The sequence below is a fragment of the Novacetimonas maltaceti genome (assembly GCF_002906255.1).
Lineage (GTDB): Bacteria > Pseudomonadota > Alphaproteobacteria > Acetobacterales > Acetobacteraceae > Novacetimonas > Novacetimonas maltaceti.
This window is the reverse complement of sequence record NZ_POTC01000003.1, coordinates 1-55,005: the sequence shown is the minus strand read 5'-3', so window position 1 is coordinate 55,005 and position 55,005 is coordinate 1. Positions and strand designations below refer to the sequence as shown.

The window sequence follows — 55,005 nt, the reverse complement described above, 5'->3', positions numbered from 1 at the left end:
CATACAGGCGGATATCATCAGGGGTCTGGCGCAGGGTGGCGCGCAGGGTGACCTCGATTTCCTCAAGCCGTGAATGACGCAGCAGCAGCGTCATCATGTCCTGCGCGGGGTGTCGCGCCGTGGGGTTGTCATGCGCCAGCCGGCACAGCATCCGCGCCGCGCGCGTGCTGCGCCCGCTGCCCGCAAGGGCATGGGCAAGGATCACATCGGCGCGGCGGTCATCACACAGGGGTTCGATCAGGACGCGGGCCTGCGCGAACTGCCCGCCCTCAAGGCAGCGCATGGCCTTGCGCAACCGCTCGGTGCGGGCGGCGTCGTGTTCGTCCGTGCCCATCGGTTTCGTGCCAGACATGTGTGTGCTGCCCTGCCAGTTGCCCGATGCGTAGGCGATCAGGCCGCGGTGCCGGACGGCGTTGCGGCGGGGGGAAGCAGTTTCCCCGGGTTGAGGATGTTCTGCGGGTCGAGGGCATGCTTGATCGCGCGCATGACCTGCAGAGTATTTTCCCCGTGCTCGGCCGCCATGAATTCCAGCTTGCCGGTGCCGATCCCGTGCTCCCCGCTGCACGATCCGTCCAGCGCCAGTGCCCGGCGGACGATCTTGCGGTCGAGTTCCATGGCGCGCTCATACCCGCCGGGTTCGGGGGGGACCATGATGATGGTATGGAAATTGCCGTCGCCCACATGCCCGACAATCGGGGCCGCAAGGCCTGAGGCCTCGATATCCGCCTTGACGCCCGTAATCAGTTCCGTCAGGGCGGAAATCGGCACGATGGCGTCGGTCGCGATGCCGTTATGGCCGGGATAGGCCGCAAGCGCCGCCCAGTAGGCGCTGTGCCGTGCCTTCCACAGGCGGGTGCGTTCCTCCTGGCTTGTGCTCCAGACGAAGCCGAGGCCGTTATTGTCGGCAGCGATGGCCTCCACCATCTCGACCTGTTCGCGCACGGCCTCCGGCGATCCCTGGAATTCGAAGAACAGGGTGGTGATGGGGCGGTAGTCTTCCAGTTTGGAATAGGTGATGCAGGCCTGCATCTGCGCATCGTCAAGCAGTTCGATGCGCCCGATCGGCACGCCCACCTGGATGGTGGAGACGGCGGTGCGCACCGCATCGCCAAGGTTTTCGAACTGGCATGTCGCGGCGGCGATGGTTTCGGGGATGCCATGCAGGCGCAGCTGCACTTCGGTGATGATGCCCAGCGTCCCTTCCGACCCGATGAACAGGCCCGTCAGGTCATAGCCGGTGGAGGATTTGCGCACCCGTCCGCCGGTATCGACAATGCGCCCGTCCGCCATGACAACACGCAGTCCCAGCACGTTTTCGCGCATGGTGCCATAACGGACCGCCGCCGTGCCCGACGCGCGCGTGGCGCACATGCCGCCGAACGTAGCCTCCCCCCCCGGATCGACGGGAAAGAACATGCCCATGTCACGCAGGTGCGCATTGAGCGACTGCCGCGTCACGCCGGCTTCCACGCGGCAGTCGAGGTCATCGGCGTTGACGCCAAGCACGCGGGTCATGCGCGACAGGTCGAGGCTGATGGCATCCTTGCCGGGGGTGACGTGCCCTTCGACCGAGGTGCCGCCGCCGAACGCAACCACGGCCACCTGATGTTCATGGCAGGTGCGCAGCGCCAGCGCCACGTCCGCCGTGCTTTCGGCAAAGACCACAAGTGCCGGCAGGCTGGCATGTTTCCAGCCTTCGCCGTGGCTGTGCTGTTCACGGATCGATTCGTTGGTCGTCACCCGCTCGCCCAGGTGCTGGTGCAGGATACGGGCGACATCCGCGATCGCGGGGGGAAGGGCAGAGAACATGAACGGCGGTCCCATCAGGCAGTAATCCTTCCCTTCGGGTTATCCGCATATCCGCCCCGCCGCAAGGTCAGCGCGGCGGCGATGTCTCGCGCGCGGTCCCGTCCACGGTGATGCCGAAATGCTGTTCAAGCAGGGCGATGTTGCGCAGGTCCGCCTTGTAGACGGTATCGACCATGTCGCCGAGGACAGGGATGAAATCCGCCAGGAGTTCCACCGCCATATTCCCGATCATCCTGAGGAGGATCCGGCCCGGCACGTTCATCCTGTGGGCTTCCCAGATGATGTAGAGCGAGGGGAGCGCCATGACCAGCGTGCCCGCGACCGGCAGGAGGCCGATCAGGGTATCAAGCCCCCAGCGAAAGCGTGTGCCGGGTATGACGAAGGCCGCATCCAGCAGTGTCGCCAACCGGCGCAGTCGCGCGACGCGACGCCTGATTTCCGTGGCGTCAAGGGACGGGCGGTCCGTAAACGAAGATGAAGCGGTATGTGCCATGCCCGATCATATGGTGTGGGGACAGGAACAGCACAATACCGTAATCGTGCAGGCCATCAGGATGATGCCCTGTGGGAACAGGGACATGGGCAGTGATGACAGTTCCTCGCGAAGCTTTTTCCCAAAAGCTTCAAAAAGACGGTGCCCGGAAACTCACATCGCTATCAAAATGCTGTTTTAAAAAGATATTTTACCGATCGGTATGCCCAAGGTCGCGTCCGGGCGCGATGACGTCACGTACCCGCTGCTTGAGTTCCTTTGGCCCGGGGAATCCGCCATCGCGCTTGCGTTCCCAGACCAGTTGGGGGCCGACAAGGATTTCAAACCGTCCCCCGCTGCCCGGCACAAGGCTGACCGCGCCAAGCTCCTCGCCAAAGGTGGACAGCAGTTCCTGCGCCATCCACCCGGCACGCAGCAGCCAGTTGCAGCGTGTGCAGTAATGGATGGTGATGGTCGGTTTTTCATCCATGGCGGATACTTCGTCCCCGTGCGTTGCGCCTGTCACCTAATATGGATCAGGGACAGGCCGTGGAAAAGGGGACGCGGGGGTCAGACCGCATGCACGTGGGGCTCCCGCTGCCAGAAGCGCAGGGCGGCGCATGCCTTTACAAAGGCCGCCGCATCCCCGACCCCGCCAAGGCGGATGACGCCATCGTCCCGCGCGCCGGCCGTGACGCCTGCGGCATCAAGCAGCGCTTCGGCATCGGCCCCGTATCCGATGAACTTGGCATGGGCAAAGGCGTCGGCGATGAAGTCGCGCATCGTGGCCTCGCCCAGCAGCAGCCGGGTTCCCTGCGCCGAAGGAAGCAGCACCACGGCATCATACAGGACCGACGGGCCGCCATTGATCTTCTGCATCACGGGCAGGACCTTGCCCCGGTCATTGCAGATATTGCCGATGCGCGGGCCGACCAGTTCCGTCTCCGCGCCGATATCGTGCGCGGCTTCGAGCACGGCGCCCAGCAGGTCGGCATCCGTCCCCTCGGTCACCACGATGCCCAGCTTGCGGCCGTGGAAACTGTCGGGACCGTTTTTGAGGATGCTCAGCGCGTCGGAGGCGGGCAGGTCGGTGCGGACCGGCACGAAGGGCCTGGCCGCAGGTGGCAGCGGGGAGATGCCAAGCCCTTCCGCCACGCCATGGGCCAGCGTTTCATCCACATTGCGCAGGTGCGTCAGCATGCGCACGCGGATGGCCGGGGTTTCGACCTTGCTCAGTTCAAAGACGAACGCGTCCTTCATGTGGGTCTGCTCGACCGGGGTCTGGCTGATGTAGAACTGGCGCGCCTGACTGTAATGGTCCCCAAACGAGGCGGAACGCTCGCGCACCTTCTCCCCCGACTGTTCCTGCGGGAAAGAGCGGTAGCCGGTGGCGGGGTTTTCACGCGCCCCCCCCTGCGGCTGAGGCCACGAGTTGGGTTCGTAATTCGCCCGTCCCTTCGGGTTGTGCATCGCCATGTGCCCGTCCTGCTGGAAATTATGGAACGGGCATTTGGGGGCGTTGATGGGGATATGCGTGAAATTGGGGCCGCCCAGGCGCTTGGTCTGGGTGTCGAGGTAGGAAAAGTTGCGCCCCTGCAGCAGCGGATCGTTGGTAAAGTCGATGCCCGGCACGATGTTCTGCGTGCAGAAGGCGACCTGTTCCGTCTCGGCAAAGAAATTGTCCACGACCCGGTTGAGCACCAGTCGCCCGACGCGGCGGACGGGGACGAGTTCCTCCGGGATCAGCTTGGTGGGGTCGAGGATGTCGAAATCGAAACTGTCCGCGAATTCGTCATCGAACAGTTGCACGCCCAGGTCCCATTCGGGATAGTCGCCCGCATTGATCGCGTTCCACAGGTCACGGCGATGGAAATCGGGGTCCGCGCCGTTGATCTTCAGCGCCTCGTTCCAGACGACCGACTGCAGCCCCTGACGCGGTTTCCAGTGGAATTTGACGTAGGTCGAACGCCCCTGCGCATCGATCAGGCGGAAGGTATGCACGCCAAACCCCTCCATGAAGCGGAAGGAGCGCGGAATGGCCCGGTCCGACATGGCCCAGCAGACCATGTGCGTGGCCTCGGGCGAGAGGGAGACGAAATCCCAGAAATTGTCATGCGCCGTCTGCGCCTGCGGAAAGCCGCGGTCTGGCTCTTCCTTGGCCGCGTGGACGAAATCGGGGAACTTGATCGCGTCCTGGATGAAGAAGACCGGGATGTTGTTGCCAACGATGTCCCAGTTGCCCTGCCGGGTATACAGCTTCACCGCAAAGCCGCGCACGTCGCGCACCACGTCGGAAGAGCCACGCCCGCCCGCCACGGTGGAAAAGCGCACGAAGGCCGGGGTCTTTTCGCCGACATGCCGGAAGATGTCGGCATGGCACACATCGGCAAGGGAATCGGTCAGCTCGAAATAGCCATGCGCGCCATAGCCACGGGCATGCACCACGCGTTCGGGGATGCGTTCATGGTCGAAATGGAAGATCTTCTCCCGGAAATGGAAATCCTCCATCAGGGCCGGGCCGCGCGCGCCATTGCGCAGGGTGTTCTGGTCGTCGGAAACCGGCACGCCCTGCTGCGTGGTCATGGTGGGAATGCCTGCGTCATCCGCGCCCTGGTGTGTTTCTCCCCCCTGGCCTGCGATGGTATGCGATGGCTGTGGGCTGGCACTGGCGTTCATGGCCACTTCTCCTTTATACCGACGCGCCCGTGATGGCAGGTCCGGGGTAAAATATTCGGTAACATAACGGGATGTCCGCCTGATGGTTCCGGTGCGGGCACCGTGTGGGCGCGGGGCGGGGTGAAGGTGCGATGCGACGGAAGCTGAAATGGGGCCTTGCGATGGCCCGGGCATGTGCGGTGCTGTGTGGCGTGGCGATGCTCTCCGCCGGCCATATGGGCGCCCGTGCCGCCACGCCACAGGATGTCGTGTTCGAGCAGTTGACGTGGACGGAAATCCGCGACGCCCTTGCCCAGGGCTGGACCAGCGTCATCATTCCCGTAGGCGGGACGGAGCAGAGCGGCCCGTTCATCGCTGTGGGCAAGCACAATGTCCGCGCCACACTCCTGTCGCAGCGTATCGCGCGGGAGGTTGGCCACATGCTGGTCGCGCCCACCATCGCTTACGTGCCTGAAGGCGGGACGTCGCCACGCACGTCGCACATGCGCTTTGCCGGAACACTCAGCATCCCGCCAGCAGTCTTTCGTGAACTGGTCACGGGGGCGGCCGAAAGCCTGCGCGTGCAGGGGTTCCGGCGCATTATCCTGCTGGGGGACCATGGGGGATACCAGAAGGACCTGAAGGCCGTGGCGCTGGCGCTGAACCACAAATGGGCGGGGACGGGCGCGCATGTGGTCTATCTGGGGGCGTATTACGACGTCGTTGCCGGAAGCTATGCCGATTTCCTGCGCAGGCGCGGGCTGGGGGCGGATGTGGGCATGCATGCGGATATCAGCGACACCTCGCTGATGCTGGCGATACAGCCGGACATGGTGCGCGAAAATGCCCTGCGCCATGCGGCCCTGCCGGGACCGTCGCAGGGGGTGTATGGCGGCGACCCGCGTCCCGCCACCGCGGCACTGGGACAGGTGGGGGCCGACATGCAGGTCGCGGCGGCGGTCCGGGCGCTCCAGGCCGACCGGAATGGTCCGATTTCTCCGTGATTGCCAGATTTCTGCCGCGTGCTATAGGGGCGCCAGGAGATTGGATCGCATGAGCGTAAAAAAACTGTTTCTGATGTCGGGGCTGTGCGTGGCGGCCCTGGGATGTGTGGGATTGTCCGGGGCACGGGCACAGCAGGTGCAGACCATTCCCGGCATGCCGCCGGTCGTGGACCCGAAGAACATCTACACTGAAACGACGCCCGCCCATATTGCGCCGGAAGTGGCGCAGGACCCGGCGCGGATCTATGTCCCCAACCTTCGGTCGAACAATGTCTATGTCATTGACCCGCAGACCTACAGGGTCGTCAACCGCTTTCCGGTCGGCAAAAGCCCGCAGCACGTCGTGCCGTCATGGGACCTGCGTACGCTGTGGGTCACCAACAATGCCGAAGGCACGACCAATGGCAGCCTGACGCCCATCGATCCGCGCACCACACTGCCCGGGCCGGAGGTTGCGGTCGATGACCCGTACAACATGTATTTCACGCCCGATGGCAAGTCGGCGATTACCGTGGCCGAAGCGCGCAAGCGCCTCGATTTCCGTGACCCGCATACGATGCAGTTGCAGGTGTCGGTGGACGTGCCGCAGTGCAAGGGCGTCAACCATGCGGATTTCTCGATCGACGGGCGCTATGCCATCTTCACGTGTGAATTCGGCGGCTATCTGGCAAAGGTGGATACCGTCAACCATGCGGTGCTCGGATACCTCAAGCTTTCGGGCGGGGGCATGCCGCAGGATATCCTGACGGCGCCGAACGGCCACACCTTCTATGTCGCGGACATGCATGCCGATGGCGTGTTCATCATTGATGGCGACAGTTTCCGCGAAACCGGCTTCATCCCCACAGGGGTTGGCACGCATGGCCTGTATCCCAGCAGGGACGGCACGATGATGTACGTGGCCAACCGTGGGTCACACAAGATCCATGGAACCCCGCATGGCAAGGCCGGTGGCGTATCGGTCGTAAGCTTTGCAACCGAAAAGGTGGTCAGCCAGTGGCCCATCCCCGGTGGCGGCAGCCCCGACATGGGCAATGTCAGCGCGGACGGCAAGACGCTGTGGCTGTCGGGGCGGTTTGACGACGTGGTCTATGCCTTTGACACCACGAGTGGGGCGGTGCGCAAGATTCCGGTCGGGCTGGAACCGCATGGCCTGACGGTCTGGCCGCAGCCGGGTCGCTACTCGATCGGGCATACCGGGATCCTGCGGTAAATCATTGACGGAGCAACCGTTCGGCCTGTCCCGGCATCCGTGATGATATGCGCGGCGGTTTACGGGCAGGCTGTGTGAAACCGTCTGTTATGTGATGCAAGGTTTTGGGCCTGCCTGCGTATAGTGCCGTGGCAATGGGACAGGAGTACGCGACATGCCCGATCCGGACCTGATTCATTTCAGCCCCGCCGTTCCTGTGGAACTGCGCGACAGGGTGCTGTCGGCCCCGCATTTCGTGCGCTGGCGCGATGGACTGGTGGCGCGGTTCGATGTCCGTCGCATTGATGTGCATGACGTTGTCATGTTCGGTACGCGGGTAGGGTTCATCTTTGCCGTGGCGGACGCCAGCAGCGACGGCAGGCCTGTTCCTGGTGCTGCGATGCTGCGCGGGGATTCGGTGTCCGTCCTGCTGGTGCTGCAATGCCCGGACGAGGCACCGCGTACGGTGCTGACGCGCGAGGCACGCATTCCCATCGCACGGCCCGACCTTCTGGCATTGCCTGCGGGCATGCTCGACGGTGGGGAATTCGTCAGCACGGCGCTGCGCGAGCTGTCGGAGGAAGTGGGCGCGGACCTGAAGGTCACACAGGCGGATCTGGTGCTGCTTGATACCGTGTGGCTTTCACCCGGCGGCACGGATGAGGCCATCGCCCTGTATTATGCCGAAATCCCGGTGTCGGCCGAGGTCGTGCATGCGCTGGACGGGCGGCATACCGGTCTGGCGAGCGAGCATGAGAACATACACCTGCATGTCCTTCCCCTTGCGGACCTGCCGGCGATTGGCCGGACCGATGCGAAGACGCTGCTGTCCTACCACCTGTACATGGCGCGCGGGGACAGGAAGGATAAAGCCCCGGCGTGATTTTGTCCTTGACACATAAGCGTGAGTGACATCATAAAGCCGGGAAGCAGATTTGCCTTGGCAACCTGCTTCTTGGACGTTTCCTCCCTAAACTCAAGCGGTGCAATTGCACCGCTTTTTTTTGTTCGGGCTTATATATTTTTTTTATAATTGTCCAAGATCGCCTATGGTGAAAACGCTAGGCTAACTTCAGGGACATGATCATGAGTGGTATTTTCGACGACGTAATGGGCAAGCTGACCGACCTTGCGGCCAGTTCGGGGCTGGCGGAGCAGGTGCATACCTATCTGGCGCAGCTGCTGACCCCCGCCACGATTTCCTCGCTGCTGGATCAGGCAGAGAAAGCCGGCCTGACGGACAAGGTGAAGTCATGGATCGGGTCGGGCGAAAACCTGCCGATCTCCACTGATGAACTGCGCTCGCTGCTCAGCAGCCAGCAGGTGCAGGCGATGGTCGACCATACCGGCCTGCCCGCCGCCACGATCCTGCCGGTGCTGGCGCACCTGCTTCCGGTTGCCGTCAATGCGCAGACCCCGCAGGGTGAAGCCCCGGCCAAGGCCTGATTTTGCGTCCTGTCAGGTCCGGGCCGCCATATGGTGGGCCAGACCGGCCAGTTCCGCCATGACGCGGGACAGGGCCTGCTGCACGCTGGAAAAACCGTCATGGCGTTCCAGCGTGCCTTCGTCCATATACAGATGGCGGCTGATTTCCATCTGCAGGGCATGAACCCCCCTGCGTGGCCTGCCGTAATGTCGCGTCACGTAGCCCCCGGCAAAGGGCATGTTGCGCGCCACGCGATATCCGTGGGCCGTCAGGATCCTTTCGACCGTGGCGGTGACTTCGGGCGCGCATGACGTGCCCCATGCGTTTCCCAGAATGAAATCGGCACTGTCGCGCGGTCCCTGTCGTGGCATCGAATGCCCATCCAGCAGGATGCACATGCCGTGTCGCGCCACGCCGGTTTCGATCAGGGTGAGGAGTGCGGCGTGGTAAGGGTACCAGCAGCCACGGATGCGGCGTTCCGCTTCCGCGAAATCAAGGGGGCGGCAGTAGATCGGTCCGCCATTTCCCACCAGGCGGGCGATGGTGCCGAACCCGGCCTTTACCTTCCTGCTGGTGGTATTGCACCAGTCAGGCAGCGCATCGCGAAACATGCTGGGGTCCAGTTCCCATGCCTCCCGGTTGGCGTCGCAATAGGCGCGTGGGAAATTGGCATGAAGCAGCGGTGCGCCCCATGAGGGGGCGGAGTGCAGCAGTTCCTCCACAAAGCAGTCCTCGCTACGGCGCAGGGCCACCGGCGACAGGCGGGACAGGCTGAGAAAATGCGCGCTATAGTCGCGCCCGGAATGTGGTGATGCCACCACCAGCGGTGCAGGCGAGGCGGTAGGGGGCAGGATCTCGAACGGGGGCAGCTCAGCTAGTGGCATGGGAACACACACAAAACGTGACGTCTGGCCGATGGGACGGGGGAAAATCGCATGCCGGGCATAGGCGCAGGCGGCGGGGGACTGGTCAATCTGATTTTTTCTGAAAAAAGGGGGTTGCACGAAACCCCGGCGGCAGTTAGAAGCCTTCTCACCGAAGCAAATGGGCGCATAGCTCAGCGGTAGAGCACTACCTTGACATGGTAGGGGTCACAGGTTCAATCCCTGTTGCGCCCACCATTTGCTTCGGTCAGAATCCCCGGAAAACTGCCATATATCGCGTGTTTCCGGGTTTGTTCTCCCTCCCCGAAAAATCTGCCAGAATTCATCCCGACGTGTGAAAAATTTCCCTGATACGTGGAAAATCCGTGGAGCATTTCAGGGGTCTGATCGTGGGATTTCCGGGCCGTGATGTGATCGCGCTATCGGATCTCCCGCGACGGGACTGGTACGTTGCATAGCGCGACGCCATGCGCCGCATGGACAAAGAACGGATCCGTCCGTGCAGCGCGTGCCGTGAGATAGGCGTGGAATGCGGGGCTTTCGGTGCGCATCGTCTGGATGTTCGGGCGGTCCGCCGGCGGCAGGTCAGCGGCGAGCGTTACGCTTTTGATCGGCACATCCTGCCGTGGATCGGTATGGAAGCCTAATGCTCCCGTCCCGCGTGGGAGCGCACCGATCTGTTCCATCCCCACAAGGACCCGTCCCACAACCGCAAGATTGCGGTCGAGTTGTCGAGGGGCCTCTCCGTTGACGACATAGAGTTCCTGTCCGTCCCCCGTATCCGGCGGCATGTCGCGCGCCACGCCCACGGTTCCGTAACACTGTGCAGGCCAGACCCGCACGCCGTCGCTTCCTGCGGCCCATCCGGCCGAAAATCCGGCCTGTGGCGCATAGGAATCAGGATAGCCAAGTGGGCGAAACCCGATGCCCGCGACAGGACGGTCATATTCGGCGGGAGGGGTCTTTACCAAACCTTCGGGTGGCGTCTTTTCGTCCCGCACGCGCCATTGCACGACATAATTATCCTGCACGCGGATGATGGCGCCACCTTCCCACGCGTGGGTCCGTGCAAGACGCACGATATTTGCCACATGGACGGGAGCGAAGTCGCGGGCGAGTTCGATCACGATACGCCTGCCATCCGCCAGAGTCATCAGCATGAGCCGTTCCGGGGCAACCGTTTGCCATGCGCTGTCCGGTGCATGTGCGACGATGTCCGCAGGGGTCGGCGCTGCCGCATGCGCGGTCACGCCAGGAAGCAGGAAAGCAAGGAAGGCATGATACAGACGCATGGAAAGCAGGATGCCCGCTTTTCATGCGTGTGAACAGGCCATCCCGCAAGGCGCATGGATGATGTCCCCGTTTTCCAACGTGCTCCTGCACCGTCAGTGTCACCGTCGCTGGTGGCAGAGGCATGGCCCTGCATCTGCATCAGCCGAAATGAAGTCGGCGGATAGCTTTTCCAGCGTGTCCGATATTGCCTGTCACAAGAGGAAAAGCCTCAATATCCCACGCGTGCAGGGACGGTCCAGGGACCTTGGTACGTGTATGAAGCGCGTGGGGGTATATCTCGGTGTCTATGTATTTGTAGGCCTACGGCAAGGGGCATTGTCGTGGCGGCGTTAAACGCTTCTGGAAGATATGTCAGTCATTTTATCCCCGCGCATGCGGGGAACACGAGAAGGCGTCCATTTCCGTGATGGTAAACGACGGTTCATCCCCGCGCATGCGGGGAACACCCGAGTTTTTCGAGGCGGCAGGTCCTGCGATTCGGTTCATCCCCGCGCATGCGGGGAACACGAATCAGGCTTTCCGTCCTCGCTTTCGGCCGCCGGTTCATCCCCGCGCATGCGGGGAACACTACAATGGCCAGTGGGATATCGGCCCCTATTCCGGTTCATCCCCGCGCATGCGGGGAACACGCCGAATACGGCGTTTGTCGCGACTGCGATGGCGGTTCATCCCCGCGCATGCGGGGAACACACCACGTCCCGCTGCGGTTATTTCTGATCCGCCGGTTCATCCCCGCGCATGCGGGGAACACATCGGTATTCTTTGATGGTTCCATCAGCCAGCCGGTTCATCCCCGCGCATGCGGGGAACACGCGGTGGCGGGGCCGGTGATCGTGAAGCTGCCCGGTTCATCCCCGCGCATGCGGGGAACACGCTGCATCACGCAATTGCACGCGGTAAAGCGTCGGTTCATCCCCGCGCATGCGGGGAACACGAGCGCGACCGGCCGGAAGACGATTTCAGGCAGGGTTCATCCCCGCGCATGCGGGGAACACCTGGGCTACGTGACCCAGACCGTGTGCATTCCCGGTTCATCCCCGCGCATGCGGGGAACACACTCTGCAGGCGGAAAGCATCCGCGCGAAAGTCGGTTCATCCCCGCGCATGCGGGGAACACAAGCAGCCGCTACCGTCGCGATCTGCCAGCGTCGGTTCATCCCCGCGCATGCGGGGAACACGAGCAGGACTGACGCAATCCAATGCAGCCGACCGGTTCATCCCCGCGCATGCGGGGAACACATACCAAGTGTCTCACAAGGGTTCTCACCGCACGGTTCATCCCCGCGCATGCGGGGAACACTCTTCCCACAAGTTATTGATTTTAAACCACTATTCTGTTGTCAAAAAATCTACCGATCCCAACGCGTGTTTTTTACGCTTTTTCTGTATGCGATGGAAGGGGCATGACAGGCGTGAACTGTCCGGGTTTCCGGCCTTGCCTTATACCCGATACTCAGTCGCGCCGGGTTTGCCATTCGGTCCGTCATGTTGGTCGCAGCGACAATCCGGGGAATGGCAGCCGCATGAGTCTGATCATGCCCATATACGTCAGGGGCAACCAATATTCCCTGCATGTTCCAAGAAAATGAATATGTTCTTTGGAAGTATAATTGAAATAATGAATTTCAAACTGTAAATTTATATTTTTAAAATTGGCACAAGTTCTGTCCATGCCTGTCATCGGCCTATTATGGAATGTTTTCCTGATGAGGCATATATGCCCTGCATGCCTTGCCGGATACGGCGGAAGGACTTTATGATGAGGCCCTGTAAGTCGATGGTCCCGTGCGAACGGGTGAAAAGGGAATGCCGTGAAACTCTGGCAGGGGTGTGTTTCCCCCCGGGAGTCCAGTCGGCAACTGCCCCCGCAACTGTAGATGGCGAGCGTTACGGTCCCGGCTACCGGATGGGGTAGCAGCCACTGACCTTGGTTGGGAAGGCGGATGTAACGTGAAGACCCATAAGTCAGGAGACCTGCCATCGAGCCCAGACATGTCGCCGGGCGGGAGGCTCCGGAGGCGGATCAGGATGTGATGTATTTTCTTCTCTGAAACCCTGTCGTGGCAGTGTGCATGCCCGTTTCCTGTTCAGGAGATGGCTGCAACTGGAATTGTTGTTTATTTTTCGCCAGCATGTTCCTGACAGGTTCCTTTGATGATTTTTTCTGTTTCCCGGCGCATCCTGCGATGCCCGACCGGTGTGTTTCTTATCAATTCCGCATTGGCGGGAAGCCTTCTTACATATTCGAATGCCCGTGCGCAGGCACCCCAGACCCAGATTGCGCAGGATCGCGCCCGACTTGGCAATTCCACCCCGCTGATTGAACAGATCGATCCTGCCACCGTGCGGGATTCGCAACGGGCGCAGGCCGAGGAAAAGGCCGCAGAGGACGACAGGCTTGATACCAGTGGCAACCTGCTGGGGAACATGTGGGGCGCGCGGCCATGGCTGTACAGGCATGGCATCACCTTCGACATTCAGGATGTCGAGGAAGTCTGGGGGAATGGTACCGGGGGCACGCCCTCCAGCAATGACGGCGCGGACGGGTCCGGCACCGGCCCCGCCTATGACGCGGTGACCATGCCCACCCTGACCATCGACATGGAAAAGCTGTTCGGCCTGAAGGGCGGACTGTTCAATGTCAGCGCGTTGCAGACGCGCGGGCGCTCCATTTCGCAGGATCATCTGGCCGATTTCAATCCCGTCAGCGGGTTCGAGGCCGACCGTTCCACCCGCCTGTTCGAACTGTGGTACCAGCAGTCCTTCCTGAACGGGAAGCTCGATGTAAAGATTGGGCAGCAGGACCTCGATACCGAATTCCTCATCAGTGATTACGCAGCACTCTACCTGAACGCGAGTTTCGGCTGGCCGATGGCGCCGTCACTCAATCTGTATGCTGGCGGGCCATCCTGGCCGCTTGCCTCGCCCGCCGTCAGGGTCCGCTATCGCCCCAGCCAGGCATTCACCTTCATGTTTGCGGCGGCGGATGATAATCCGCCCGGGAACCGGGACAATTCCTTTGCCATCCAGAACGGCGGCAACGGGGCCGATCCAACCAGCCAGACCACGAATGACGGCAGCGGCACGCAGTTCAACATGGGCACCGGTGCGCTGCTGATTACCGAACTGCAATATGCGCTCAACCAGCAACCTGCCGACATGTCCAGCGCAGGGAAGGACCCGGGCCTGCCGGGTGTGTACAAGCTGGGCGGGTATTATGATACCGCCAACTTCCCCGATTACCGCTACAACAACATGGGGCAACCGCTGGGCGGACCGAACGACAGCACCGGCATTCCGCGCTGGGACCGCGGGAACTGGATGGTCTATGGAATCATTGACCAGATGATCTGGCGGCCCGCGCGCACATCCCCGCGCTCATTGGGAGTATTTGTCCGCGCCACGGGCAATGGTGGCGACCGCAACCTCATCAGTTTTGCCATGGATGCCGGCCTCAACATGAAGGCCCCGTTCCGCGGGCGCGACAATGATACGCTGGGGCTGGGCTGGGGGATTGGCCGCGTCAGTGCGGGGGAACGCCAGTTTGACCGCAACGTGGCACGGACCGGTGCCTACAGCCCGGTGCAGGGGAATGAAAACCACCTTGAACTGACCTATCAGGCGCAGGTCACGCCATGGCTGGTGATGCAGCCGGATTTCCAGTACATCTGGGCCCCCTCTGGCGGCGTGCCGGATTATGGCGTGTCCCATAATCGCCGGGTGGGGAACGAGGCCGTGTTTGGCCTGCACAGCAGCATTACATTCTAGCGTCAGGTTTCGCGCATGATGTGGGCGATCGTGAGATCGCCCCGTTCGCCTGTCGTCCAGAAACCGCGATGCAAACAGGGGGGATCTGGCGACTGCCTTTTTCAGGGCCGGGACCTTGGACCTTGTCCGGCTGTCAGGCCAGCGGGCAGGGGTCATAGGGCGGCTGCATGGCCCGCTGCCGCTTCATGGCCGCCAGCCTGCCCGCCATGCCGGGCCAGACCCACTTGAACATGGCGGAGGAGATGATCACCCCGATGCCGACGAAGGTCCAGTTGTCGGGCGGTTCATGGAACACATAGTAGCTGAACGCCACGGCCCACAGCATCTGGCTGTATTGCGGCACGGCGATCGTGCTGGCCTCGGCCCGTGTGGTGGCCAGCATCATGAGCAGTTGGCCAAGCGCGGCAAGGAAGCCATAGCCAAACAGGAACATCCAGACCGTGGCCCCGTGCGGCCAACTGGCATGTGCAAGCATGAGCAGTCCATTGCCCAGCAGCGGACCACAGAGGCTGGAACCGAACATGGACAGGCGGGGGGTATTCTGTCCCGACAGCCTGTAGGCGATGACGCCTGTCGCATTTGCCACGGCTGAAATCAGCGCGCACAGATGCCCGAACTGCAATGCACGCAGGCCGGGCCGCAGCACGATCAGGACACCAACGAACCCCACGATGACCGACAGCCACCCCAGTGTGGACACTTTCTCACGCAGCAGCACGACCGAAAGGACGGTCACGAACAGCGGCATGAGGAAAATGAGGGAAAAGGCCTCCGGCATGGGCAGCAGCATGAAGGCTTCGACACTTGCCGCCGTTGCGGCAAAGGTGGACACCGCCCGCACCAGCCACATCACGGGTTGGTCGATTACGAACAGGTCACGGCAGGATTCGTTTTTCCCACGCACGAACGGGATCAGCAGCAGGCCGAAGACGCCGCCGAAGAATGCCACTTCAAACGGGTCAATCCGCCCCGCGAGCAGCTTGGAATAGGCATCGCTGATCGAAAAAGAGGCGAACGCCGCGAATGCCAGCATCATGCCCGACAAAAGACCGGTATTCTTCATCCAGAGTGCTCACGAAAAAATTGTTCCGGCGAGATATGGATGCACAGGCGTAAAGACCAGCGCTTGTCAGTAAATCCAGTCATGCATTTCCTGCGCCGGATTTCATATGACAGGCCCCGGCTTTTCAGGTAGCAGACTTCGCCGAATTTTTCGGGCCATCGCCGGAATGCCGCACCCACCATGTGCGTGCCGCCCATGCCCCGGCAGCACAGACAAGGGCAAGTAATCATATCGGCCGTTTTGCCCCGCAGGTGGCATTTCATTGTAATGATAATTATTTTCACAATGGAATTGCCCGAAAAATCGTCCGGCGCGTCATTTGTTCAGGTTCGTGTCAGCTTTCCCTGTTATCATCGCGCGGTCATCGTGATGGTGACATGCTTCATATCTCTGCCGGGGAACCGCTACATATTATGCGAAGGATGTTTCTGGCCTGCATGTGCGCAGCCTGTGCCCTGTTCGTGGCCATGCGGGATGCGCGGGCGCAAGGGGGCAGCGAAGGCATATGCATGACGATCCAGCAGGGGATCCGGCTGCATGTGGACGGCATGTATGGCGGGTATCCCCATTCCGTGCTGCGCGATGCGGTGCTGCAGGGCGTGGCCTGCCCGTCCAGTGAGGCGGAACTGCGGGCGTTCGGCCAGATCGCCAGTCCGTCACCCCACCTGCGCATTACGGTCATGCGGCCGACAGGGCAGGGGCAGCAGGGATCGATTTCCGCGCGGCTGTTTTCGCGGGAGCATTTCGTCATCGGGGAGCGGATGTCCATGTCCCCGCTCGCACGTTCGCAGTCTCCCTTTTCGGTGACGTCGGATGTCAATCTCATGATGGCGCGCCTGTGGGACGACCTTGCGGCGCGGGCCGGCCATGGCAGTGCCGTCATCCCATGACGGGAACTGCGTGAACCGCCCGATGCTGCCGATCCTGCTTGCAACGATGCTCTGTGCCGTGGCGTGGGTTTCCCCCCTGCGTGCGCAGGCGCCGCCGTCCGCGCTGTCCTTTCATGAAGCGGTCGCGATGGCGTGGGCCATCGATCCCGTCCGCACCGAGCTGCAGGTTGGCCATCATTCCGCCCGCGCACGCGCCAGCGCGGCGGGATCGTGGTTCGCGGGCGGCCCGACCCTGTCGGGCGAATACATGGACGACCATATGCTGGGCAGTAACGAAGGCTATACCACCTACCAGGGCGGGGTGTCGGTGCCGCTGTGGCTGCCGGGGCAGGGCAGCGCCACGAAACAGGTCGCCAGCGCCGAAGCCGAGTCCATTGATGAACAGATCAATGTCGAACACATGGCGCTGTCGATCCGGGTGCTGGACGCCAGTGCGGCCGCGCGGATCGCCCGCACGCGCGTGGATGTCGCCCGTGAACTGTATGAGGCAACGGCCCGGATCGGCAGCAGTGTCGCGCATGCGGTGCATGGGGGCGAACTGGCCTCCGCCGATGGGCAGATGGCGCAGGCGGCGATGGAAAATGCCCGCAACGAACTGGCCATGGCGCAGGAGGAGGCCGGGAACGCCACGGCCGCGCTCGAGGTGCTGCTCGGCCGTCCGGGCATGCCCGACCTGTCACGTTATGGCGGCGATGATGTAACCCATGCCCGCTTCGTCACCCCGCGCGACATCGAGGAGAACGATCCGCGCATCCGGGTCGCGCACCGGAATGTCGAAGCCGCGGAGGCCAACATGAAGCTGGCGCGGCGTTCCTTCATGCCCAACCCGGAAATCGGCGTGGACGCCATTCATGAAAAGCAGTACGGCAGCCCGTGGGATGATCGTGTGGGCGTGAATTTCAGCATCCCCCTGCCCAGCGAGGTCCGTAACACGCCCATCATGTCCGAAGCCCGCAACCGCCTGGCCACGGCCACCAGTCAGGAAACGCAGGCGCGGCGCATGGTGCATCTGGAAATGATGCGCGTGCGTGAACGCCTGATCGCGGCCACCACGGCACGACAGGCTACCCGCAGTGCCGCAGAGAATATGGAAAAGCGGGCCCAGGCGCAGGAACGGGCCTGGCGTCTGGGGGAGGTCAGTCTGGACGCGGCGCTTTCCGCCCGGCAGGCGGCATGTACAAGCCGCCTGGCCAGTGCGCGGGCGGAGGTGGAGTGGCATGTCGCCAGCATCCGCACGCTGATCGCGACAGGCATCGTGCCATGACATGGGATGTCCGGCCTGTCGCCACGGTCATGTTCGTGTCGTGGCTGTCGCTCCTGCCGGCCCATGGCGCGGATGACGCGCTGCCCCCGGTCGTGAAGCTGGATGCGGCGGCCGTTGCGAATGAAGGTATTACGGTGGGCACGGCCACGCCCGGCACCATCGCGCCCACGCTGCCGGTCATCAGCAGGGTCATGGCGGATACGACGCGGGTGGTGCATATCCATCCCGCGGGCAGTGGCAAGGTGCTGGCGGTGCTGGTGCGGCCGGGCGCGCCGGTCCGTCGGGGGCAGGCGCTGCTGCGGTACCAGGACCATTCGCTGCATGTCGCGCGCCTGCAGGCGACGCAGATGCGCGCGGCGCTGGGTGCCGCCATCGCGGCCCGCAGTGACGCCGCCGCCGCGGTGCAGCGCGCCAGGGCGCTGGTGGGCGGGACCATTTCCGTGGCCGAACTGCGCCGCAGGCAGGATGCGCTGGCGCAGGCCGATGCCACCATGCGCGCACGCCAGGCGGATGTGGACACGTTGGGCCACCGTTTTGACGAGGAATTCAATTCATCCTCCGAACAGGGGGGGCGACAGGGGCAGGACGAGACCTCGACCCTGATTTCGCCGGTCGATGGCATCGTGCAGGCGATCGACACCTCCGTGGCGGGCGACCTGGCCCCGAGCATGGACGTGGCCACCGTCGCGGACCTGTCCTGTGTCTGGATCGTCTCCGACATCGCCCCCGACCAGGCGGCGCATGTACAGGCCGGGGGGGCGCAGGTGACACGGACGGCGCAGGGTCCGCTGGCGTCGCGCATCGATACCGTCGATGGCATGGCCAGTCCGCTGACGGGACTGGTCCGGGTCATCAGCAGCGTCGCCAACCCGCATGGCGTGCTGGTGCCCGGCATGGTGCTTGATGCGACGCTGGCCGAACGTGACGGCGTGGCGGGCATTGTCGTGCCGTCCGCGTCGATCCAGCAGATAGACGGCCACAGCGTCGTATTCGTCCGCAGCAGCGAAACCGACTACCGGCCCGTGATGGTCGATGTGGCGTTCGATGACGGGACGCGGGCGGTGCTGCGCGCGGGCCTGAAAGGGGGCGAGGCGGTCGTCGACCATGGCAGTTTCGCCCTGCGTTCGGTCATCGGCCTTGCCGGGATGGACGCGGACTGATGGCGCGGACCTACCTTGAGGCGCTGCTGCGTGCGCGCATGCTGGTGCTGGGCGGGCTTGGCCTTCTGCTGGCGGCGGGCCTCATGGCGGTGCTGGGCCTGCCGGTGGAGGCCGTGCCCGACATCTCGCCCAGGCAGGTGCTCGTCTCAGTCGTGGCGCCGGGCCTTGCGACGGAGGAGGTGGAGAAACTCATCACCTTTCCCGTGGAGGCCAGCATGACCGGCATCCCCGGCATGACCGACCTGCGCTCCGTCTCACGCGGCGGGGTCTCGGTCGTCTATGTGCAGTTTGGCGATGCGACCGACATCAACCTTGACCGCACCCGCGTGAACGAACGCATACAGCAGGCGCGCGCCAGCATCTCCGTGCCCGGCATCACCGTCAGCATGGGACCGCTGGCCACCGGCATGGGCGAGATCATGCAGTTCCAGATCCGGGGCGGGGGGCGTTCGCTCATGGACCTCAACCGGATCATGAACTGGACCGTCGTGCCGCAGATGCGCCTTGTGCCCGGCGTGGTGGATGTCAACGTCAATGGCGGGGCGGAGGAAACCTATGAGGTCACGCTGGACCAGGCGCGACTGATCGGGGCTGGCCTTTCGGTGGGCGAGGTCTATCGTGCGGTGGATGCGAACAATGCGGCGTCCGGCGGCGGGTGGATCACGCACCATGCCGAACAGCAGAGCGTGGTCGGGCGCGGGCTGGTGGGCAGCCTTGCGGATTTCGGCAATATCGCCGTGCGGACCAATCCCGATGGCTCGGTCGTGCGGCTGCGCGACCTCGGGCGCATCACCACGGGCGCGCGCACGCGGCTGGGGGCGGTGACGCGCGACGGGCGTGGCGAGGTCGTGATCGGCGTGGTGATGATGGAAAGCGGCGCGAGTTCCAATGCAACGCTTGCCGCCATCAACCGTGCGCTGCCCCACATCCGCCAGGCGTTGCCCGCCGGTGTGACGCTGGACCCCTATTACACCCGCGCGACCCTGACGGGGCAGACGATTGCCACCGTGCGCGACAACCTTGTCATGGGCGCGGTGCTGGTGGTTGGCGTGCTGGTGGTGGTGATCGGCCACTGGCAGGCGGCGCTGGTCATCGCCTCCGTCATTCCGGTTGCGCTGGTCTGTGCCATGGCGGGGATGCGGCAGTTCGAGATATCGGCCAACCTGCTCAGCCTTGGCGCGATCGATTTCGGCATGATCGTCGATGGCTCGCTGGTGGTGATCGAACATGTCCTGTCCCGGCGGGAGGAAGCGCCGGACATGCCCTTCATCCCGCTTGTGGTCTCCTCCGTGCGGCAGGTGATGCGCCCGGTGGGCTTCGCCATACTGGTCATCATCATGGTCTACCTGCCGGTGCTGACACTTCAGGGGATCGAGGGGCACATGTTCCGCCCCATGGCGCAGACGGTCATCATGGCGCTGCTGGCGTCGCTGGCGTACTGCTTCACCTGCATTCCCGTGCTGGCGGCCCTTGCGCTCAGGAATGTCCGGCCTGTGGGGGATACGCGGCTGGTTGCCCTGATGCGGCGTCCCTATGTCCGCATGGTGGCGTGGGGGGAGACGCACCCGCGCCTGCTGTTCGGCGGCACGCTGGCCGTGCTGGCCGTATCCGCGGGACTTGCCACGCGGCTGGGTGGGGAGTTCATTCCCCAGCTTGACGAAGGGGCGCTGGCGGTCACCACCACGCGGCTGCCTTCGGCCTCGCTCGAGACCGTGCTGGCGTCGGTCACGAAGCAGGAGCAGATCCTGCGCCGTTTCCCCGAGGTCCGCTCCGTGGTCAGCAATACCGGCACTTCCGCCATTCCCACGGACCCGATGGGCGTGAACGAGACCGACAGCTTCATCTTCCTCAATGATCCATCGACATGGAAGACCGCCCGCACGCAGGCGGGGCTTGTGGCCGCGATGGACGACACGCTGCGGCGCGAACTGCCCGACGCGCTGTATTCATGGAGCCAGCCGGTGCAGATGCGCATGGACGACCTGCTGTCGGGCGTGCGCACGCAGATCGCCGTCTCGATCTTTGGCGATGACCTTGCCAGGCTGGCCGAACTGGGCGACCGGGTGGTGGCGTCCATGTCGGGGGTGAAGGGCGCGGCGGATGTGGCGGCGGCGGGCGACGGCACCGTGCCGCTGATCGTGGCCGATATCGACCGCGCGCAGGCCGCAGGCCGTGACGTGGCGGTGCAGGACATCCTTGACGTGGTGGAGGCGATCGGCGGGCATATTGGCACCCGTCCGGTGATTGTTGACAATGCGATCATCAGCACGCAGGTCCGCCTTGACCCACGCTCGGTCGCGTCGGTCGCGGCCATTGGCGCGCTGCAGGTCCGGCGCATGGACGGGCGGGGGAGCGTCATGCTGTCGCAGGTCGCGCATGTGCATGAGGTCGATGGCCCGCCGCGCATCAGTCGCGATGGCGTGCGCCGGCGCATGGTGGTGCAGGCGAATGTGCGCGGGCGCGACCTTGCCTCGTTCGTGGCGGAGGCACAGGCCCGCGTGGCGCGTGATGTCAGGCTGCCGTCGGGTTATGCCATGCAGTGGGACGGGCAGTTCCGGAACCTGCAATCGGCCACCCGGCGGCTGGAAATCGTGCTGCCGATTGCCCTTGGGCTGATATTCGCGCTGCTGGTCGTGGCGTTTGGCGCGGTGCGGCCCGCGCTGCTGGTTTTCGTCAACCTGCCGGTGGCGGCCACGGGCGGGGTCATCGCGCTGACGCTGCGGGGCATGCCGTTCAGCATTTCGGCGGGGATCGGCTTCATCGCGCTGTTTGGCGTGGCCATCCTCAACGGGGTGGTGCTGGTCAGCGAGATCTCGGCCCTGCGGGCGCGGGGCATGGCGGTGGCGCAGGCCGCCTTTGCGGCGGCGGAGTCCCGGTTCCGCCCGGTCATGGCCACAGCGCTTGTCGCCAGCCTCGGCTTTTTTCCCATGGCATTTTCCCGGAGCGCGGGGGCGGAGGTCGAACGCCCGCTCGCCAGCGTGGTGATTGGCGGACTGGTGACATCCACGCTGCTGACCCTGCTGGTGCTGCCGTCGCTCTATGCCTGGGTGATGAAAGGGAAGGGGCAGGACTGATGCGTATTCTGGTGGTCGAGGATGAACACGACCTTGGCGCGGCGGTGCAGGAACGCGTGCGGCAGGACGGGCATGCGGTGGACTGGTTCACGACGCTGGAGGATGCGCGCGCCGCCATTGCCGCCGTCGATTATGACTTCATGCTCCTTGACCTTGGGCTGCCGGATGGGAACGGGCGCGCGCTGCTGCGTGAAATCCGGCAGCGATCCTCTGACATCGCCATTCTCATCACCACGGCGGAAGACCAGGTCAGCGACCGGATCGCCGGCCTGTCAGACGGCGCGGATGATTATATCGTCAAGCCATATGACCTCAATGAACTGGTCGCGCGCATCGCGGCCGTGGCGCGGCGCTATGCCGCCCCGCGCAGGCAGGCGTGCTACCGGATTGGCGGGACCGTGATCGACCGTGAAAACCGCTCTGTCTCGCGGGATGGGCAGAGGCTGGACCTGACCGCGCGCGAATGGGCGATCATGGAACTGCTGTCACGCAGTCCGGGCCGGATCTATTCCCGCCAGCAGATCGACACGGCGCTGTATGCACTGGACCGCGACGTGGACAGCAACACGGTCGAGGTGTTCATAAGCCGCCTGCGTAAGAAGGTGGGCACGACGGTCATCAGGACCGTGCGGGGCCGGGGATACAGCCTTGCCGATGGGGAGGCCGCATGAAGCGGTGGAGCCTTGCCGCGCGGATCGTCAGCAGCGTCCTGAGCGTTGTCATGCTGAGCCTGCTGACGCTCAGCCTCGCGGTGGCCGGTTTCACACGCTACGAAATAACGGAGCGGCTGGACAATTCCCTGCAGGAAGTCTCCGAACGCCTGCAGGCCACGATCGCAACTCAGCTTCATGGGCCACAGGCCGGGACCGTGGCGTGGGTGCCCGATGTCGGGCCACGGACGCTGGCGTACCAGGTGGTCGACCGGGCGGGGCATGTCGTGCTGCGGTCCCAGAATGCCCCCGCCCGGCCGTTCGTGCCAGACATACACACGGGATTTGCCGATACGCCCCTGTTCCGGGTCTATATCGCGGCCCCCACCGCAACGGCGTATCGTGTGCTGGTGGGCGAACCCACGCTGCACCGTCGCGGGGCCATGTTGCGGGCCACGGCAATCGCGGTCGTGCCGATACTGGTTTTCCTGCCCGTCATCTGGGTGCTGGTGCGCCTGATCGTGCGTCGCGCCCTGCGCCCGCTGGAACGGTTGCATGATGAAATGCAGGTGCGCGGCAGCGGCAACCTGCGGCCCATCGCCTCGCTCGACCTGCCGGTGGAACTGGTTCCCATACAGCATGCCGTCAACACCCTGCTGTCGCGACTGGAAACGGCGCTGTCGACCGAACGTGCCTTTGCGGCCAGTGCGGCGCATGAACTGCGCAACCCGCTGGGCGCCCTGCTGGCGCAGGTGCAGATGCTCGGCCGCATGGTGCCCGCGATGTCGGAGTCGGGAAAGCGGGTCGAGATCATCGCGGACCGGACCCGCCGACTGGCCCGGACGGTGGAAAAACTGCTGCAGTTCTCGCGCTCGTCTTCGGGCATCGCCTTCAGGCGCAACTGTTTCGACCTGCTGACCGTGCTGCATGTGCTGGTTGACGACCTGGGGCATACCCCGCGTGACGGGCGCAATATCGTCATGGCCACGAATGGCGTCAGCCACATCTTCGTGCATGGCGACATGGATGCGACCGGCATCATGCTGCGCAACCTGATCGAGAATGCGCTGCTGCACGGCAGCCATGGTACGGCGGTGCATGTCGGCATCATGCCCGATGGCAGCATCCACATCACCAATGACTGCCCGGCGCTGGCGCCTGACATGCTGTCGCGACTGACCAGTCCGTTCGTGCGTGGCGGCACCGGCGCACATGGAAGTGGCCTTGGGCTGGCCATCGCCAACAATATCGCCACGCAGATGGATGTTTCCCTGCGCCTGCATTCCCCCCTCGCGGGCACAGGCAGGGGGTTCGGGGTGTCCCTGACGTTCCCGGATGCCGAGGTCACATGCGCGCCACGGGGAAAATGACCATGCGTTCAGGCATGATGTCGTGAAAACCGTTGGCGGCGCCGCCCGTTACTGCCGGCATATCCGGCGGACGATGTCTTCGATGGCATGCCGTTCCAGCGGGCAGGGGTCCACGGAGTTGTGGATGCCCATGCCTTCCACCAGCGCGTCGAGCGCCCGACTGGTCAACGGGTCGAAGAAACGGCCGAGTGCCTCCCTGCTGGCGCGCATCCATTCGCGCATGATGGCGGCCAGTTCAGGCCTGCGGGCGGCAAACGCATATAATTCATAACTGAGCAGCAACGTCCGTGGCGTTGACCATATGTTGCCGGCAATGATGTCCACGATGGCCTCGATCGCGCCTTCGCGGTCCTGTGCCCTGGCCATCCGTGCCACGAATTCGGATGAACTGGTCCGCGCGACCTGCTTGAACGCCATGTGCAGCAGTTCGTCCATGCCCGTGAAGTGATAGGACATGGACCCAAGGGGCACGCCCGCGGCCTTTGCCACGCGCCGATGCGTGGTGCCCTGCACGCCATGTTCCACGATGACATCAAGCGCCGCGTTGATGATGCGCTGTTTGCGCTCGGGGTCAAAACGGCGGGTCGTATTCCGGTTACCGGTCATGGGGTGCGAAGTTTGATCTTGCGTGATGTGTACAAACGTACATAAATGAAAATCCTGACAGCTACCGGGAGTTTAACAGTGAGTGCGGAAGGCGAAAAGAACAGGTCCCCCGGCATGACGCGGCGCCGGGTGATCGCGGCGGGGGCCGTTGCGGGCGGCATGGCTGTCGGCGGGCGGGCATACGCACACGCGCCGGGCCTGTGGCATGGGGGCACCTGGCTGAACAGGCCGCGCCACAGCAGCATCACGGCAGGGATGCTGGAAGTGACCACTGACAGGGGGTCCGATTTCTGGCGGGAGACCTTTTACGGCTTTACACGCGACAGCGGCCATTTTTACGGCATGCCGGCGCCAGCGCGCTTTACGGCGCAGCTTCGCATTCGTGCCGACTATGAAAAGCTGTATGACCAGGCCGGGATCATGGTGCGTATCGACGAAGGGCACTGGGTCAAGGCCGGGATCGAACTGTCCGATGGGCGCGCCATGCTCAGCAGCGTGCTGACGGATGGCCGTTCCGACTGGGCGACGGCACCGTACGAGGGCGATCCCAAAGATTTCTGGATGCGCGCGACCGTGGCCGATGGTGTGTTGCGGCTTCAGGTATCCGGCGATGGAAAGGTCTGGCCGCTGGTCCGTCTTGCGCCTTTTCCGGTGGTGGACACCTGTCTGGTTGGCCCGATGTGCTGCACGCCGGAGCGGCAGGGACTGAAGGTCCGGTTTTCGGACTGGCAACTTGGCGCGCCACTTGGCAAGGCGCTGCATGACCTGACATGACATCCCGCCGCAGCGAAAAGCAGAAAATGCTTGCCGGGGAACTGTATGTCGCAAGCGACCCCGAACTGCAGCGCGACATGGCGCAATGTGCCGAATGGCTGCGTCGGTACAACAATCATGACGGGTTTTTACGCGATCGACTGGGTGGGGTCGGGAAGGACGCGACCATACGGGCGCCATTCCATTGTGATTACGGTTACAACATCTTTCTGGGCGACAATGTATTCCTGAACTTCGGGTGCATCGTGCTTGACGTGGCCCCGGTCCGGATCGGCCATGGCACACAGGTCGGCCCCGCGGTACAGATCCTTGCGGCGGACCATCCGCGTGATGCCAGCCTGCGTCGGCGGATGCTGGAGTCCGGCCGGCCCGTCACCATCGGTGAAAATGTCTGGATTGGCGCAGGCGCCATCATCCTGCCGGGCGTGGTGATCGGCAATGACGCCATTATCGGGGCAGGCAGTATCGTCACGCGGGATGTGCCCGCCGGCGTAACCGTCGCGGGCAATCCGGCGCGGCCCCTGCATAAAGGCTGAGGCCTGCGTCCACCCGTTTACATACGGGCGATCCCGCGTCCTACTTCCCTGCGGGAAATGCGAACATCGCGGGATGGTTGAACAGGCTTCCGGTAATGGCGGCATAAAGGATCGTCTTGCCGTCAATGCTCTCCGGACCACCGCCGATATTGAGCCATGTCAGCTCCTCTTTCGGGCTGTTGTCCGTGGTCTCGAAGCGCAGGCCGTAAATCGCCTCCCTGTTGAACAGGACAACCAGTTGGTGGTTGGCGCAGTCATGCTGCTTGCACGCCAGCAGCACCGTATAGGGCCTGCCGTCCATGGTGACGGATACGGCCTCTGATTCGGTGGCGTTGCGCAGCCAGTCCGGCTTTGGGGTCCTGCCGAACATCGCGTCGAACCGCTGCTCCCATGCGGGATCTTTCCGGTAGGTGCTGAATGTTGCCGGAGTGGCATTCGCTGCCGTCCCTGTCATGAGGACGGCCAGCAGGCCCCCCATCAGTGCACTGGATTTCATGGTGTCCTCCTGTCGGTTCCGGTCATGGGGCGGCGCAGTCGGCGCGACTGTCGGCAACCGCCGAGCGCCACAGCGAGAATGCGACCGCAATGACGGCGGGGCCGATGAACAGCCCCAGCAGGCCGCAGGCGTGCAGGCCACCCAGTATGGCGGTCAGGACCGCGAGGAACGGGATCTTCGTATTGCCGCTGATCAGTTTGGGCCGCACGAAATGATCACCAAAGAAATAGGCGATCCCCCCCACAAGCCCGACGATCAGCGCGGACGTGCCACCGCTTGCGGCAAAGGTGGTCGCGGCAGCCAGCGCCAGGATGACGGGGCCGCAAAAGGGCACGATGCTGACGATGGCGGTTGCCAGCATGAACAGTGCGGGGTGGGGGGTGCCCGCCACGAAATAGCCGATGCCGATGATCGCCCCTTCGCCCATCCCGACCAGGACAAGGCCCGCGACGGTGCCCCGCACCGAACCGACGATATTGTCGATGGCATCGGTCGCGCGACGGCCGAGGAATTTCTTGCCCACCGCGCGGATATCGCCAATCAGGCTTTCGGCGGACACCAGGAAGAAATAGACCGACAGGACCGCGATCATGAAGGTCTCGGCAATTTCCATCAGGCGATGGGTCAGCGTTTTTCCATCAGTGGTCGCGAATGTATGCGAAAGCGTCCCCAGCCAGTTGCGCAGTTCATCCGGGTCGGACAGGTATTTGCGCCACAGGGGGACGATCTTTGACCCTGCCCCCGGCAGGTCCTCCACCTGCCGCGGGACCGCGATGCCCGTCTGCGATGCCGACCTGGCCCAGTCATACAGCGACGGAAGGTCGCCCACCGCCTTTGCCACCATGGCCACGAGGGGAACCGCAAGCAGCGCGAAGATCCCGACGCTGATGATCAGTGACGCGACCATGTTGCCGCATCCGCGCTGACGCAGGACCTGGTACAGTGGAAATGCCGTGATTGACAGGATGATGCCCCATACGAACGCCCCGAGGAAGGACTGTTCGATATACAGCGATGCCATGATGACGAGGCATACGAATATACCTGTGGCAATATACTGGACCCGCGACGTATTTCCCATGAAGCATGGTTTCCTGACATTTCGGCAAGGACGGCAATATCTGGCGGATATGATGAGCATATCCCCAGTCATCCATTTCAGGATAACTTATTTACAAAAACAATAATGAAAGGTTCCGGACGGTGCCATTTTCGGAACGGCGGCATCCGGAACCTTCGGTGTCGGGTCGCGGTGGGGCAGGGCGTGCGTGGTGCCTATGCCTCCAGGTCGCCGCGTCCCACGGCGATATAGGTGAAGCCCGCGGCCTTTGCCTCGTCCGGGACATAGATGTTGCGCAGGTCCACCAGGACGGGCGTGCGCATCAGGCCGTGGATCTTTTTCAGGTCCAGCGCGCGCAGGGATTCCCATTCCGTGACGATGGCCACGGCATCCGCACCGGCGACCGCCTTGTAAGGGTCCTGGAAATAGGTCACATCGCCCAGCACGTCGCGCGCCTGTTCCATGCCCGCCGGGTCGAACGCATGCACCCGCCCGCCCGCGTCACGCAGGGTCTGGATGATGGCGATGGAGGGGGCGTCGCGCATGTCATCGGTGCGCGGCTTGAACGTCAGGCCAAGCACCGCGATGACACGGTCACGGATTTCCCCGCCGCATGCGGCGATGATCCTGCGTCCCATCCTGCGCTTGCGCCGTTCGTTGACATCGGCCACCGCCTCCACGATGCGGCTGGGGACATCGTAATCCTGCCCGGTCTTGATCAGGGCGCGGACATCCTTGGGGAAGCACGACCCGCCAAATCCCGGCCCGGCATGCAGGAATTTCGGCCCGATCCGCTTGTCGAGCCCCATGCCGCGCGCGACATCCTGCACGTTGGCCCCGGTCTTTTCGCAGATGTCGGCGATTTCGTTGATGAACGTGATCTTGGTGGCCAGGAACGCGTTGGCCGCGTATTTCGTCAGTTCCGACGTGCGGCGGTCGGTGAACAGCAGCGGCGCCTGGTTGAGGAACAGGGGGCGATAGACCGCGGCCATCACTTCGCGCGCGCGGTCATCCTCCACGCCGACGACAATACGGTCGGGGATCTTGAAATCCCCGATCGCAGCGCCCTCGCGCAGGAATTCCGGGTTGGACGCCACGGAGAACGCGACATCCGGACGCAGCGAGCGCACCAGTCGTTCCACCTCGTCGCTGGTGCCGACCGGGACGGTGGATTTCGTCACGATCACCGCATAGCCGTCGAGGTTGCGCGCGATCTCACGCGTGACCTCATAGACAAAGGTCAGGTCCGCATGCCCGTCCTCGGGGCGGGAGGGGGTGCCCACGGCGATGAAGATCACCTCCGCGTCCTTCATGCCGACCGCAAGGTCGTGCTCGAACGACAGGCGGCCCTCCGCCACGTTGCGCGCCGTCAGTTCCGCAAGGCCGGGTTCGTAGATGGGCATGCGTCCCGCGCGCAGCCCCTCGACACGATGCAGGTCCCGGTCGATGCAACGGACCTCATGGCCAAAATCGGCAAGGCACGCGCCCGATACCAGACCCACGTAACCTGCCCCGATGACGGCAATCTTCATCCGCTGTCAGTCCCTTCCAATCGCTTTTCGCAGGCTTAAACAGCACGGAGGCCGCTTCCTGACAAGGGGATGCGGGGCCGTGCGCGGGGGCGCAATTTTCCGTAACATCGTGTGTGCGGCCCACCCGAACGCACGGCCCGCGCCCGCGTTATGTCCCCATGCCGCCTGCCACCGCCACCGCAAGGGAAAGTCGCGTGCCCATGACCCATGCCCTCAACCTGCTGGGGAACATGCTGTTCGGCCTCATCGGCCTCGTCATCGCCGGAATTGTGATGGTCGAGGGGTTCATGGCGGCCATGCTCGATACCATCGGCATCCACGGGCAGGTGCAGCGCGCCGTCCTTACGCTCGTGCTCGTGGCGCTGATCGTCGCGGCGTTCCGCGCCTTTGGCCGGGCTTTCGGGCTTCTGGCCGCCGTTTTCCTGACGCTGCTGCTGCTGCAGGCCCTGTTCGGCGATCCCGCCGATGGCGTGCGCGCCCCCGCCCGTCAGGCCGACGCGTCGAGTGCCGCCTGGAGGATATAGGCCGCCGCCAACTTGTCGACGACCTGTTCGCGCCGCTGCCGGGTCATGTCCACATCCTGTATCAGCATGCGGTTCACCGCGGAGGAGGAGAGGCGTTCGTCCCACATCGCCGCAGGCAGGCCCACCTGCTGCGACAGGTTCATCATCCAGTCGCGCGCGGCCTGCGCCGCCGGGCCGAAACTGCCATCAAGCGAAAGCGGAAGCCCCCCCACCAGTCCGCCAACATCATGTTTTCGCGCCAGTTCCGCGATTTCCGCCGCGACAAGCGACAGCTTGCGCCTGCGCACGGTGGTGCAGGGCGAAGCCAGCATGAGCGAGACATCCGACAGCGCGAGTCCGATCGTCTTCTGGCCGGGATCGATTCCCATCAGGCGTTGTCCGGGCCGCAGGGCGGATCGCAGTTCGGGTATGTTGAACAGGGGCATGGTCTGGGGCTATTGTCCTTCGCGTTCCTGCTTGCAGGGTATTCTTGTCCCGTCACGATGGAAAGTTATTGCTTCATGTCGCTTGATCCCGCGACCGTCCGCCGAATTGCCCGGCTGGCACGGATTGGTATTGACGAATCCGACCTGCAGTCCCTGCCGGGGGAACTGAACGGCATCCTCGGCTGGATCGAACAGCTCAACGAGGTCAATGTCGATGGCGTCGCCCCCATGGTCGGGACCGAAACGGCGGTCCTGCGCATGCGTGAGGACATCGTGACGGATGGAAACATGCGTGACGCCGTCCTGTCCAATGCCACCGATACGGCTGGCCCCTATTATACCGTGCCGAAGGTGGTTGAATGATGCTGACCGAACTGACAATCGCCGCGGCGCATGACGGGTTGCGGCGGCGCGAATTCTCCGCCACCGAACTGGTGGGCGCGCATGTCGACGCGATCGGGCGGCTCAACGGGCGGCTCAATGCCTTCATTACCGTGACCTCCGAACAGGCTCTGGCTGCGGCGAAGCGCGCCGATGACCTGCTGGCCGGCAAGGATGCCCCGGTCCTGACGGGGATCCCGCTGGGAATCAAGGACCTGTTCTGCACCAATGGCGTGCGCACCACCGCCGCCAGCCGGATGTTGGAAAACTTTGTCCCCCCGTACGAAAGCACGGTGACGGCGAACCTGCTGCGCGATGGCGCGGTGTTCGTGGGCAAGACGAACCTTGACGAATTCGCCATGGGGTCGGCCAACATCACGTCGGCGTTCGGTCCTGTCGAAAACCCGTGGAAGCGTGAAGGCGATGCGCAGACCGCCCTTGTCCCCGGCGGATCGTCGGGTGGCTCTGCGGCGGCTGTCGCGGCGGGGCTTGCCATGGGCGCGACCGGCACCGATACGGGGGGCTCCATCCGCCAGCCCGCCGCCTATTGCGGAATCGTGGGGCTGAAGCCGACCTATGGCCGGTGCAGCCGCTGGGGCACCATTGCGTTCGCCAGTTCGCTCGACCAGGCCGGGCCGATGGCCCGCACGGTGGAGGATTGCGCCATCATGCTGCAGTCCATGGCCGGTTTCGACCCGAAGGACAGCACCAGCGTCGACCATCCGCTCGATGACTATCGCGCGGCCTGTTCGGGCAGCCTCAAGGGCATGCGTGTCGGCATCCCGCGCGAATACCGCGTGGAGGGCATGCCCGCCGAGATCGAGGCCTCGTGGGAAAAGGGGATCGAATGGCTGCGCGAGGCAGGGTGCGAGATTGTCGATGTGTCGCTGCCGCATACGAAATACGGGCTTGCGACCTATTACATCGTCGCCCCGGCGGAATGTTCGTCCAACCTTGCCCGCTATGACGGCGTGCGTTTCGGGCGCCGGGTGGAGGCGCCGACGCTCGATGAAATGTATGAAAAGACCCGGCGGGAGGGTTTCGGCACCGAAGTACGCCGCCGCATCATGATCGGGACCTATGTCCTGTCCGCGGGCTATTACGACGCCTATTACCTCAAGGCGCAGAAAGTGCGCTCCCTGATCCGTCGTGATTTCACAGAAGCCTTTGAGAAGGTTGACGTATTGTTGACACCGACTGCGCCTTCCCCGGCCTTTGCGCAGGGGGAGAAGACGGACGACCCGGTCCAGATGTACCTCAATGACGTGTTCACCGTACCCGCCAGCATGGCCGGCATGCCCGCCATGTCGCTGCCGGTGGGCCTGAGTGAGCGTAAGCTACCGCTGGGACTGCAGGTGATCGGCCGTCCCTTTGATGAAAAAAGCGTGCTGGCGGCGGGCCATGCGCTTGAACGGGCGGCGGGCTTCACGCACCGTCCCTCCATCCGTGCGGAGGGCGTGTGATGTCCTACCTGATCGAAGGCAAGACTGGGACGTGGGAAATTGTCGTGGGCCTGGAGGTCCATGCGCAGGTCATCAGCAACTCAAAGCTGTTTTCCGGGGCGTCGGCCACCTATGGCGGTGAGGCGAACACCCATGTCAGCCTGGTGGATGCGGGGTTCCCCGGCATGCTGCCCGTCATCAACCGTGAATGCGTGGCGCAGGCCGTGCGCACGGGGCTTGGCCTGAAGGCGCGCATCAACCTGCAGAGCCGTTTCGACCGCAAGAACTATTTCTACGCCGACCTGCCCACCGGCTACCAGATCAGCCAGTTCACCCATCCCATCGTGGGGGAGGGGACGGTCGAGATCGAACTCTCCGATGGAACAGTACGCCATATCGGGATCACGCGCCTGCATCTGGAGCAGGACGCCGGCAAGTCGATGCATGACCAGGACCCGACCCGTTCCTTCATCGACCTGAACCGTGCGGGTGTGGCGCTGATGGAAATCGTCAGCGAACCCGATATCCGCTCGCCGGAGGAAGCGGGCGCATACCTGCGCAAGCTGCGCATGATCCTGCGCTACCTCGGCACCTGTGACGGCAACATGGAGGAAGGCTCCATGCGTGCGGACGTGAACGTGTCCGTGCGCAAGAAGGACGAACCCTTCCGCACGCGCTGCGAGATCAAGAACGTCAATTCGATCCGCTATGTCATGCACGCGATCGAGGTGGAAGCCACCCGACAGGTGGAAATCTGGGAATCCGGCGGCACGGTTGATCAGGAAACGCGCCTGTTTGATCCGTCGCGTAACGAGACCCGGTCCCTGCGCAGCAAGGAAGACGCCCACGATTACCGCTATTTCCCCGATCCGGACCTGCTGCCGCTGGTGATCGAGGAAGAATGGGTGCGTGACCTGGAAAAAGGCCTGCCGGAACTGCCGGATGACAAGCGCGACCGTTTCGAAAAGGAATACAAGATCCCCCATTACGACGCTGGCGTACTGGTGGCGGAACAGGCGATCGCGGATTATTACGAGGCCGTGGCCCGTGGGCGTGACGGGCGGCTGGCGGCCAACTGGGTCACCGGCGACCTGTTCGCGGCGCTGAACAAGACGGGGCGCAATATTGGCGACAGCCCGATTTCGGCGGCGGCCCTCGGCGGGATGCTGGACCTTGTCGCCGATGGGACGATCAACGGCAAGATCGCCAAGGAAGTGTTCGAGGACATGCTGGAGACCGGCGACAGCGCTGCCGACATTGTCGAGCGCAAGGGTCTGAAGCAGGTGACGGACACCGGGGCCATCGACAGCGTCGTGGCTGACATCATGGCGAAGCATGCCGACAAGGTGGAGGAATATCGCAGCGGCAAGGACCGCCTGTTCGGGTTTTTCGTCGGTCAGGTGATGAAAGCGATGGCCGGGAAGGCCAATCCGGCCCTCGTGAACGAGGCGCTGAAAAAGGTTTTGTAAAAACTGGACATTTTTTTCATCTGAACGTTTGACGGCGCTGCTGGAACACGCTACAAGCAGCGCTGCAAACGCCGTGTAGAAATATACGCTTTTCCCCGGCGGAGGGGTGGCCGAGAGGCTGAAGGCGGCGGTTTGCTAAATCGCTGAACGGGGTAACTCGTTCCGTGGGTTCGAATCCCATCCCCTCCGCCAATTTCCCCTGACATACAGTGACAGCAGTTGACAATCCCTAGGGATTTCTGCCGTTTTATCGCCTTCTGGTCTGCCATGCGATGACATGGAAAGACGCCGAAGGACGGATACGATGGGGGTATATATGGGGGTATCTCTGCATGCATGGGGGTATCCATGCTGACGGATGCCGCGATCCGGCGTGCAAAACCAAAAGACAAACCTTACAAGCTGTCTGATGCCGAGGGGCTTTACCTTCTGGTCCAGCCGAACGGTACGCGCCTGTGGCGCATGAAATACCGTTTCGGTGGGAAAGAGAAGCTACTCGCGCTTGGAAAATACCCCGCTGTCTCTCTGGCTGGCGCACGAGCTGCCAAGGACGACGCCAAGGAAGAACTGCGCGCAAACCGCGATCCCTCCCTGACCAAAAAAAAGCGCAAGGCCGAAGCCGCGTGCATCAAGAATCATCTGCAGGCGGTCGGAGAGGGTTGGCTGGAAGTCAATTCCTCGAACTGGAGCGCGAAGCACGCAGAGGATGTCCGTAGCAGCCTGGAGCGTTTTGTCTGGCCAAAATTGGGGCAGATACCCGTGACGGATATATCCCCGCCGATGGTGCTCGATGTCGTCGAGGGGATCGAACGAGATAGCGCCCAGGAAACGGCCCGCCGCGTGCGGCAGCGTCTATCAGCCATCTTTACCTATGGAATCGCACGCGGACTGGGGCAGAGTGATCCAGCCGCCGTCATCAAGGGCGCGCTGCCACCTCTCAAGAAAGGGCGGCAGCCTGCCATCATCAATCTGGATGATCTGCGGGAAATGCTACGGTTGGCAGAGGCCACACCGGCGCACCCCATAACGCTGCTGGCCATGCGGTTTCTTGCCCTGACTGCCGTGCGTCCAGGTGAGGTCCGGAGCATGCCGTGGAGCGAGATTGAGGGAGACACATGGGTCATTCCGGCACCCAGAATGAAGATGCGGCGCGAACATGTGGTGCCACTGTCCCGGCAGGCCCTCGAAGTCCTTGATGTCGCCAGAACACTTACAGGGCGCGGGCCGCTGGTTTTTCCCAATTCGAGATGGGCGCATCGCCCGATGTCCGAAAACGCAATAGGGTATCTGTTGAATCGGGCAGGCTATGCAGGTCGCCATGTCCCGCACGGATTCAGGGCATCCTTTTCGTCCATTATGAACGAGCGGTGCCCAGACGATAGACAGATCATCGACCAAATGCTCGCACATGTGTCGAAAAATCAGGTTGAGGCAGCCTATAACCGGGCGGAATATAGGGACAGGAAGCGTCAACTGGCACAGGATTGGGCCGATACGCTGCTGGATGGATTTTGCTGTCCTGCAGACCTGCTTTCTCATCGACGACGCTAACGCCGCCCACCCACAAGCGATAAGACCGGTGCATGCGGGATGCATTGTTCGGCGCTCCAACTGTCGACCAGTTCCCCCACCCGATCCCGCAATGCCTGCCGATCCTCGATCAGCTGCGCCGCTTCCTGATGCCGTGCGTCGTCATTCTGTCCCAGCAGTTCCGTCTCGTAACCGACCTGCTGGATGCGCGTCCGGCTGGCCGATCCCTGCAGGCCAACGGTCGGAGCCGTGGTGATCGCGCCGGCCGTGAACTGCCCGGCCTGCGTGAACGACCCGGACAGCCCCAGCGTCACGTTGCCCGCAATCGTGCCGATGACCGGATCTGACGTGCGCTGGCTGCACTGGGCCGCACGCACGTCGCGCTCGAACCGCGCGGTCTGCTCCGGCGTCCAGTCGGCGGCGTGAGAGACGGACACAGCCCCGGCCTGCGCCAGTGAGGACTGGATGCCCGCCATGGCCGCCGGGATCGTGGTCTGCACGCGCGGCTGACTGGCGCAGGCGGACAGGGCCAGCAGTCCGGCCAGCAGTGCCGCCCTCATGCCGCACCCCGCAGATACGCATCGTTGGCGGCGATCAGCGCTTCCCAGACGTTTCTGGTTGCGGGCATGAGCTGCCGCCATGCCAGCCCGTGAGCCTCCATGATTCGGGACCGCAGCCAGCGCCATGTGGCCCGCTGTTTCGCGCCCCACGTCAGTAGCGTAACAAGGTCGGTATCGTCCGTGCCGGTATAGTCCCAGCCCAGCAGGCAGTGACCGCCCGCGCTGCCCGGTGTTGGATCGCCATGACCGGCAGGCGTGTCGGTGTCCCAGACAGGGGGCAGAGCGCCGGTCTCGTCCTGCCACATGTCGGCCCTGGCCAGCCGCACGCCCAGATAGACCGCCGACAATTCCGCCATGATGTTACGCAAGCCATTTTCATCGCCGGGATCGGCGCTGCCCCAGATGGGAAACAGGGTCTGGTTGGTGATGGCGTACCCGGATCGCTGGGCTGTGGCCAGCACGTCGACCTCAATACCGCCGTTGTCGGTGCGCGGATCGCCGGGGACGTAGCCGGTGGACAGGGAATAGAACGCCTCGGCCTGCGCCGTGGTCACGTCCACCTGAAACCTGTTGAGCGCCGCCGTGGCGCGGGCATGGTTGCCAATCCCGGCCGACGTGCAGTCCCCCAGCACGTCATTTCCCAACATCAGCGGGGCAGGATCGATACCGGTGCGGATCAGGCGCGCTGGAGCCTGTCGGGCCAGAAAGCCGCGCACGACGGAAAGCATGGGCTGCCCTAGACGGATTTCTGCCGGGCGACAGCCAAACTTGCGCAAGTTCGCAAGTCGGGGGCTTATTTCGTTCATTTATGACCGATTTATGTTGACATTCGCGCATATGTGCGCGATATTGTGGACATGAAAGCCGCTGACCTCCTCGCCCGTCTCCGCCGCCTCGCCAACAAGAATGGCTGGGACATGACCGAACGTAAGGGGAAGGGGTCGCACATCGTGGTGCGGCTGAACGGCAAGCCGACGGTGGTATCGAACCATCGCGGTGACATGGCCACCGGCACGTTCCGCAAGATCCTCAAGGATCTCGGGCTGACCGAAACCGATCTGGAGGTATGAGGATGCTTTACGCTTACCCGGTCGATCTGGAGACCAATCCGGACGGCACCATCACGGCTTCATTCGAGGGGTTGCCAGGGGCGACCGATGGCGCAACCCGGGAGGAGGCGCTGCGCGAGGCGCAGGACCTGCTGGTTACGTCACTGTCCATCTATGTGGACGATGGTGCGGCCGTGCCCGTGCCGCCAGCGGCCAACGGTCGCCTTCTGGTCTATGTGCCTATGCTGGAAGCGGCCAAGCTGGCCCTCCATACGGCCATGCTGGAGAACAAGGTCAGCAACGTGGAACTGGCGCGTCGACTGGGCGTGGCGGAATCATCCGTGCGTCGCCTGCGCGATCTACTGCATGAAAGCAAGATCGGACGCGTCGAGGCCGCCCTTCATGCGCTTGGACGGCAGGCGACAGTCGAGGTACTGGAGGTCGCGTGACCATGGACCTGACATCGCGCGCAGCAGCATTTGCTGCCGTTGCCCACGGAAAAATCAACCAGCGACGCAAATACACGGACGAACCGTACATCGTGCATCCGCACCGTGTTGCGCAGACCGTGAAGGAGACAGGTGCCCGCGATGAGGTGATCGCAGCAGCGCTGCTGCATGACGTAGTGGAAGACACACCGGTCACGCTGGAGGAGATCAGGGCTGAATTTGGTGAGGACGTGGCAGCCCTAGTCGAAATGGTGACAGATGTCAGCCGACCGGAAGACGGCAACCGTAGGGTGCGCAAGGCGATGGATCGGGATCATCTGGCCCAGGCCTCGGCTGAAGGTCAGACCATCAAGCTGGCAGACCTGATCGACAATACAGCATCCATCACCCGATATGATCTGGGATTTGCAAGGATCTACATGCAGGAGAAAGCGGAGCTTCTAGGTGTTCTGAAAAAGGGAGACGAGACACTGCACCAGCATGCTTCGACCCTCGTGAAGCTACATGGCAGACAAAGATAAAGTTCATTTTAATTCGGAATATCAGCTAACGCCTCACGTCGGACATAGATTGACGCGGGAAGTGCTTTCAGAAGCGGACGTGCTGGCACCACCAAATTCTGATTGGCTGCGCGTCTGTAAAGATTGTTGCCAGTCTGTACATCTATATTAAGCAAGATTACACATTCGCAGCATAACAAAAGGAGCGTTTCATGGCTCGAGTAGTCCCGACACAGATTATTGACCTAATTGACCAAACTAGGACGATCTTTAAATCGCAGCCCCCCCATGTGAGCCATCAATCGGTGGCAGGACTGACTGCCATAGTTCATTTGATTGATAACCTTCCAAGTGAATTTTTGACGATTAGTGGAACGGATTATAGCGATCTCGTTTGTGGAGTTGAGGCTATTAGAAACTCAGTTGCTTTTTGGCAGCGCAGAGGAAATCTTCAAGTTACAATATCAGACATACGAGACAAAAACGTTCTTCAGATACTTCGGGATGCCTTGGAAAAATGCCCGGATCAAATTCCATCGCCTATGACAACGGAGCTGGCATTCATTGAGGATGCCGACTTGCGGAACAGTATTCGACTGGACATCAGTGCAGCGACAAACGCGTTGCACAACGGAGAATGGAAAGCGGCGACCGTTTTGGCTGGCAGCGCTTCTGAGGCTTTACTTTTGTGGGCTATAGAAAAGTCGCCAGATCTTTCGACCTTGGAGGAGAGGCCCAAAGGATCACCGGAAAGATGGGATTTTTCCGGATATATAACGGTTGCGACATCTCTCAAATTGATCAAAGACAATACAAAAAAAATAACCGAGATAGCCAAATATTTTCGCAACCTTATTCATCCGGGCCGCGCTCAGCGTCTTAGCGAAGTCTGTGATCGGGCAACTGCGCTAACCGCGCTGGCTGCAGTGGAGTCTATTGCCCGCGATCTCGCATCTGCGCTCCCACATACAGCGCATGCAGCTTGAGCGGGATCGTGACCAGCAACCCGATGAGGACGACAACGCCGCCTGCACCGGAGATGATGCCCTCCATGAAGGGCGTCATGCTGTCACGCCCAGTGTAATGAGCGCCTGCTGTACCTGTGCTCGGGAGGGCGCAGCGGTAGAACCGGACAGCCGTGCCCCGACATTGCGCCGCGCGGCTACACTGTCCAGCACGCCCTTGAACGCCGACACGACCGTGCCCAGCGCGGACAGGGCGGTGTTGGCATTGGACAGGTCTGCGTTGGACACTTTCGTGGACGCCCCGGTAATTGCCGCGGTCAGGTTGCTCTGCAGCGTGGTCAGGTCGGACAGGATACTGTCGACGCGACTTTTCCAGTTCGTGTCGTCGTAGGTGATCGTCAGCGTGGATCCGGCCGCCGTGGAAAAACTGGTCAGGGCGGTCGACAGCGCCGTGTCCGCCAGGCTGATCACACCCAAGGCAGGCGTGCCGATGGCGCTGGCCACGGCCGCGATGGACAGGACGAGGGTGACCGCGTTCAGGCCTGCCTGACCGTAATCCTTGATCTCCGCCACGTTCAGGGTGACGGTCGTGACGTTGCCGGACTTGCTGACGGTGCAGGCTCCCAGTGCAACAGTGGCGGCGATACCGGCACCAAGGCCGAGGAAACCACGGCGGCCGGTCACAAGGTTGACAGGGTTGTTCATGGGCTGGTTTTCCAGTCTGGAAACGCAAATAGCCCACCCGTCCCAGCAGACCGCAGGAAACGGCCATTTCTGCGTGGAAACGGGTGGGCTATCTGTCAGGTGTCAGGACATGTGTGGCCCGGCGATCCGGTTTACAGATCGGCCGGTTCCGGTTGACAGGTCAGTGCGCGGGCTGTCCCGGCACGGACGGGCGCGGCACGCCGACCGTGGCGTTCGCCGCAGGCGCGGCTGCAACAGGTTTCGTCGCGATCGCGTCCTTCAGGTCCGAGATGCCCGTCAGGATCTTGGTCAGGGCGGCATCGATGCCGGACAGGTCCAGGTTCGGCGCGGCCTTCTCGACGATAACCGGGATCAGCGTCTGCAGCAGGTTGCCCGCCAGGGCGATATCGGCCTGCGTGGCGGCCGTGTCGCGCTTGCCGAGCGCGGTTTCGATCAGGTCCTCGAGGGCGGGAATGGCGGTGGTGGTGTTCGTATCGGGCATGCGTGGCGTCTCCGCACAAAAAAACCGCCTCTCGGGCGGTTGGGGAGTGGTGACGATTGATCCGGGACCGGCCAGTCAGCCGGGCGCGGATGCGCGCGCCGGGGGCTTGCCCGGACGGGTCGAACCCGGTGGCACGTCGAGCAGCTGCTCGACCGCCTGGCGCGGCACGGTGGCTGGCACCATCACGGCCTTTTTGCCGGGCTGATAGGCAGGCAGGTTCCATTTGCGCGCTTGGGCGATGGCGGAGACCACCGTCCATATCAGGGCTGCCCTGGATCCGGGGGCAGGAGGCCGCCAGTAGCGCATGATCAGGGCGGCCGTCGCGATCAGGAACGATCCCCAGTCCACCACCGCGCCGACATACTGCGCGGGGATGAAGGGTAGGAGTTCGGAAAGCAGCGTCGAAGGGTCCATGTCGGGCCTCGCGGGCACGCCGCTTATTGCAGCGTGCCGATAATGTGGTGATGGTGCAGGAACGGGACGTTGGCGAAGAAGAAGTCGTCCCACGTCTGGCTCGACAGCAGCGTGCCGCCCAGAGCGCCGAACACGGCAAAGACCAGACCAAAGATGGCTGCGCGCTTTTTCCACCGGCTTTCGGCAATCCGTGCCTTTGTCAGCTTGGCCTGGTCCAGCCGGTTGCGCTCCTTCTGCGCGCCGGTATGTTCGGCAAGCTGGCGGGTCAGGTCCTGGATGTCGCGCGACTGCCGGTCCATCGCGGCGGACGTTGCAGCGGACTGCGCCTGCCCCTCGGCCCGCACGGCGCTGAGTTCTCGCCGGATGCCATCCATCTTCCCGTCGGCACTGTCGCGCCAGCGTTCAAGCGATCCGATACGCTCCCCATGGTCATCGAGGATATCGTGCACATCCGGCGTCGGGTTCTCGGTCATCGGTGTTCCAGGCAATAAAAAACCGCCTCGATAGGCGGCAGGGCAGGCGGGGTCTGTCTGTCGGGTGGTTCAGGAAATGGCTGTGGTCGGGGTGTTCTGCAGCACCTGCTCGATCTGCGACAGGGAGAGATGCCCCGGCCCGTTTTCCATTCCCGATATTGCGTAGATCAGGCGCGCCATCGTGGCCGGGTCGTGCAGGTGCAGCATCGTGTCGGGACGGACGCCCACCACCGCACAGACAAATTCGATATAGGCGGCGGTCGCGTTTTCGCTGGCGGGAGCATAGACCGACACGATTTTGGCGACCGTATCCAGCCCCCGCGCACCGTAGCGGATCAACTGGTCGCGCAGCGCACAGATGCCGTCCGCCATGGTCGGGAATGCCGCAAAGCGCGGGTAGGGCACGCCGGTTTCCAGATGCGCGCCCGCCTGCCCCACGTAATCGAGGTTGCCGGGATTGTTGTTGCGGATGCCGCGTGGGGTCATTGTGGTCATGACATCAGTCCGTGTAGGCCGCAGGTGCCGTCGGCAGCGCGGTGCTGGTGGTATCGGTGCCGCTGGCAATCGCCTGCAGCGATTTCGTATATGCCTGCGTCAGTGGGCCGGACGTCTCCCCGGCGGCCAGCGCCTGCAATGCCTGCGCCTGCACCGTCACCAGCGCGCCCAGCGCCTGGCTCTGCAGGCTGTTGACCAGCGCGGATTTGGCCGTGGTGTATTCGGCCGCAGTGCAGGCCGTGTAGCCACTTGGCAACGTGGCGTCGTCCGCCGACCAGGTCGCAACGGATACGACAGCACCATCCGTATTTTTTTCGATAGCGTAGGTGGGCATCAGGATTTTTTCCTTACGTCGGGACAAACACGTAGCGCAGGGTGTGACCGATATTCGGGGGGGACGTTGCCGACGTGCCGCAATAGCTGGAAATCGTGACCGGGCCCGGCGATACGGCAGCACATCCACCGTTCGACATACAGGTAGTTCCCGTCACCTGATCGGAACTGACAGTCACACCGTTGATCGAGAGCGACAGCAGGGACTGGTTGGTGTTCTGCGACGAATAATTTGCCGACGCCTCAGCGTGCACGACGCCTGCCACGGGCGCGTTGAACGTCAGTTCGAGGCTTTTACTGCCCTGCGATTCGAGCTGGTAATACTGCTCGGTGCTGCCCGACTGGCCGAGGTTTCCTGCCCCGATCGTGGCGATGGCGCCGAAATCCGTGTTGTCCACGAACAGCCCCACGCGCGCGGCGCCCGACGTCACGTCAGCGCGTTTGCCGAGGAAAACCGCGTTGTCCGCCAGTGCCGACTTCCCACCCAACTGCACGAACAGCACTTTCAATGCCGCCAGCACCTGGGCGTTGTTGGTTTTGTCTTGCGTCAGGCCAGCGGCAATCACCAGATTCCGCAGTTCCTCCTGAACCATATTGAGCCACCAGTAACGGACTCTGGTGGGAGCGCCGCCGCTTGTGGAGCCACCTGTAAAAAATCCGGGTGTGCCGATATTGTCCGTCGGCAGCGCGGGCAGGGATGCCACGGCTGTTGCGTCGTCGATCTGATAGACCATTGGTACAGTTATCCGTAGGAAAAGAAAACGGTCGTCCGTGCCGGTTTGCGGGACTGGATTTCGCACTCCAGAACCGCATTTCCCCATTCGGCGAGGGGCTCGTCGGCAAACGAGATATCGGCCGAAAAATATTCGACCGTGACGGCGGATGCGTTGACGCGCCACATATAGGCCCAGAACGGGTCGTAGACGGGTTCGTCAGCGCACAGGAAATCTGCGCGGGCAGGCGCGAATTCCGTGATGGTGATTGCGTATCCGAGGTTGGCAGCGAACGTGACGAAATAGTCGATCGATGCGCCGCCGCTATCTGTCAGGCGCGCTACGACCTGTGCACGCTGCTGTTCGATTGTGGGGTCCGTGCCTGCACACGCATCCGGCAGGCCGAGGGACGCCTGCCATTCCGGCAGCAGTTCAACCGTCGTGGCCGGGAACGCATCAATCAGCAGATTCGCATCACGCTGGGCGAGGCGCTCCAGCGTAGGCATCAGGCACCCCAATGCAGCTGCCTGGGTGGACCCGGCCTCTCGCGGCCATATCGGCCCCGTCGGCAGGTGGCGCTGGAACGCCGCCAGAAAATCCGCAGCAGAGTAGCTCATTGATACGTCGGCTCCGCAGCGGTGGGCAGGGATCCGACCGGCACGGAAATACTGCCGACAGGGGCGATCACGCTGAACGCCGGGATATCCGGGATCGCATTGAGCGCACCTGCGATCTGGGACCCCTGCACGGTCATCCCCAGCGGCGTGCCGATGCGTAGGAACAGGTCAGCCAGAGCCGTGTCGATCTGTGCCTTCATATCGGTGGATATGCCGCCCAGTCCCGTCAATGTGATATCGATCGGGTAGGGCTGCGGTGCCATGGCGACAACGATATCCGTCACCGGTTTTTCCGATTGCAGGGCATTGGCGACCGTCAGCAGGTCCTGTGTTGCCGGGGTGTACCGTTTGTCCGTGGACGATGTTCCGTTGGTGCCACGCGGAAACCCGCCGTTGGCAGAATTGGCATCGTCCATCATCACGTAAACCGGCACCGTACCATCGCCGCAGAGCCCAGGAGTTCCGCACCATGCGCGGGTAACGCCGGGGACATCGAGTGCCCAGTTTTCGTAATCCGTTGCCGATCCACCCTGCGCGGTGCTGGCGTAACGGGCCAGATACCGCGCCTTGAACGCGCTCTCGGTCTCCTGGTCGGTGCCGGACGTCACGATTGCGGTTACGGTGCCCGAACCGTTGATGCTGTTCAGGGGGCTGGATATGCCAATCGCCGACCCGGCCGCCAGATTGTAGGCTGCCCCCGTGCCCTGGGACGTCGCCTGCACCGTCAGGGCGCCCGTGTCATCCACGGTGGCGTCAGCATCCGTGGCAAACGACAGGTTGCCGTCCGTCGTCAGGACAGTTCCGGCCTCCAGCACGGTGCCCGCGACACCTGTAAATGCCACGGCAATGACAGCGGCCGTGGCATCCTTACGGAAAATATTGACCAGCGCGCCCCACAGCGTCGCATATTCGCCCGTCGCACCGGCGGGCGTGGCCATGCGGGCGATATAGTCCTGATATCCGTAGTGCTCGTACGAGATCGCAGCGATCGCATAGCTGAGGATCAGCAGGACCGACGGGTCCAGCAGGGGATCAGCACCCTGCAGTCCGCCGTCCTGAACGTCCTGCTGGGCACGGTCGATCAGCTGCGTCAGTGTTGGGCGTGCGTAGGGCATCAGGGCACCTGCCACAGCCAGGAATACTGGCTGGTCGAACCGTCCGGGCGGGTCAGTGATACGCCGATGGCGGCGGTATCATTGGTTGCCATGCCGACCCGGACGGAAATGGATTTGACGTAACCGGCTGTCTGGAGCGGTTGCAGCGCATCGGTCGCGATGGAGCGGATGCGCTGCAGCAGTTGTGCGCGGTTGGCGATCTTGGACCGGTTGAGGGTCCACAGCAGGGATCCGATCGGCTGCGCGCGGTAGGTATCGGCCCACCAGCCGCGCCGGTCTGTCCCGGTATAGTCAGGCGGGGCGACACGATCCGTAAACAGGCAGATCATGACCATGTTTTTGAGCGTGTCGATGCCCGACGGGGTCCGTGCGACGGTGCCATTTTCCATGGCCCAGTCGCCGCGCCCGTTGGGCGTGTCCCATACGATCTCGATATCGCCGCCGCTGTTGGTGGTCTGGGTGACCGAAACCATGCGACCTCTAGGATTGGGGTTTCTGTGTCGTGCTGCTGCCGGACTGAACGCCGCCATGCAGATGGTCGAGAAAACTGATCCCGCCGATTGTGGCGTCGTCCGATACCTCCAGCGGGCCATTGATGACCGTTTTGCCGTTCAGGGTGATCGGCTGCCCGGACTGGGACGTGACAGTGATGCCGCTGCCGTTGGTCAGGAGGATCTGATCGCCCGCTGCATCAAACAGGCAGACCTGTCCGTTTTTCAACCCCTTCGGGCGCGATTGCTGATGGATCGACCGGATGACGACCCCGTTCGAGGCATCACCGGCCACGTTGAGGACAATGGCCTTGGTGCCCACCGGCAGGACCGCCGAAAACCCGTAGTCCTGGACAATAGGCATGCCGTCGCGCACGGCCGTGCCGTTCACGGTGACCTGTCCGGTCTGGACGGTGCCGGTATCGTCCGGCGGCGTGGAAATCTGTCCTATCTGGAGCAGCCCCTGCAGCCGCCTGAATATCCGGTCGGCGTAGGAGTGTACCGTCATGCCGGTTTCCCCGCGCCGCCGGACGGCAGGGCCGCCGCGACCTGCCAGTCGATGGCCTGCAGTACGCTGGGCTCCGGCTCGTAGGCGGCTGGCGGCATCAGGATCATATGGGCGTGCGTCCCGTCCTCACCCCGTGAAAATTCCACCTCGCCAATCACCAGTGTCTGGCTGATGATCTTGAGGGAGGGGATATTGACGGGCAGCAGATAGTTCGGAGTCCACAGTTTTCCGGCGCTGTCGCGCCAGCTGTCCACCGTGACCTCGATCGCCTGCGACTGCCCGATGCGCCGCGCCTTTTCCCAGTTCAGGCGCTGCATTGCGATCGGTTGCCCATTCTGGGTCTGTTCGGAAATGATCGCGCGCGGTCGGTAACGCGGCACCGTCGTGTCTGTCACATGCCCGACATCGCCCTGCACACCGATCTGCGAGAACTGGTCAACCGACTGCACGAACGCGAAATAATCCGAAAACCGGCCATCCATGGAAAACGTGGCGTCGGCCTGTTCCAGATTGACCCCTTCCTGCACGCCCGACGACATGGACTGCTGGCCAACGCGGGAAAGGACCAGGTTGCCGTCTGCGCCCTCGTAGCAAAGCAACTGTGCCCAGCGGGTGATGCGATCAATGATGTCCCACGGCGTCTCGCCCAGGTTGACGTTGAACTGCGGCACCGCGCCGCTGGCGGATATGTCGCCCTGCACCGTGACATCGATGCCGAACACCTGGGCCAGCGGACGGATGATGCCATCCGCCTGCAGCCCGGAACCGCCGATGGCCATGGTGGGCAGGATGGCCGAACAGTCCACCAGATCCTGCCCCTGTCCACGACCAGAAATGGTCATCTGATGGGACGCACCGGATACGCTCAACCGAACCCGGTCAACGTATCCGGTGATGACGGGATCATCGCCCAGGAGGATCCGCATTTCCTGTCCCGGTTCGACTGTGATGCTGGACGGGTCAAACGGGGATTTGTCCGTGGCCATGACCTCGAAATCACGGGGCATGCGTTCCACGCCGCAACTGACCCGCTGCTCCTGCCACCCCGCGTACGATTTTCCGCCGACGACCAGGCGCAGCTGATTCGGATCGTGATGCCGCCGGTTCGCGGTCACGTGCATAACCGTTGTCGTCACGACTGGAGCGCCTCGAAACTGGTGGGCATGAACGCGGGATGGACTGGGTCGGCCCTGCTGATCAGATCGTCCGCCCGTGTGGCATCGCCATACAGGCGATAGGCGAGGGGGAGCGCACTGTCGGGGGCAGGCGTCGTGACGGTGATCAGTGCCGCCAGTTGTGCCCCGCGCGTCGTGATATCGATAACAACGGTAGTGCGCAGGGAGCGGAGCGCCTGATAGGTCGCATCCTGATATGCGTCGGCAGCGGCGAGGATTTCGACGTCAAACGCCTGCACCACCTGCGCCCGGATCGACAGGGCATCATTATACGACGACGGCTCATATTCGGCGCAGGCATTGGCCAGCGACACGAGCGCACACCGCCGGAGCGTCTGCCCCATGGCGCCGACCAGTGTCGCGATCGCGGCACCAACCGGCGCAGTAGATGGCAGCGCCGTTGGCGTCCAGGTTGCCAGCGAAAGAAGGAGGCGAATGGCATCCGCCGGGTCCGCGCACGCGGCGCGCAGGGATTCGGTCAATGCCTGCACCGACGCGCAATATCCGTTGTCTGTTGCCGTGGTCACAGATTTCCAGCCAACTGGGTGGTGAGGGCACCTGCATTGGTGATGCCGGTGCGGGCCGTAATGACACGGCCGATGGCCTGTTCCGGCGTGGTCACGCCAGACAGGAGCGTCGTTCGGCTGCCGTTGGCGTACCGTCCGTAATTGCCGGACAGGCCTGTTACCGCAGACAGGACCAGGCCCGGATCGGAACCGAGGGCCGCGACCTCGCCCCCCATCGAGCGGGAGGCCGCGACACCGGCAGTCACGACGTCCACGCCCTCTGTCAGGGCCGGGCCGACGCGGGACAGGAAATCGGATGTGATCGCCGACATCGCGCCCAGTGCGGCAACGCCGACAGCCGCCTGCGTATCAGTGGACCCGGACGGATAGATGGGGTCGGAACTCTCGATGAATTCCATGCGCAGCCCGACGGCACGGCCCCGGTCCACGCGCTGTTCCGTGGTGATGGGGCCGACCAGGCATACGGTTCGCGAACCGAGGGTCGGGTGGTACAGGATGCCCGGTCCCGGCTGTTCGGCCGCCGCCAGCAATGCCTGTTCCTGCTGGTAGCAGTCGTCGCCCACCACGAACCCGTAGAACGAATATCCCCGGACACCCCGGCCGAGATCCTCGACCCAGACCTCGTTCCGGTAGGGGTATTCGTGGACGGTCGTGCGACGACCCATTCGGGTTTCGGAACGCTCCACCGCAAACGGGACACCACGCCACGAGGCTGGCTGGAGCTGCTCCAGCCACGACAACAACAGCTCTTCAACAATCACGGCACTGTCCTGGTCACGTTGCTACGCACGACACGGGTGGCGCCAGACGGATCCGTGACCTTGGCGCGTGTTCCGGGCGCGGCGGAAACCTCGACACGGTGGACCGTATCCTGCGCCCGGCTGCCTGCCATTGTTGTTGACCCCGACGAGGCTGCGCCAGCCGGTCCTGTCGAGATTGACGCGACCTGCATCGGCGCGCCCGCAGCACCCTGAGAACGCATGAAATCCGCCTGTATGGACTGGGCGAGGGCACCCCTGCGGTACGCCTCGCCCGCGCGGTCGCCAGGACGCTCGTAATACAGGGACGCGGCGGCACCGGCCTCCCGGCCCGTATCCTGCATTGCGATGTGCTGTCCGGCTGCGCGTTCTGCACCCTGCCGCAGCTCGTAATTGACGGCCTGCAACTGCTGGGCGTAGCTCATGTTGCCGACGGCCGTTCCGAAATGCCGCTCAATGGCTGCCAGCCTGCCCGGATGCCACTGGGCGATCCCCGTCGCGCGCCCTCCATCTCCGACGGCGCGTTCGTTCAGCCCGCTTTCCCGGCGCAGGTTGGCTACGATCCCGGCAGCCTGTGCGGCAGTCCAGCCCTGTCCGACGAAATAGCGCATCGCCTCGGTCGTGCGACGGGTAGTCTCGGTGCCAGACAGGCCAGGAGCAGAGGAACCATCGGGAGAGGAACCACTGGGAGAGGACCCCTCGGTATTCCCAAACCCCATCATATTATCGAGGGATTGGGCTCCTGCACTGGCGATGCCTGCGATCTTCCGACCTACCCAGCTATTGCCGATGTAATCAATCGCACTGCGAAGTTTATCGAGGAGGGGAGAAACATAAGACCATGCGCCAGTAAAGGAAGTCTTGATTCCATCCCACAGGGAACTGAAGAACGTTTTTAGTTGCGCCCAGTGTCCAATGATCGCCATCGGAACAGGAAACAGAAGTTCAGCCGCTGTGCGGATATATCCTGTATTAGATCTGAACGTGTCTGTGACAGCACTCCACAGGCCCGAGAACAGCCCCCTGATCCTGCTCCAGTGCTGCCAGATCTCATAAGCGGCAACGCCAATCCCCCCGACAGCCGCGACAGCCAGTCCGGCAGGTGAAACCAGAGCAGGGATAATGCCTGCCCCCACCGATACCACCACGCGCCCCAGGGATCGCAGGGCGGTTCCGGCGCGTGTCGCCATTGCGCCAATCCCGCCTCCTCCTGCGACTGACGCGGATGCCATGGCCCCCTGCGCTGCGGCCGCTTTGGCAACTGCGGCACCCGTTCGCATCTCCCTGGCCCATAATGCCAGTTTGACTGTAGATTTTCCTACGGCAATACCGAGCCCAACCCACGGGGCTGCCAGACGCAGGGCAAATCCGCCAGCCATCAGGATCAGCAGGTCACGAACCGCCTTTCCCGGCCCTCCAAGCAGGTTGGTCACCCAAACGATACGGTCGCCCCAACGCTGGAACCCCTGTCCGATGGCGGTCCAGTCTATGCCCCTGAGCCAGTTGGCGAAACGCTGCACCCCGTCACCGAGCGCATTGATGCCCGCCGTGACTTTCGGGTTTGTCGCAATCCAGTCCGCAAACTGCGTCAGCAGTGGCCCCAATATCGGGGCCAGCCGTTCGGAGATTCGGTTTCCTAGCCCCTCCACGGCGAGCGTCAGGCGTGTCTGTGACTCCCGGAACGTGTTGGCCGCCTGCGCCGTCTGGGGCGTAATGTGCAGGTAGCGTTCGGCGGCCTGCTGGTATTCGCGGATACCGGCAGCCCCACGTCGCAGGAATGGCAGCATGGCGGCAGCGGACCCGCCGAACAGGGTCGATGCGGCCTGCGCCTGCGCATACGGATCCTTGAGCGAGGCGATCTTGTCCGCCAGTTCCGGCAGCACGTCTGTCACGCTGCGGGCCTGTGTTGCGTTTTTGCGGAATGCCACGCCCAGCGTGTTCATCATGACCACGGCGCTGGCATTCCTGCCGCCGACCGCGTCATACAGGTTCTGCCCGAGCGCCCCGAGGCCGTTGGTCAGGGCTTCCCCTGATGACCCCGCCATCTGGGCTGCGCCCTGCAGGTTCCCCAACGCCTGGGCGGTAATGCCCATATTGCGCGAGACGTTGCCCAGTTCGGTGCCCCAGTTGGACCAGACCGAGACCATGCGGTACATGCCGCCCAGCGACGCGGCCCCAGAAATGGCGCCAAGCGGGGCGATGATCGCTGACAGGCGCTGGAACGCGTCCCGTGCGCTGCGACCCACATTTCCCAGTGCCCGTGCAACACCCGAAACGCCTGTCGTGCGCATCAGTCGCGTGACCGCGCCGCCCAGTTTGCGGAACGGAGCAAGGGTGCGGTTCGCGTTCTGGTTGATGCGGTTCAGCGTTTTCGACAGATTGTCGACCGCTGAAATCGTAACGGCGTAACCGGCCATGACACCTCAATCCGCAAAACCGGGGGATTATTGCTGCGCGCGCGCAGCCTCTTTGGCCTGCCGGTTTGCCTCGCGGCAGGCCTCGATCAACTGTGACCCGGTCATGTCCCAGAACGCCGCCGGGTCACACCCGTAATGTTTTGCGAGATCCCAGGTCAGCTGGCGCCAGTTTGACGGCCAGCCATGGAAAAACCCTCGATCGCGCGCGCGGCCTTCATCACGATCGTCACGGGGAAACGGTGCACGTTCGCGGACGGCACGCCGGTCACGAGGCTCACCAGGGCCATCTGGTAGCGCAGCTGCGACGCAGGTCCCTGCGAATTGCGCAGGTGACTGTTCGCCTTGATGGCCTCACCCGACGTGGGTTCGCGCAGGGAAAGGGAGGTATATTCGATATTTCCCACCGTGACCGGCGCGGGAAACACGAACTCCGTTTCCGATTCGTCCAGCTCGAAACCCTCGACCTCGGACGCGATCGCATCCGACAGCCGTTCCGCGCCGGTGACCATGATCGAGATGGGCAGATCGTTGACTGCGGATTCCGGAAGCCCGCTGGATTTGGCAACCAGATCGCGGGCGAAAATCACGGATGATTCCGGGTTTGCGCCCGTCTCGATCGCGCGCCAGGCGAGAAACATTTTCTGCGCCTCGGGCTCGGTCAGGATCAGTTCGGGGATCTCGCCCCCGGCATGACGCAGCGGCGGATCAAGGGGAATGATAATGGGCTGCATCAGCTGCTGCTCTCCATGACCGGCCCTTCGAATTTGACCTCGAACGTGCCCTCGGCCGTGTTCACGCCACCGACGTCGGTGGCGATCAGATAGGAGCCCGCGACAATTTTGCCGCTGGCGAGGATCGCGACGACGGAGACGGGGCCGATATTGACGATGTTGGCCTGCGACATGGTGGCGGAATCGCGCAGTGTGGCCGAGATGAACCCGGCCTTGATATTTTCCGTCCACCCCTGCAGGCCACTCTGCCCGACGAGGTATTCCCGTTTCACGGTGGTGGCGTCGTAGGTCAGTTCACTCGCGACATCGACGGCCACGCCGTTGATTTCGAGACTGGCAACGCCCGCGCGCGCGTTCTGCGGCGAGGGTGTTCCGCTGTAGATATCGACCATTGATTATCCGGGAATGAAATTGATTTTCATCGCGATCACCCGCAGCTGCCCGACCAGATTGAAGGGCAGCAGCAGCGCGACGGTGCCATTGCCCAGGTTCTGGGCGCTGGCGGCCGCTTTGAACGCGGCGTAGTTCTGGGCATTCCCGTCGTCGCAATACTGTTTGTAGCGCGCGACAGCAGATGCCAGGACGGTCTGGCTGGTGACCAGATTGGATCCGCCGGGGATGTTGGTCCCGTCGGCGACCAGTTTCTTGCGGGCGTAGATGGCCTGCAGCCACGCCTGCATGTCGCGGATCAGGGCCACCAGACTGTACGGCGTTTCGACGTTCAGCCATGTGGTGTCGGCACCACCGGCGGCGTCCTTCTGGTAGAAGGTGATCGCCCGATCGATGACAACCTGCCCGGCCGCGTTGACGGTGAACGTGCTGATCCCGTCATACAGCAGCGTGTTGCGTTCCGAGATGTCGAACCGGCTGGCAAGCGGCGGGGCCTTCACCGGGAGGACGAGGTCCTGCAGCGGCAGCCCCGGATCCGCACGCAGGCTGACGGCACATGCCCCGGCATATCCCGCCGCCCAGAGCCACGCGGGATCCGGCGAGTCATCAAACCCCATCGGCGTGCCCTGATACGCATTGCGGGCCGCGCCAGCAGTGCCCAGGGCACCGACGGTGCCGCGCAGGGCGCAGAAATACCCGCCATAGAGCATCTGGCTCCATGCCCAGCGTCCCGTGGTATCGTCGAGGAACTGATCCAGCAGGTCCAGCGATGCCGTATCGGTATAGGGCATGATGATGAAATCGAACGTCTGCTCGCCCAGATTGAGGAGCGTGGCAGACAGGCCGGTGTCCGGGTTCTGCGTCCCGCCGGACATGGCGGTGAACGCCAGCGTCAGGCCTGCGGGGATGTTTTCCCCGCCCGCACTGCCCAGATAGGCGGCACGCAGGTCGATCTCGTTCCCGCACGGCCCCTTGTTCAGGGCCGTGAACGTCACGGGCACGCTGCCGTCGGTATTGGCCGCGCCCGCCGCAGCGGTGACCATGATATCCTGAGTGGCGTTGACAGCGGCCACGATCGCGGCGGCAATGTCCGCCAGCGCCATGCCCAGCGTCACACCGACCGCGACGTAGGTGCCCCCGATATACAGCGGGATCGTGCCGCTGGCGGTCAGGGTGCCGGAGACGGTCAGCGAACCCGTTGCGACGACTGCCGCCGGGTCATCGGCCTGCGGCGCGATCCAGACTTCGCCAAACGAATCCGCCTCCAGATACCGCGCATACATCAGTTCCGCGACGGACCCGGCCCCCAGGCTGACACGGGCATCAGAGATGCCGGTCGCGAGGAACGGGGTGTTCGCGTCCGCATTCCCGCTGGACAGTTTCTGTCCGAGGATCAGGGTGCGCAGGTTCTGGCTACCACCCTGATTCTGGGGATCGATCTCGGCAAACACGCCATGCGTGCGCTGGCTGGTCGGGTAGTTGTTGAACGTGATCGAGCCGCTCATGCGTGGGCCTGTTCAGCGGTCGTGGCCGCAGCCGGTGTTGCAGGAATGGGGGACGGCGTTGCAGCAACGGTTGCGCTGGATGCGGCCGGGGAGGCGCCCGATGCCTTGGCGGGGGCCGCAGGTGTTGCGGCGGGAGGCGTCCTGGTCACGTCCCCGACGCGCAGGCGGCGCTGCCAGTAGAACGAGGCGGGGATACCGTTGCGGTCGGGGACCTCGACGCCACTGGCCGGGATCACGGCGTGCGTGATCGGGTCGCGGATCTGGAGACCCGCAGCAGGATAAAGGCGCATGTTTTCCTGGATTATTTCTGGAGATTTGCCGCGACGAACGTGGCGAACGGATCGCCGCTCGTCTGGTCGGTGATGCTGGCCTTGATTTCATCCAGCGGGGTGGTCGGGATCTGGAAACCCTCGGCGTCGGTGATGGTCACGTCGATGGAGAAATCGAACTGCCACCACAGCCGCGCCCGGTTCGGGTCACCGACCAGGCCGCCGCGCGCATAGCGGAAACCCTGCGCGGCGTTGATATCGGGAGGACGCCAGTTAAGGACTGCCGAAAAAAGGCTGGTTTTCAGGTCGCTGACGGCGGTCGTCACGGCGGCCTGTCCCCTGCGGTCGGTGCTGTTGTCCAGCAGGCACATGACCATGAACGTCTCGGTCACCACCTGCTGCAGCCCGGTCAGTTTCTGATTGGGGCCGGGTTCGTCATCCAGCGGCACGACGTACCCGCAGGGGCACGCCATCCACGCCTGATCCTGGGCGAGGGCATATTCAGCAGCCCCCGCCACCCGACCGCCAAAGACCGGAGCATAGGTCCGTATCTGGCTGATGATCGTATCGATGTTCAAATCGGATTATCCATGCCCCGATTCTTCGGGCGGTGGCCCGGTGGCGGGGAATAAGGGTTTCAATGCACCGGCTTTGATGGCAGCAGGTCCAGAAACGTGTGCAGTTCCTGCGCGCATCCGGCCTCGACCGCCGTACGCCACATCCTGTCTTTCGAAACATTACCCCCCAAGGCACCCTTGAGGATGATTTCCATTTTTTCCCGCTTATCGGCAGGCAACCGGCGCATTTCTTTCAGGAGTTCCAACTCCTCCTGACTTCGGCAAATGTGCGGGTCGGGTTCGGGAATAACGGGAACAGCATGGCCTGCAGGACGCACCGGCACGGGCAGTCCGCCTTGCAACTCCGCCAGCAGGTCGATGCCCGTATGCTGCTTTGCGGCGGCGTTGGCGGCGCGGGCTGCGTCCTCCCGACTCATGCCGGTCAGCTTGCCGACATGGTTCAGTGAGCGGAAGATGGCGGCAGCCTGTTTATGGGCTGCTACCGCATCCACAGGCGGGGGCAGGGCGGTTCCCTGCATCATGGCATCGAACGCGCGGATGACCCGCAAGTGGAAGGCTGGACTGATCCACATGGCGTAGGCGTAGACGAGTTCCTTGACGACATATGTGCCACGTTTCTCGTTTGGCCCGGTTTTGATGATCTTGATAGGGTCCGGGGAATTTCCCCCAGACCTTAATTCTTCAATCAGCCCATCGGTCTGAGCATTTTTCGTCCATTCGTTGGGGCCTTTATGGGAAGGGGAACCGGCTGCTTTATAACAATCATTCAGGCAGTAGCGACCGAAAGGGTCCTGTCGGATCGTTGTATTCAATATGGAAAGAGTTGTGGTATGGGCGCGCTTAGCCGCTGGCATGGGGACCGTCCCTTGCTTGAGGTTAGGGCTGGTGCCAAGGTTGCCGCCTTGCATCAGCCTGCCATTATCGGTATACCAATAATATGACGCAGTCAATTAAGGTGCACCAAAAAAAGAGAGGACGTCCGCCAACAGGGCGAGACCCGCTCGTGTCTGCACGCTTGCCTGAACCAGATGTCAAAGCGATTGAAGGGTGGGCGTCCAGTCAGGATTTGACTCGTTCCGAAGCGATTCGTCGTCTGATCCAGTTAGGTCTGGAGACGGCGAAAGCTGCGAAAAACAGCTAATCAATAGCATTCCGCTGCTCTGAATCGGTATCCATTACAGACTTGTTTGTAAAATTATGCTTCTATCATGGTTCGCGCGGTAGAAGCATAAACAGGTCATATAATGAAAAAATTACTCAAATTTGTAGCTATTTCATTTGGAGGCATTTTTGCCCTATTACTTATAATTGGCTTTCTGGTCGGAGATCCTGACAAGAAGAACGGATCTGCGCCTGAAACTTCGTCAGCAGATGCGTCGACGCCTGCACCTGCTCCCGTGCCCGCAGCGCCAACAATCTCGCTACCACCGGTCGAAGCGAAGCTGATTGATATCGTTGAGCAGAAAAGAACGGCTTTTGAAGCTGCTGAAAACGATTTCGCGAAAGGATCGACCCGTGCCCAGCGGGGGAAGGCGATCTGTGCGGCTCTCCCGAATGGTGTAGCCAACCAATGGATTGGCACGGTCGAAACTTTATCTTCAACAAGCGATGGCAAGGGCGTGCTTGGGGTCAGAATTGGGCCACACGTCACCATTTCCACGCATAATAACAATATGTCAGATTCGCTGGAAGGTGGATCATCCACCCTGATTGACCCCTCTAGCAGCCTGTCGGGTTGGGGTACCCTGTGAAGAGGTGAAGTTGTAAGGTGGTGAGATGAGCAGCTTCATCCCGTTTGACCGGTCTCAGCCGTATCTTCTGCCGCCTGATCTGAAGTCGTGGCTTCCTGCTGATGATATGGCGCATTTCATTGTAGCCGCCGTTGAGCGGGTTCCGATGAGTGCGTTCTGCGTGCCAGTGCGCACGGGAGGCAAGGCGCAGTATCATCCGCGCCTGATGCTGGCCCTTCTGATCTTCAGCTATGCGAACGGGTTGTTTTCCTCACGCCGGATCGAGCGGGCGACATATCGCGACATCG

Annotated in this window: 61 protein-coding genes, 2 tRNA genes, 1 CRISPR repeat array and 1 riboswitch (1 of these 65 only partly in view); of the genes, 27 read left to right on the top strand and 36 right to left on the bottom strand. The window is 62.9% G+C overall.

The genetic code is table 11. From position 1 onward, the window contains the following. From KMAL_RS02180 to KMAL_RS02160, 5 genes are all read right to left on the bottom strand, one after another. Positions 1–352 carry the 5' end (the start) of a glycosyltransferase family 9 protein gene (locus KMAL_RS02180; protein ID WP_239019899.1) on the bottom strand. It extends 1,259 nt beyond the left edge of the window, so only the first 352 of its 1,611 coding nucleotides appear in the window; the start codon lies at positions 350–352; its stop codon lies off the left edge, out of view. A 38-nt stretch (positions 353–390) separates the two neighbouring features. After that, on the bottom strand, positions 391–1,809 hold the full coding sequence (locus KMAL_RS02175; RefSeq protein ID WP_239019898.1) for an FAD-binding oxidoreductase: 1,419 nt from the start codon (positions 1,807–1,809) through the stop codon (positions 391–393). Positions 1,810–1,876: 67 nt separating this feature from the next. Continuing rightward, positions 1,877–2,302, bottom strand: coding sequence for a DUF4112 domain-containing protein (locus tag KMAL_RS02170; RefSeq protein WP_110094128.1), 426 nt, complete (start codon positions 2,300–2,302; stop codon positions 1,877–1,879). Between the two features lie 190 nt (positions 2,303–2,492). After that, a complete protein-coding gene (locus KMAL_RS02165; RefSeq protein ID WP_110094127.1) occupies positions 2,493–2,771 on the bottom strand; it encodes a SelT/SelW/SelH family protein in 279 nt (92 codons plus the stop codon). Between the two features lie 80 nt (positions 2,772–2,851). After that, positions 2,852–4,957, bottom strand: coding sequence for a catalase (locus tag KMAL_RS02160; protein WP_110094126.1), 2,106 nt, complete (start codon positions 4,955–4,957; stop codon positions 2,852–2,854). A gap of 131 nt (positions 4,958–5,088) precedes the next feature. Here KMAL_RS02160 and KMAL_RS02155 point away from each other — a divergent pair, with 131 nt between their 5' ends. From KMAL_RS02155 to KMAL_RS02140, 4 genes are all read left to right on the top strand, one after another. Then, on the top strand, positions 5,089–5,940 hold the full coding sequence (locus KMAL_RS02155) for a creatininase family protein (protein WP_408887877.1): 852 nt from the start codon (positions 5,089–5,091) through the stop codon (positions 5,938–5,940). A 73-nt stretch (positions 5,941–6,013) separates the two neighbouring features. After that, entirely contained in the window at positions 6,014–7,153 is a 1,140-nt protein-coding gene (locus KMAL_RS02150; protein WP_110094174.1) for a YVTN family beta-propeller repeat protein, read from the top strand. A 154-nt stretch (positions 7,154–7,307) separates the two neighbouring features. Then, positions 7,308–8,015: an NUDIX domain-containing protein gene (locus tag KMAL_RS02145; RefSeq protein ID WP_110094125.1), complete on the top strand. Its 708-nt coding sequence runs from the start codon at positions 7,308–7,310 to the stop codon at positions 8,013–8,015. 203 nt (positions 8,016–8,218) lie between these two features. Then, positions 8,219–8,578 carry a YidB family protein gene (locus tag KMAL_RS02140; protein ID WP_110094124.1) on the top strand — a complete coding sequence of 120 codons (360 nt, stop codon included), beginning with the start codon at positions 8,219–8,221 and terminating at the stop codon, positions 8,576–8,578. A 12-nt stretch (positions 8,579–8,590) separates the two neighbouring features. On the opposite strand, the gene KMAL_RS02135 is transcribed toward KMAL_RS02140, so the two are convergent. After that, complete coding sequence (locus KMAL_RS02135; protein WP_110094123.1) at positions 8,591–9,442, bottom strand: N-formylglutamate amidohydrolase; 852 nt, start codon at positions 9,440–9,442, stop codon at positions 8,591–8,593. A gap of 162 nt (positions 9,443–9,604) precedes the next feature. Between KMAL_RS02135 and KMAL_RS02130 the strand changes: the two genes are divergently transcribed. Beyond that, positions 9,605–9,679: transfer RNA gene (locus KMAL_RS02130), tRNA-Val, on the top strand. Between the two features lie 182 nt (positions 9,680–9,861). Here KMAL_RS02130 and KMAL_RS02125 read toward each other — a convergent pair. Further along, positions 9,862–10,602, bottom strand: a complete 741-nt coding sequence (locus KMAL_RS02125; protein WP_239019897.1) for a peptidylprolyl isomerase — start codon at positions 10,600–10,602, stop codon at positions 9,862–9,864. A gap of 489 nt (positions 10,603–11,091) precedes the next feature. Further along, a CRISPR array of direct repeats spans positions 11,092–12,035; the repeat unit is 29 nt; unit sequence CGGTTCATCCCCGCGCATGCGGGGAACAC. Between the two features lie 461 nt (positions 12,036–12,496). Continuing rightward, positions 12,497–12,731: riboswitch (cobalamin riboswitch) on the top strand. Positions 12,732–12,889: 158 nt separating this feature from the next. Here KMAL_RS02125 and KMAL_RS02120 point away from each other — a divergent pair. Beyond that, the gene (locus KMAL_RS02120; RefSeq protein WP_110094121.1) at positions 12,890–14,503 is read left to right on the top strand and encodes a carbohydrate porin; all 1,614 of its coding nucleotides are present in this window, start codon (positions 12,890–12,892) and stop codon (positions 14,501–14,503) included. 133 nt (positions 14,504–14,636) lie between these two features. On the opposite strand, the gene KMAL_RS02115 is transcribed toward KMAL_RS02120, so the two are convergent. After that, a complete protein-coding gene (locus KMAL_RS02115; RefSeq protein WP_110094120.1) occupies positions 14,637–15,566 on the bottom strand; it encodes a DMT family transporter in 930 nt (309 codons plus the stop codon). Positions 15,567–16,003: 437 nt separating this feature from the next. Between KMAL_RS02115 and KMAL_RS02110 the strand changes: the two genes are divergently transcribed. Genes KMAL_RS02110 through KMAL_RS02085 form a run of 6 tightly spaced genes read left to right on the top strand, consistent with a single transcriptional unit; the run spans position 16,004 to position 23,974 of the window. Beyond that, complete coding sequence (locus tag KMAL_RS02110; RefSeq protein WP_239019896.1) at positions 16,004–16,456, top strand: hypothetical protein; 453 nt, start codon at positions 16,004–16,006, stop codon at positions 16,454–16,456. A 22-nt stretch (positions 16,457–16,478) separates the two neighbouring features. Beyond that, entirely contained in the window at positions 16,479–17,720 is a 1,242-nt protein-coding gene (locus KMAL_RS02105; RefSeq protein WP_110094172.1) for a TolC family protein, read from the top strand. A gap of 29 nt (positions 17,721–17,749) precedes the next feature. Beyond that, on the top strand, positions 17,750–18,880 hold the full coding sequence (locus KMAL_RS02100; protein WP_239019906.1) for an efflux RND transporter periplasmic adaptor subunit: 1,131 nt from the start codon (positions 17,750–17,752) through the stop codon (positions 18,878–18,880). Next, the gene (locus tag KMAL_RS02095) at positions 18,880–21,954 is read left to right on the top strand and encodes an efflux RND transporter permease subunit (protein WP_110094118.1); all 3,075 of its coding nucleotides are present in this window, start codon (positions 18,880–18,882) and stop codon (positions 21,952–21,954) included. The genes KMAL_RS02100 and KMAL_RS02095 overlap by 1 nt, the downstream gene beginning before the upstream one ends. Then, complete coding sequence (locus tag KMAL_RS02090; protein WP_110094117.1) at positions 21,954–22,625, top strand: response regulator transcription factor; 672 nt, start codon at positions 21,954–21,956, stop codon at positions 22,623–22,625. The genes KMAL_RS02095 and KMAL_RS02090 overlap by 1 nt, the downstream gene beginning before the upstream one ends. Beyond that, positions 22,622–23,974: a sensor histidine kinase gene (locus KMAL_RS02085; RefSeq protein ID WP_110094116.1), complete on the top strand. Its 1,353-nt coding sequence runs from the start codon at positions 22,622–22,624 to the stop codon at positions 23,972–23,974. Before KMAL_RS02090 ends, KMAL_RS02085 begins: the two co-directional genes overlap by 4 nt. Before the next feature lie 48 nt (positions 23,975–24,022). Here the strand turns inward: KMAL_RS02085 and KMAL_RS02080 are convergent, their stop codons facing one another. After that, entirely contained in the window at positions 24,023–24,580 is a 558-nt protein-coding gene (locus tag KMAL_RS02080) for a TetR/AcrR family transcriptional regulator (protein ID WP_110094115.1), read from the bottom strand. Between the two features lie 114 nt (positions 24,581–24,694). On the opposite strand from KMAL_RS02080, the gene KMAL_RS02075 reads away from it, so the two are divergent. Then, on the top strand, positions 24,695–25,354 hold the full coding sequence (locus KMAL_RS02075) for a DUF1349 domain-containing protein (RefSeq protein WP_110094171.1): 660 nt from the start codon (positions 24,695–24,697) through the stop codon (positions 25,352–25,354). Then, complete coding sequence (locus tag KMAL_RS02070) at positions 25,351–25,890, top strand: sugar O-acetyltransferase (protein ID WP_110094114.1); 540 nt, start codon at positions 25,351–25,353, stop codon at positions 25,888–25,890. Before KMAL_RS02075 ends, KMAL_RS02070 begins: the two co-directional genes overlap by 4 nt. 40 nt (positions 25,891–25,930) lie before the next feature. Here KMAL_RS02070 and KMAL_RS02065 read toward each other — a convergent pair whose 3' ends face one another. The 3 genes from KMAL_RS02065 to KMAL_RS02055 all read right to left on the bottom strand — a co-directional run bounded on the left by KMAL_RS02065 (position 25,931) and on the right by KMAL_RS02055 (position 28,978). Then, positions 25,931–26,386 carry an Ivy family c-type lysozyme inhibitor gene (locus KMAL_RS02065; protein WP_110094113.1) on the bottom strand — a complete coding sequence of 152 codons (456 nt, stop codon included), beginning with the start codon at positions 26,384–26,386 and terminating at the stop codon, positions 25,931–25,933. Between the two features lie 22 nt (positions 26,387–26,408). After that, a complete protein-coding gene (locus tag KMAL_RS02060) occupies positions 26,409–27,467 on the bottom strand; it encodes an AI-2E family transporter (protein ID WP_110094112.1) in 1,059 nt (352 codons plus the stop codon). Positions 27,468–27,661: 194 nt separating this feature from the next. After that, positions 27,662–28,978: a UDP-glucose dehydrogenase family protein gene (locus tag KMAL_RS02055; RefSeq protein ID WP_110094111.1), complete on the bottom strand. Its 1,317-nt coding sequence runs from the start codon at positions 28,976–28,978 to the stop codon at positions 27,662–27,664. Between the two features lie 200 nt (positions 28,979–29,178). Here KMAL_RS02055 and KMAL_RS02050 point away from each other — a divergent pair, with 200 nt between their 5' ends. Next, complete coding sequence (locus tag KMAL_RS02050; protein WP_110094110.1) at positions 29,179–29,502, top strand: hypothetical protein; 324 nt, start codon at positions 29,179–29,181, stop codon at positions 29,500–29,502. Here KMAL_RS02050 and ruvX read toward each other — a convergent pair. After that, a complete protein-coding gene (ruvX, locus tag KMAL_RS02045; RefSeq protein ID WP_110094109.1) occupies positions 29,466–29,927 on the bottom strand; it encodes a Holliday junction resolvase RuvX in 462 nt (153 codons plus the stop codon). The genes KMAL_RS02050 and ruvX overlap by 37 nt on opposite strands. Positions 29,928–30,002: 75 nt before the next feature. Between ruvX and gatC the strand changes: the two genes are divergently transcribed. From gatC to KMAL_RS02020, 5 genes are all read left to right on the top strand, one after another. Beyond that, the gene (gene gatC / locus KMAL_RS02040; RefSeq protein ID WP_110094170.1) at positions 30,003–30,290 is read left to right on the top strand and encodes an Asp-tRNA(Asn)/Glu-tRNA(Gln) amidotransferase subunit GatC; all 288 of its coding nucleotides are present in this window, start codon (positions 30,003–30,005) and stop codon (positions 30,288–30,290) included. After that, positions 30,290–31,771, top strand: coding sequence for an Asp-tRNA(Asn)/Glu-tRNA(Gln) amidotransferase subunit GatA (gene gatA, locus KMAL_RS02035; protein WP_110094108.1), 1,482 nt, complete (start codon positions 30,290–30,292; stop codon positions 31,769–31,771). The genes gatC and gatA overlap by 1 nt, the downstream gene beginning before the upstream one ends. Next, positions 31,771–33,219, top strand: coding sequence for an Asp-tRNA(Asn)/Glu-tRNA(Gln) amidotransferase subunit GatB (gene gatB / locus KMAL_RS02030; RefSeq protein WP_110094107.1), 1,449 nt, complete (start codon positions 31,771–31,773; stop codon positions 33,217–33,219). The genes gatA and gatB overlap by 1 nt, the downstream gene beginning before the upstream one ends. A 100-nt stretch (positions 33,220–33,319) precedes the next feature. Further along, positions 33,320–33,411, top strand: a tRNA-Ser gene (locus tag KMAL_RS02025). A gap of 156 nt (positions 33,412–33,567) precedes the next feature. After that, on the top strand, positions 33,568–34,770 hold the full coding sequence (locus KMAL_RS02020) for a tyrosine-type recombinase/integrase (protein ID WP_110094106.1): 1,203 nt from the start codon (positions 33,568–33,570) through the stop codon (positions 34,768–34,770). Here the strand turns inward: KMAL_RS02020 and KMAL_RS02015 are convergent. Further along, entirely contained in the window at positions 34,767–35,309 is a 543-nt protein-coding gene (locus tag KMAL_RS02015; protein WP_110094105.1) for a hypothetical protein, read from the bottom strand. The genes KMAL_RS02020 and KMAL_RS02015 overlap by 4 nt on opposite strands. Beyond that, a complete protein-coding gene (locus KMAL_RS02010) occupies positions 35,306–36,037 on the bottom strand; it encodes a hypothetical protein (RefSeq protein ID WP_110094104.1) in 732 nt (243 codons plus the stop codon). Before KMAL_RS02010 ends, KMAL_RS02015 begins: the two co-directional genes overlap by 4 nt. A gap of 129 nt (positions 36,038–36,166) precedes the next feature. On the opposite strand from KMAL_RS02010, the gene KMAL_RS02005 reads away from it, so the two are divergent. The 4 genes from KMAL_RS02005 (at position 36,167) to KMAL_RS16850 (ending at position 38,293) form a co-directional block, all read left to right on the top strand. Continuing rightward, entirely contained in the window at positions 36,167–36,379 is a 213-nt protein-coding gene (locus KMAL_RS02005; protein WP_110094169.1) for a type II toxin-antitoxin system HicA family toxin, read from the top strand. A gap of 2 nt (positions 36,380–36,381) precedes the next feature. Then, positions 36,382–36,807: a type II toxin-antitoxin system HicB family antitoxin gene (locus tag KMAL_RS02000; protein WP_110571069.1), complete on the top strand. Its 426-nt coding sequence runs from the start codon at positions 36,382–36,384 to the stop codon at positions 36,805–36,807. A gap of 2 nt (positions 36,808–36,809) precedes the next feature. Then, positions 36,810–37,328 (top strand): HD domain-containing protein, encoded by a 519-nt coding sequence (locus KMAL_RS01995; RefSeq protein WP_110094102.1) that lies wholly within the window; start codon positions 36,810–36,812, stop codon positions 37,326–37,328. Between the two features lie 191 nt (positions 37,329–37,519). Beyond that, complete coding sequence (locus KMAL_RS16850; RefSeq protein ID WP_146044134.1) at positions 37,520–38,293, top strand: hypothetical protein; 774 nt, start codon at positions 37,520–37,522, stop codon at positions 38,291–38,293. 75 nt (positions 38,294–38,368) lie between these two features. Here the strand turns inward: KMAL_RS16850 and KMAL_RS01990 are convergent, their stop codons facing one another. The 21 genes from KMAL_RS01990 to KMAL_RS01890 all read right to left on the bottom strand — a co-directional run bounded on the left by KMAL_RS01990 (position 38,369) and on the right by KMAL_RS01890 (position 53,821). Continuing rightward, positions 38,369–38,977 carry a hypothetical protein gene (locus tag KMAL_RS01990; protein ID WP_110094101.1) on the bottom strand — a complete coding sequence of 203 codons (609 nt, stop codon included), beginning with the start codon at positions 38,975–38,977 and terminating at the stop codon, positions 38,369–38,371. A gap of 160 nt (positions 38,978–39,137) precedes the next feature. Next, entirely contained in the window at positions 39,138–39,458 is a 321-nt protein-coding gene (locus KMAL_RS01985; protein WP_110094100.1) for a hypothetical protein, read from the bottom strand. 75 nt (positions 39,459–39,533) lie between these two features. Next, positions 39,534–39,872, bottom strand: coding sequence for a hypothetical protein (locus KMAL_RS01980; protein ID WP_110094099.1), 339 nt, complete (start codon positions 39,870–39,872; stop codon positions 39,534–39,536). 23 nt (positions 39,873–39,895) lie between these two features. Next, positions 39,896–40,345, bottom strand: coding sequence for a hypothetical protein (locus KMAL_RS01975; protein ID WP_110094098.1), 450 nt, complete (start codon positions 40,343–40,345; stop codon positions 39,896–39,898). Between the two features lie 69 nt (positions 40,346–40,414). Next, positions 40,415–40,840, bottom strand: a complete 426-nt coding sequence (locus KMAL_RS01970; protein WP_110094097.1) for a structural protein — start codon at positions 40,838–40,840, stop codon at positions 40,415–40,417. 4 nt (positions 40,841–40,844) lie between these two features. Then, the gene (locus KMAL_RS01965; RefSeq protein WP_110094096.1) at positions 40,845–41,174 is read right to left on the bottom strand and encodes a hypothetical protein; all 330 of its coding nucleotides are present in this window, start codon (positions 41,172–41,174) and stop codon (positions 40,845–40,847) included. A gap of 13 nt (positions 41,175–41,187) precedes the next feature. Then, a complete protein-coding gene (locus KMAL_RS17105; protein ID WP_180999717.1) occupies positions 41,188–41,907 on the bottom strand; it encodes a hypothetical protein in 720 nt (239 codons plus the stop codon). An 8-nt stretch (positions 41,908–41,915) separates the two neighbouring features. Continuing rightward, a complete protein-coding gene (locus tag KMAL_RS01955) occupies positions 41,916–42,503 on the bottom strand; it encodes a YmfQ family protein (RefSeq protein WP_110094095.1) in 588 nt (195 codons plus the stop codon). Then, on the bottom strand, positions 42,500–43,618 hold the full coding sequence (locus KMAL_RS01950; protein ID WP_110094094.1) for a baseplate J/gp47 family protein: 1,119 nt from the start codon (positions 43,616–43,618) through the stop codon (positions 42,500–42,502). Before KMAL_RS01950 ends, KMAL_RS01955 begins: the two co-directional genes overlap by 4 nt. Next, positions 43,618–44,091: a phage GP46 family protein gene (locus KMAL_RS01945; protein ID WP_167400083.1), complete on the bottom strand. Its 474-nt coding sequence runs from the start codon at positions 44,089–44,091 to the stop codon at positions 43,618–43,620. The genes KMAL_RS01950 and KMAL_RS01945 overlap by 1 nt, the downstream gene beginning before the upstream one ends. Positions 44,092–44,098: 7 nt before the next feature. Then, the gene (locus tag KMAL_RS01940) at positions 44,099–44,617 is read right to left on the bottom strand and encodes a phage baseplate assembly protein domain-containing protein (protein ID WP_110094092.1); all 519 of its coding nucleotides are present in this window, start codon (positions 44,615–44,617) and stop codon (positions 44,099–44,101) included. After that, complete coding sequence (locus KMAL_RS01935) at positions 44,614–45,753, bottom strand: phage baseplate assembly protein (protein WP_146044133.1); 1,140 nt, start codon at positions 45,751–45,753, stop codon at positions 44,614–44,616. The genes KMAL_RS01940 and KMAL_RS01935 overlap by 4 nt, the downstream gene beginning before the upstream one ends. Then, positions 45,750–46,319 carry a hypothetical protein gene (locus tag KMAL_RS01930; RefSeq protein ID WP_110094090.1) on the bottom strand — a complete coding sequence of 190 codons (570 nt, stop codon included), beginning with the start codon at positions 46,317–46,319 and terminating at the stop codon, positions 45,750–45,752. Before KMAL_RS01930 ends, KMAL_RS01935 begins: the two co-directional genes overlap by 4 nt. Then, the gene (locus KMAL_RS01925) at positions 46,316–47,080 is read right to left on the bottom strand and encodes a DNA circularization N-terminal domain-containing protein (protein WP_110094089.1); all 765 of its coding nucleotides are present in this window, start codon (positions 47,078–47,080) and stop codon (positions 46,316–46,318) included. The genes KMAL_RS01930 and KMAL_RS01925 overlap by 4 nt, the downstream gene beginning before the upstream one ends. Continuing rightward, positions 47,077–49,494: a phage tail tip lysozyme gene (locus KMAL_RS01920; protein ID WP_110094088.1), complete on the bottom strand. Its 2,418-nt coding sequence runs from the start codon at positions 49,492–49,494 to the stop codon at positions 47,077–47,079. Before KMAL_RS01920 ends, KMAL_RS01925 begins: the two co-directional genes overlap by 4 nt. A 155-nt stretch (positions 49,495–49,649) precedes the next feature. Next, complete coding sequence (locus KMAL_RS01915; protein WP_110094087.1) at positions 49,650–50,225, bottom strand: phage tail assembly protein; 576 nt, start codon at positions 50,223–50,225, stop codon at positions 49,650–49,652. Further along, the gene (locus KMAL_RS01910; RefSeq protein WP_110094086.1) at positions 50,225–50,617 is read right to left on the bottom strand and encodes a phage tail tube protein; all 393 of its coding nucleotides are present in this window, start codon (positions 50,615–50,617) and stop codon (positions 50,225–50,227) included. The genes KMAL_RS01915 and KMAL_RS01910 overlap by 1 nt, the downstream gene beginning before the upstream one ends. A gap of 3 nt (positions 50,618–50,620) precedes the next feature. Next, entirely contained in the window at positions 50,621–52,120 is a 1,500-nt protein-coding gene (locus tag KMAL_RS01905; protein ID WP_110094085.1) for a phage tail sheath subtilisin-like domain-containing protein, read from the bottom strand. Further along, positions 52,117–52,410, bottom strand: a complete 294-nt coding sequence (locus KMAL_RS01900) for a DUF2635 domain-containing protein (protein WP_110094084.1) — start codon at positions 52,408–52,410, stop codon at positions 52,117–52,119. Before KMAL_RS01900 ends, KMAL_RS01905 begins: the two co-directional genes overlap by 4 nt. A gap of 11 nt (positions 52,411–52,421) precedes the next feature. Continuing rightward, the gene (locus KMAL_RS01895; protein WP_110094083.1) at positions 52,422–52,967 is read right to left on the bottom strand and encodes a phage tail terminator protein; all 546 of its coding nucleotides are present in this window, start codon (positions 52,965–52,967) and stop codon (positions 52,422–52,424) included. Between the two features lie 59 nt (positions 52,968–53,026). Next, positions 53,027–53,821, bottom strand: a complete 795-nt coding sequence (locus KMAL_RS01890) for a KilA-N domain-containing protein (protein ID WP_167400082.1) — start codon at positions 53,819–53,821, stop codon at positions 53,027–53,029. Between the two features lie 83 nt (positions 53,822–53,904). On the opposite strand from KMAL_RS01890, the gene KMAL_RS17885 reads away from it, so the two are divergent. From KMAL_RS17885 to KMAL_RS01880, 3 genes are all read left to right on the top strand, one after another. Then, positions 53,905–54,108 carry a ribbon-helix-helix protein, CopG family gene (locus tag KMAL_RS17885; protein WP_110094081.1) on the top strand — a complete coding sequence of 68 codons (204 nt, stop codon included), beginning with the start codon at positions 53,905–53,907 and terminating at the stop codon, positions 54,106–54,108. 103 nt (positions 54,109–54,211) lie between these two features. Beyond that, positions 54,212–54,718 (top strand): hypothetical protein, encoded by a 507-nt coding sequence (locus tag KMAL_RS16845; protein ID WP_146044132.1) that lies wholly within the window; start codon positions 54,212–54,214, stop codon positions 54,716–54,718. A gap of 25 nt (positions 54,719–54,743) precedes the next feature. Next, the coding region (locus KMAL_RS01880) for a transposase (RefSeq protein ID WP_180999716.1) at positions 54,744–55,005 on the top strand (262 nt) is incomplete at its 3' end.

Bases quoted from the DNA above. Each gene is read 5' to 3' on its own strand.
- KMAL_RS02175 (WP_239019898.1), bottom strand. From the start codon at position 1,809: ATGTTCTCTGCCCTTCCCCCCGCGATCGCGGATGTCGCCCGTATCCTG.
- KMAL_RS02170 (WP_110094128.1), bottom strand. From the start codon at position 2,302: ATGGCACATACCGCTTCATCTTCGTTTACGGACCGCCCGTCCCTTGAC.
- KMAL_RS02165 (WP_110094127.1), bottom strand. From the start codon at position 2,771: ATGGATGAAAAACCGACCATCACCATCCATTACTGCACACGCTGCAAC.
- KMAL_RS02160 (WP_110094126.1), bottom strand. From the start codon at position 4,957: ATGAACGCCAGTGCCAGCCCACAGCCATCGCATACCATCGCAGGCCAG.
- KMAL_RS02155 (WP_408887877.1), top strand. From the start codon at position 5,089: ATGCGACGGAAGCTGAAATGGGGCCTTGCGATGGCCCGGGCATGTGCG.
- KMAL_RS02150 (WP_110094174.1), top strand. From the start codon at position 6,014: ATGTCGGGGCTGTGCGTGGCGGCCCTGGGATGTGTGGGATTGTCCGGG.
- KMAL_RS02145 (WP_110094125.1), top strand. From the start codon at position 7,308: ATGCCCGATCCGGACCTGATTCATTTCAGCCCCGCCGTTCCTGTGGAA.
- KMAL_RS02140 (WP_110094124.1), top strand. From the start codon at position 8,219: ATGAGTGGTATTTTCGACGACGTAATGGGCAAGCTGACCGACCTTGCG.
- KMAL_RS02135 (WP_110094123.1), bottom strand. From the start codon at position 9,442: ATGCCACTAGCTGAGCTGCCCCCGTTCGAGATCCTGCCCCCTACCGCC.
- KMAL_RS02125 (WP_239019897.1), bottom strand. From the start codon at position 10,602: ATGCTGATGACTCTGGCGGATGGCAGGCGTATCGTGATCGAACTCGCC.
- KMAL_RS02120 (WP_110094121.1), top strand. From the start codon at position 12,890: ATGATTTTTTCTGTTTCCCGGCGCATCCTGCGATGCCCGACCGGTGTG.
- KMAL_RS02115 (WP_110094120.1), bottom strand. From the start codon at position 15,566: ATGAAGAATACCGGTCTTTTGTCGGGCATGATGCTGGCATTCGCGGCG.
- KMAL_RS02110 (WP_239019896.1), top strand. From the start codon at position 16,004: ATGTGCGCAGCCTGTGCCCTGTTCGTGGCCATGCGGGATGCGCGGGCG.
- KMAL_RS02105 (WP_110094172.1), top strand. From the start codon at position 16,479: ATGCTGCCGATCCTGCTTGCAACGATGCTCTGTGCCGTGGCGTGGGTT.
- KMAL_RS02100 (WP_239019906.1), top strand. From the start codon at position 17,750: ATGTTCGTGTCGTGGCTGTCGCTCCTGCCGGCCCATGGCGCGGATGAC.
- KMAL_RS02095 (WP_110094118.1), top strand. From the start codon at position 18,880: ATGGCGCGGACCTACCTTGAGGCGCTGCTGCGTGCGCGCATGCTGGTG.
- KMAL_RS02090 (WP_110094117.1), top strand. From the start codon at position 21,954: ATGCGTATTCTGGTGGTCGAGGATGAACACGACCTTGGCGCGGCGGTG.
- KMAL_RS02085 (WP_110094116.1), top strand. From the start codon at position 22,622: ATGAAGCGGTGGAGCCTTGCCGCGCGGATCGTCAGCAGCGTCCTGAGC.
- KMAL_RS02080 (WP_110094115.1), bottom strand. From the start codon at position 24,580: ATGACCGGTAACCGGAATACGACCCGCCGTTTTGACCCCGAGCGCAAA.
- KMAL_RS02075 (WP_110094171.1), top strand. From the start codon at position 24,695: ATGACGCGGCGCCGGGTGATCGCGGCGGGGGCCGTTGCGGGCGGCATG.
- KMAL_RS02070 (WP_110094114.1), top strand. From the start codon at position 25,351: ATGACATCCCGCCGCAGCGAAAAGCAGAAAATGCTTGCCGGGGAACTG.
- KMAL_RS02065 (WP_110094113.1), bottom strand. From the start codon at position 26,386: ATGAAATCCAGTGCACTGATGGGGGGCCTGCTGGCCGTCCTCATGACA.
- KMAL_RS02060 (WP_110094112.1), bottom strand. From the start codon at position 27,467: ATGGGAAATACGTCGCGGGTCCAGTATATTGCCACAGGTATATTCGTA.
- KMAL_RS02055 (WP_110094111.1), bottom strand. From the start codon at position 28,978: ATGAAGATTGCCGTCATCGGGGCAGGTTACGTGGGTCTGGTATCGGGC.
- KMAL_RS02050 (WP_110094110.1), top strand. From the start codon at position 29,179: ATGACCCATGCCCTCAACCTGCTGGGGAACATGCTGTTCGGCCTCATC.
- ruvX (WP_110094109.1), bottom strand. From the start codon at position 29,927: ATGCCCCTGTTCAACATACCCGAACTGCGATCCGCCCTGCGGCCCGGA.
- gatC (WP_110094170.1), top strand. From the start codon at position 30,003: ATGTCGCTTGATCCCGCGACCGTCCGCCGAATTGCCCGGCTGGCACGG.
- gatA (WP_110094108.1), top strand. From the start codon at position 30,290: ATGCTGACCGAACTGACAATCGCCGCGGCGCATGACGGGTTGCGGCGG.
- gatB (WP_110094107.1), top strand. From the start codon at position 31,771: ATGTCCTACCTGATCGAAGGCAAGACTGGGACGTGGGAAATTGTCGTG.
- KMAL_RS02020 (WP_110094106.1), top strand. From the start codon at position 33,568: ATGCTGACGGATGCCGCGATCCGGCGTGCAAAACCAAAAGACAAACCT.
- KMAL_RS02015 (WP_110094105.1), bottom strand. From the start codon at position 35,309: ATGAGGGCGGCACTGCTGGCCGGACTGCTGGCCCTGTCCGCCTGCGCC.
- KMAL_RS02010 (WP_110094104.1), bottom strand. From the start codon at position 36,037: ATGCTTTCCGTCGTGCGCGGCTTTCTGGCCCGACAGGCTCCAGCGCGC.
- KMAL_RS02005 (WP_110094169.1), top strand. From the start codon at position 36,167: ATGAAAGCCGCTGACCTCCTCGCCCGTCTCCGCCGCCTCGCCAACAAG.
- KMAL_RS02000 (WP_110571069.1), top strand. From the start codon at position 36,382: ATGCTTTACGCTTACCCGGTCGATCTGGAGACCAATCCGGACGGCACC.
- KMAL_RS01995 (WP_110094102.1), top strand. From the start codon at position 36,810: ATGGACCTGACATCGCGCGCAGCAGCATTTGCTGCCGTTGCCCACGGA.
- KMAL_RS16850 (WP_146044134.1), top strand. From the start codon at position 37,520: ATGGCTCGAGTAGTCCCGACACAGATTATTGACCTAATTGACCAAACT.
- KMAL_RS01990 (WP_110094101.1), bottom strand. From the start codon at position 38,977: ATGAACAACCCTGTCAACCTTGTGACCGGCCGCCGTGGTTTCCTCGGC.
- KMAL_RS01985 (WP_110094100.1), bottom strand. From the start codon at position 39,458: ATGCCCGATACGAACACCACCACCGCCATTCCCGCCCTCGAGGACCTG.
- KMAL_RS01980 (WP_110094099.1), bottom strand. From the start codon at position 39,872: ATGGACCCTTCGACGCTGCTTTCCGAACTCCTACCCTTCATCCCCGCG.
- KMAL_RS01975 (WP_110094098.1), bottom strand. From the start codon at position 40,345: ATGACCGAGAACCCGACGCCGGATGTGCACGATATCCTCGATGACCAT.
- KMAL_RS01970 (WP_110094097.1), bottom strand. From the start codon at position 40,840: ATGACCACAATGACCCCACGCGGCATCCGCAACAACAATCCCGGCAAC.
- KMAL_RS01965 (WP_110094096.1), bottom strand. From the start codon at position 41,174: ATGCCCACCTACGCTATCGAAAAAAATACGGATGGTGCTGTCGTATCC.
- KMAL_RS17105 (WP_180999717.1), bottom strand. From the start codon at position 41,907: ATGGTCTATCAGATCGACGACGCAACAGCCGTGGCATCCCTGCCCGCG.
- KMAL_RS01955 (WP_110094095.1), bottom strand. From the start codon at position 42,503: ATGAGCTACTCTGCTGCGGATTTTCTGGCGGCGTTCCAGCGCCACCTG.
- KMAL_RS01950 (WP_110094094.1), bottom strand. From the start codon at position 43,618: ATGCCCTACGCACGCCCAACACTGACGCAGCTGATCGACCGTGCCCAG.
- KMAL_RS01945 (WP_167400083.1), bottom strand. From the start codon at position 44,091: ATGGTTTCGGTCACCCAGACCACCAACAGCGGCGGCGATATCGAGATC.
- KMAL_RS01940 (WP_110094092.1), bottom strand. From the start codon at position 44,617: ATGACGGTACACTCCTACGCCGACCGGATATTCAGGCGGCTGCAGGGG.
- KMAL_RS01920 (WP_110094088.1), bottom strand. From the start codon at position 49,494: ATGGCCGGTTACGCCGTTACGATTTCAGCGGTCGACAATCTGTCGAAA.
- KMAL_RS01915 (WP_110094087.1), bottom strand. From the start codon at position 50,225: ATGCAGCCCATTATCATTCCCCTTGATCCGCCGCTGCGTCATGCCGGG.
- KMAL_RS01910 (WP_110094086.1), bottom strand. From the start codon at position 50,617: ATGGTCGATATCTACAGCGGAACACCCTCGCCGCAGAACGCGCGCGCG.
- KMAL_RS01905 (WP_110094085.1), bottom strand. From the start codon at position 52,120: ATGAGCGGCTCGATCACGTTCAACAACTACCCGACCAGCCAGCGCACG.
- KMAL_RS01900 (WP_110094084.1), bottom strand. From the start codon at position 52,410: ATGCGCCTTTATCCTGCTGCGGGTCTCCAGATCCGCGACCCGATCACG.
- KMAL_RS01890 (WP_167400082.1), bottom strand. From the start codon at position 53,821: ATGCCAGCGGCTAAGCGCGCCCATACCACAACTCTTTCCATATTGAAT.
- KMAL_RS17885 (WP_110094081.1), top strand. From the start codon at position 53,905: ATGACGCAGTCAATTAAGGTGCACCAAAAAAAGAGAGGACGTCCGCCA.
- KMAL_RS16845 (WP_146044132.1), top strand. From the start codon at position 54,212: ATGAAAAAATTACTCAAATTTGTAGCTATTTCATTTGGAGGCATTTTT.